This is a genomic window from Pseudomonas sp. PS01301 (assembly GCF_029960215.1).
GTDB classification, from domain to species: Bacteria; Pseudomonadota; Gammaproteobacteria; order Pseudomonadales; family Pseudomonadaceae; genus Aquipseudomonas; species Aquipseudomonas coleopterorum.
Genome location: NZ_JASCPM010000029.1, coordinates 1 through 57,671, shown reverse-complemented (window position 1 = coordinate 57,671; position 57,671 = coordinate 1). Strand labels below are relative to the sequence as shown.

The window sequence follows — 57,671 nt, the reverse complement described above, 5'->3', positions numbered from 1 at the left end:
TGACGGTATCGGCACCTTTGTACACGTCGTTGCCAATGACGTAAGTCACCGAGCCCGATGTTTGACCTACGGGAATGGTGATGACCTGGTTGTTCGACAGGCTGACGACCACTGGCGCGCCGGTCACTGGCGAATCGACCGTGGCGGTGTAGACGATGGTGCCGTTCTCGACCGCGCCGCCCGCTGGGACTTCGGCGGTGAGAACCACGTTGGTCACGTCGGTGACCGGGTCGACGATGATATTCAGCTGCTGGCTGACCGAAGCTGGGTTGGCCAGATCGGCTTTTTCGGTGGCCGTTGCGGTAACGGTCAGCGCCACGGTGCCGTTGAAGTCGGTCGGCGGTTGGAAAGTCAGGGTGCTGAGGTTCCAGCCGGTGATATCAGCCGTGCCGGTGCCGCCAGCCTCGGACACATAAACGTGGTTGGCGCCATCACGCAGTACTGCACCCACCGGAATACCGCTGATCTGCAGCACATGCAGTTCGGAGCCGTCGCGGGTATCGCCGAACGAGACGGCGATGGTGCTCAGCTGGATCGCGGTGTCTTCGGCACCGTGGTTCAGTTCGTAGCCGGCGTAGTAGCCGTCGCCATTGGTGTCGACGTGCGAGACGACATCGATGCCCTGGTTGATGACTTCACTGATATCACTGTAGAGCGGCACGCCGCTCGCGCCGATCGACGTCGCTGGACCCTGGTCCACCGAGAGGTTCAGGTTGTAGAAGCCTGGGCCGTTCTGGTTGTAGTGATACAGATCGATGCTGTAGTAGCCGGTTTCGGTCGGCGTGATGCTGCCGGTGTAGTCGCCCGAGGTCGGGTCGATGCCAGCGCCCCAGTGCGCGCCATCCAGATCCTTGCCGCCAACGTTGATCAACAGACCGTCGTCGGCCTTGCCGCTGAAGGTGTAGGTCTTGCCAGCTTCGAGGAAGATCAGGCCGGTGACTTTGGTACCGGTGCCCTGCACCACGTTAGAGTCACCGACGTCGGAGATGACGACGCCCGGACGGCTGCCTGCGGCTTCGATGGTGGACTTGATCAACGCAGGATCAGCGCCTTCACCGTTGGTGCCAAGACCTTGCAGGTCGGTGTAGGTGTACTTGATCAGGCCGGAGATCGTCTGAGCCACGGACAGCACGGGGACGTCAGCCACCGGCTTGATGTCGATGACCACGGTACCCGGCTTGCCCACCAGGGCATCGACCGTCGGGGTGAAGGTGAAGTTGGCGTAATCGCTGCGCTGGTCGCCTGTGCCGCCGTTGTTGTAGGCATCGCTGCCCGACTCATCGGCCACCGGGACGAAGCGCAGTGTGCCTGCGTCGATTTGAGCCTTGCTGAACGTGGTGCCCAGATCGGCCTGGGTCAGGTCTCTCCAGCCCGAGCCATCGTTGTATTGCAGCGAGCCGTTCGCCGGCAGGCTGGTGAACTTGATCCCCAGGTCGAGGTTGGGGTTGGCGGTTGGCTCGATGTTGAACGAGGCCCAGTCCAGTGCCAGTACGGTGTCTTCGGTACCGGTCAGTTTGTTGCCTGGCACGCCGTCGTTGTCGCCGACCACGGGTGCGTCGTTGTCGATGATGACGGTATTGACGCTGGCGGCCTGCGGGTTGACTACCAGGCTCTCGAAGTTGGTGCCGGTCGGATTGGCGATGGTGACCACGACGTTCTCGCGGCCTTCGACCAAGGCGTCATCGATGATGGGCAGTTGGAAGTTGGCGCTGGTTTCTCCCGCCTTGATGGTCACGGTGATGGTGTCCGTGCCCTGATAGTCGGCACGTGTAGCGCTGCCGCCGTAGCTCAGGTTCAGGGTGACCTGGGTGTCGACGTTGGTTGGATTGCTCAGGGTCAGCGTGTAGCTCGCCGATTCACCTTCGGTTACCGACGCAGCACCGGTGAGGCTGATGGTGGTGACATCGATCACATCGCTGACTGGCGTTACCACAGGAGTGGTGTTCGGCGTCAGCTGCTCGTAGTTGCCGCCGGTTACGCCGGTGATGGCGGTGCTGACCGTGTTGGCACCAATGTAAACGTCATTGCCCAACGCGTAGGAAACGGTGCCGCTGGTTTCGCCCACTGCGATGGTAATGGTCTGGTTGTTCGACAAAGTCACGACGACTGGCGAGCCAGTGACGGGGGCGCCAACGGTAGCCGTGTATAGGATGGTGCCGTTTTCCAGGGCGCCGCCCGCTGGGACAGTGGCGGTCAGCACAACGTTGGTCACGTCAATGCTATCGCCAACCGGGGTCACGACCGGTGTGGTGTTCGGGGTCAGCTGCTCGTAGTTGCCGCCGGTTACGCCGGTGATCGCGGTGCTGACAGTGTCGGCGCCGTTGTAGACGTCATTGCCCAGGGTGTACGAAACGGTACCGCTGGTTTCGCCCACTGCAATGGTAATGGTCTGGTTGTTCGACAGGGTCACGACAACCGGCGAGCCGGTGACTGGAGCGCCGACGGTCGCGGTGTAAAGGATGGTGCCGTTTTCGAGAGCGCCGCCCGCTGGGACAGTGGCGGTCAAGACGACGTTGGTCACGTCAATGCTATCGCCAACCGGGGTCACGACCGGTGTGGTGTTCGGGGTCAGCTGCTCGTAGTTGCCGCCGGTTACGCCGGTGATCGCGGTGCTGACAGTGTCGGCGCCGTTGTAGACGTCATTGCCCAGGGTGTAGGAAACGGTACCGCTGGTTTCACCGACCGCGATGGTGATGGTCTGGTTGTTCGACAGGGTCACGACAACCGGCGAGCCGGTGACAGGTGCGCCAACGGTAGCCGTGTAGACAATGGTGCCGTTTTCGAGGGCGCCGCCCGCTGGGACAGTGGCGGTCAACACGACGTTGGTGACGTCGATGCTATCGCCAACCGGGGTCACGACCGGCGTTGTGTTCGGGGTCAGTTGCTCGTAGTTGCCACCGGTTACGCCAGTGATTGCGGTGCTGACGGTATCGGCGCCGTTGTAGACGTCGTTGCCGAGGGTGTACGAAACGGTACCGCTGGTTTCACCGACCGCGATGGTGATGGTCTGGTTGTTCGACAGGGTCACGACAACCGGCGAGCCGGTGACAGGTGCGCCAACGGTAGCCGTGTAGAGGATGGTGCCGTTTTCCAGGGCGCCGCCCGCTGGGACAGTGGCGGTCAACACGACGTTGGTCACGTCAACGCTATCGCCAACCGGCGTCACAACCGGTGTGGTGTTCGGCGTCAGCTGCTCGTAGTTGCCGCCGGTTACGCCGGTGATCGCGGTGCTGACGGTGTCGGCGCCGTTGTAGACGTCATTGCCCAGGGTGTAGGAAACGGTACCGCTGGTTTCACCGACCGCGATGGTGATGGTCTGGTTGTTCGACAGGGTCACGACAACCGGCGAGCCGGTGACAGGTGCGCCAACGGTAGCCGTGTAGAGGATGGTGCCGTTTTCCAGGGCGCCGCCCGCTGGGACAGTGGCGGTCAGCACAACGTTGGTGACGTCGATGCTATCGCCAACCGGGGTCACGACCGGCGTTGTGTTCGGCGTCAGCTGCTCGTAGTTGCCACCGGTTACGCCAGTGATCGCGGTGCTGACGGTGGCGGCGCCGTTGTAGACGTCGTTGCCCAGAGGGAAGGAAACCGAGCCGCTGGTTTCGCCTACACCAATGGTGATGGTCTGGTTGTTCGACAGGGTCACAACCACTGGTGAACCCGTGACAGGCGCGCCAACGGTAGCGGTGTAAACGATAGTGCCATTCTCAACGGCGCCGCCCGCTGGAACGGTAGCGGTCAACACGACGTTGGTGACATCAACGCTATCGCCAACCGGCGTCACAACCGGTGTGGTGTTCGGCGTCAGCTGCTCGTAGTTGCCGCCGGTTACGCCGGTGATCGCGGTGCTGACGGTGGCGGCGCCGTTGTAGACGTCGTTGCCCAGAGCGAAGGAGACCGAGCCGCTGGTTTCGCCTACACCAATGGTGATGGTTTGGTTGTTCGACAAAGTCACGACGACTGGCGAGCCAGTGACGGGGGCGCCAACGGTAGCTGTGTAGACGATGGTGCCATTCTCAACAGCGCCGCCCGCTGGAACGGTAGCGGTCAGTACGACGTTGGTGACATCAACGCTATCGCCAACCGGCGTCACAACCGGTGTGGTGTTCGGCGTCAGCTGCTCGTAGTTGCCACCGGTTACGCCGGTGATCGCGGTGCTGACGGTGGCGGCGCCGTTGTAGACGTCGTTGCCCAGAGGGAAGGAAACCGAGCCGCTGGTTTCGCCTACACCGATGGTGATGGTTTGGTTGTTCGACAAGGTCACAACCACTGGCGAACCAGTGACAGGTGCGCCAATGGTAGCGGTGTAGACAATGGTGCCGTTTTCGACGGCGCCGCCGGCCGGCGTGGTCGCGGTGAGCACGACGGTCGTCGTGTCGATCGAGTCGACGATGTTGACCACCGCAGGCGTTGTGCTTGGCACCAGGCTTTCGAAATTGCCACCGGTAGCGCCGGTGATGGTGGTGTTGAGGGTAGTCGGATTGTTGTAGACGTCGTTGGCCGGTGCGGCCACGTCGATCGACCCCGACGACTGACCAGCCGCGATGGTAATGGTGGAGCCGTTTGACAGGGTCACGGTTACCGGCGTCTGCGCCGGATTGGTGAGCACGGCGGTGTAAGTGATCGTCGTGCCTTCGGTGACCGGGTTGTTGCCCACGGTCAGGGTCACGGTGGTGACGTCGATTGTGTCGTCGACACGGGTGACGGCCGGGGTCGGATCGGTGGTGACCGCCAGGTCGCCACCGCCGGTGGTGCCGGTGACGGTTACGGAGATCTGCGACGGATCGATGTAAGGCGTGTTGGTGTCCGGCACGGTGACGTTGACGGCGCCTGTGGTCTGGCCGGCGGGAATGAGCACCGATTGGCCATTGGACAGGTTGACGGTCAGGTCGGCAGAAGGTGCCTGGGTCACGGTGGCGGTGTAGGTGATCACGCCGCCGGCTTCGGTGATGGCAGTCGTTGCCGTCACGGTCAGTGTGGCCGTGCGCTGGACGGCCGGGTCGTTACCGGTGTCGGCGTTGATTGGGTTGGTATCGCCTTCGATCTCGCGCGTATTTTGCGCTGCACCCGCGTTCGGACCTTCGGTGGGGTAGCCCACGGTGGGATCGACTTCGCCTGCGGTTTCGCTGAGCAGTACGAAGCTGTGGCTACCGCCGCCTTCACCGCCTGTGTCGTTCGCGCCCGGGCCTGCGGCCGTGGCTTCCAGATCCTGGGTAGGGTCGGCGCCGGCCGCGATGGCCTGCTGCAACTCTTCTACCGAAGGGGCCGCCTGAGCCGTGGCAGCGCTCAGATCGGCGATTGAGTCGGGCGTGTTGGCACTCCATTGAGTGTCGCGTCCCAGGTCGATGGTGCGGCCATCGGCCAGCGCCAACGTGACCGCACCGGCTTCACCCGTGACGACCTGCTCCCCGGCGAACAGCCGATCCCCTTCGATAAGCACTCGGCGAATCCCCTCGGGGGACACTGCGAATACTTGGCCAACAATGCTTTTGACGATGGCAACAACACTGCTCATGTGGGTGACTCTCCGGGGTGACGATTCGTTTGGTACGGTGCCTGAACATCGTCAGTGAAGGCGACGGGCATTCGGTACGTATTGTATGTTGTAATATTGACGTCAAACTATTGTCTTAAATCCGCTAAAATGAACTTTATGACAATGTATTGACCTATTTGGCGCCATCCTAAACAATCCATTGTGTAATGTCACATTGATATTTCTTAGGTATGCAAAACGCTTCAACAGCGTGAGTTCATTGACGTCAAGACGACAACGACTGACATTTTTCGCCGGTTGATGTGACAAAAAAAGTCGCTTCTGGAATATCCAGGAGATGTCGTCAGGAAGGCTCGCCATGGATGCGTCGCAAGAAAGCCGGATGTAGCACAAAGCCTGCCAGGCGCGGGCTGCACAGTACGTGGAGCGTGGATGAACGGTAGATGGCCTGGGGCTTGGCGTGCGAGTCGCCGGTGCGAAAATGGCGAGTTCAGGCTTACCGTTATATGTCAGTCACACAACATGGGTGGATGGACAAACATCACAACGGAAAGTTCGTAATTGTTGGTGTGCAAGTTATAAAGGCTAACTCCTTGTGTTGATTGAAGAAATTTTTTCACCGGGGCACGGGTGCCAAATGGCCACTGACTGTTGATTGGCGAAACGATTGCTCACCCCGGTCGGATTGAATCAGCGATGAAACACCCCCCATGGCTATCGAGGTTGCCCGACTCGCCGTGCATCCGTTTGCCAAACGAGCTCATGCGAAGCCAGCGACCAGCGTGTACGCTGGCATCCCTTGTGCAAATGCAACCCAAACCGCTGCCAGACCAGGCGGGATGAACTGATCCTGATAGGGTCGAGGTGTTCAATGAGCGATAAGAGAGTGTCAGCGTGGATTCGGAATTAAGTTCGGTACTACTCAGCCAGGACCCACGCAGCCAGCACGATGATCCGTTGCTCGACGGCCTGCTGACGCTGTGCTCGCTGCATCACAAGCCCGCCAGCCGCGCCATGCTGACCACCGGTCTGCCGCTGCCCTCGCAGCGTCTGACCGCTGACCTGCTGCCGCGGGCCGCTGCACGCGCCGGTCTGCAAGGCCGTGTACTGCAACGCAAGCTGGATCAGATTCCGTCCATAGCGCTGCCGGCCATGCTGATGCTCAAGGACGCGCGCTGCGCCGTGCTGTTGGGCTGGGAAGGCGATACCGCGCGGTTGCTGCTCAGCGAAAGCGATGGCGGTGAAGTGCGCGTGGCGCGCGAAACGCTGATTCAGGATTTCACCGGCCGGGTGTTTTTCGCCCAGCCGCAGCACAAGTTCGACGTCACCAATGGCTCGCTGATCCCGCGTGCCCATTCCTGGTTCCGCGACACCCTCAAGCGCTCGCGCTGGCTGTATGCCGACGCCATCGCCGCCAGCCTGGTGATCAATATCATTGCCCTGGCCGCGCCTCTGTTCGTGATGAACGTCTACGACCGCGTCGTGCCCAACCAGGCCACCGCGACCCTGTGGGTGCTGGCGGTGGGCATCTGCGGTGCCTACCTGTTCGACCTGCTGCTCAAGGGGCTGCGCAGCCTGTGCCTGGACCTGGCCGGCAAGAAGACCGACCTGATCATCTCGGCCACGCTGTTCGAACGCATCGTCGGCATGTCGATGAAAAACCGTCCGGCGCGCGTGGGCAGCTACGCGCAGAACATCCATGAATTCCAGGGCATGCGCGACTTCCTCACGTCGCTGACCCTGACCAGCCTGATCGACCTGCCGTTCACCATCCTCATCCTGCTGGTCATCGCCTTGCTGGGCGGGCATCTGGTCTGGATTCCGATCATCGCGTTCCCGCTGGCGCTGGGCATCGGGCATTTCCTGCAAAAGCCCCTGACCAAGACCCTGGAGCGCACCATGGCGCTGGCCGCCGAGCGCCAGTCGAGCTTGATCGAGACCCTGGGTGGCCTCGATGCGGTCAAGGTCAACAACGCCGAAAGCGAGCGCCAGTACCAGTGGGAACAGACCATCGGTACGCTCAGCCGCCTTGAATTGCGGGTCAAGACCCTGTCCAGCCTGGCCATGAACATCACCTTGCTGATTCAGCAACTGGCTGGCGTGGCGATCATCATCTTCGGTGTCTACCAGATCATCGAAGGCAACCTGAGCATGGGCGGCCTGGTGGCCTGCTACATGTTGAGTGGCCGCGCGCTGGCGCCACTGGCGCAACTGTCCGGTCTGCTGACCCGTTACCAGCAGGCCAAGGTCACCATGGTGTCGGTCGACCAGATGATGGAGCTGCCTCAGGAGCGCAACTTCGACGAGCGCCCGATGAGCCGTCAGGTGCTGCAGGGGGCCATGGAGTTTCGCAACGTCGACTTCACCTACCCGAACCAGCAGAACCAGGCGCTGCACGGCATCAACCTGACCGTGCGCCCCGGCGAGAAGATCGGCATCATCGGCCGCAGTGGCTCGGGCAAGAGCTCGCTGGCCAAGCTGCTGGTAGGGCTGTACCAGCCCGACGCCGGCTCGTTGCTGGTCGATGGCGTGGACATTCGCCAGATCGACGTCAGCGAGCTGCGCCACAACATCGGCTACGTACCGCAGGACATCCAGCTGCTGGCCGGCACCCTGCGTGACAACCTGGTGTCGGGCGCTCGCTACGTCGATGACGAAATGGTCCTGCAGGCCGCCGAACTGGCCGGTGTGCACGAGTTCGCCCGCCTGCATCCGCAGGGCTATGAACTACAGGTCGGCGAGCGCGGGCAGAATCTCTCCGGCGGTCAGCGGCAGAACGTGGCGCTGGCGCGGGCGCTGCTGCTCAACCCGCCGATTCTCTTGCTGGACGAACCCACCAGCGCCATGGACAACACTGGCGAGGAGCGCCTGAAAGCGCGCCTGCAAGCCGTCATCGAGAACAAGACCGTGATTCTGGTTACCCACCGTGCGTCGTTGCTGAGCCTGGTCGACCGCCTGCTGGTGATCGACCGCGGGCAGATTCTGGCGGATGGGCCGAAGGCTGCCGTCATGGAAGCGTTGAAGAAGGGGCAGATCAGTGTTGCTTAAATCCTCCTCCGGCGGCTTCAAGAATTCCCTGGTGCGCTACTTCAAGGGCTCCGATTCGCTCGATGGCCAGCCGTTGCCCGAGGTCGAAAAGGCGCTGATCGACGATGCGCCGCGCATCGTGCGCCTGACCATCTGGGGCGTGATCGCGTTCTTCGTGTTTCTGCTCGCCTGGGCGCACTTTGCGGTGATCGACGAGGTGACCAAGGGCGACGGCAAGGCGATTCCTTCTTCGCGCATCCAGAAAATCCAGAACCTGGAGGGCGGTATCGTCGCCCAGATCTACGTCAAGGAAGGGCAGATCGTCGAAGCGGGCGCGCCGCTGATTCGCCTGGACGACACGCGCTTCGCGTCCAACGTCGGCGAAACCGAAGCCGACCGTGTGGCCATGGAGCTGCGCGTGGAGCGTCTGAGTGCCGAGGTGGAAAACCGGCCGCTGAACATCACTGCCCAGGCGCGCAAGTCAGTGCCCAGCCAGGCGGCCAACGAAGAGTCGCTGTACATGAGCCGTCGCCAGCAGTTGGCCGATGAAGTCGGCGGCCTGCAGCAGCAGTTGGTGCAGCGTCAGCAGGAGCTGCGTGAGTTCACCTCCAAGGCCGAGCAATACCGCAACAGCCTGAACCTGCTGCGCCAGGAGATCAGCATGTCGGAACCGCTGGTGGCCAGGGGCGCAATATCGCCCGTCGAAGTGCTGCGTCTGCGCCGTTCGGAAGTGGAAACCCGCGGCATGCTCGACGGCACCACGCTGGCGGTGCCGCGTGCACAGGCGGCGATTGGTGAGGTCCAGCGCAAGATCGACGAGACCCGCGGCAAATTCCGCAGTGAGGCGCTGACCCAGTTGAACGAGGCGCGCACCGATCTGGCCAAGACCCAGGCCACGGCCAAGGGATTGGAAGATCGGGTGAGCCGTACCATGGTGACCTCGCCAGTGCGCGGGATCGTCAAGCAGGTGCTGGTCAACACGGTCGGTGGGGTGATCCAGCCGGGTAGCGACATGGCCGAGATCGTACCTTTGGATGACAGCCTGCTGGTGGAGGCGCGGATTCGTCCGCAGGACATCGCGTTCCTGCATCCGGGGCAGAAGGCGATGATCAAGTTCACGGCCTATGACTACACCATCTACGGCGGTCTGGAAGGCACCCTGGAACAGATCGGCGCCGACACGGTGCAGGATGAAGAGAAGAAGAACACCTTCTATCTGATCAAGCTGCGGACCAACAAGAGTCATCTGGGCTCCGATGAAAAACCGTTGCTGATCATTCCCGGGATGGTGGCTTCGGTGGACATCATCACCGGCAAGAAGAGCGTGCTGAGCTACCTGCTCAAGCCGATCATCAAGTCCCGTGCCGAGGCATTGCACGAGCGGTAAGGATTCACTCGTTAGCGGCCGCTCACGTTCCACTGTAGGAGCGGTCTGCGGCCGCGTAGGGTTTGTGGGGTGTGTCTGACACCCTGCGGCGTGTTCTTCGCGGCCGATGACCGCTCCTACCAAGGATTACATTCGGTCGGGCATTCTTGACGAAATGTTTCCGTTCCGCGAATATAGATAGTTAGCAAACTATGAATATTCGCACCTTCCCGATGAATATCGACAAGCTCCAGCTGAACATCAGCAGCGGCATGGTGGTTGCCTCGCGCCACTGGCGGCGAATCTGTCAGGCCACCCTGGCTAACTATGGTGTGTCCGAAGCCTGCGCCGTGCCTTTGTTACTGATCGTGCGCCTGGGCGACGGTGTCCGCCAGGTCACGGTGGCGCAGGCCGCTGGCCTGGAAAGCCCCTCACTGGTTCGCCTGCTCGACCAACTGTGCACGGCCGGCTACGTGGTTCGCACCGAAGACCCCACCGACCGCCGCGCCAAGGCCTTGAGCCTGACGCCCAGTGGCCGCGACCTGGCCGAGTCCATCGAAGGCGAGTTGGTGCGCTTGCGCCGTGAAGTGCTCAAGGACATCGCCCCAGCGAACCTGGAAGCGGCACTGCGCGTGGTGCGTGCCTTCGAGGAAGCGGGACAGGGCACGCCCGGTGGTTATCCATGAAAGGTTTCTTCAGCGATGTGCCCCCGGCCCGGGATTGGTTCTACGGCGTGCGAACCTTCGCCGCCTCGATGATCGCCCTGTACATCGCCATGGTCCTGCAGATGCCGCGCCCGTACTGGGCGATGGCGACCGTCTACATCGTTTCCAGTCCCTTCGTCGGCCCCACCAGTTCCAAGGCGGTGTACCGTGCGGTGGGGACGTTCACCGGCGCTGCGGCGGCGGTGCTGTTCGTGCCGCTGTTCGTGCAGACGCCGTTTCTGCTGGCCACGGTGATTGCCCTGTGGACCGGCACCCTGTTGTACCTGTCGTTGCACCTGCGCACTGCCAACAGCTACGCCTTCATGCTGTCGGGTTACACCTTGCCGTTGATCGCCCTGCCGGTGGTGGACAATCCCACGGCGGTGTTCGACATCGCCAGCTCGCGCTTTCAGGAGATCTGCCTAGGCATCGTCTGCGCCGCCGTGGTGGGCGCAATGTTCTGGCCGCGCCGGCTCACGCCAGTGTTCGTCGGTGCCGCTGGCAAGTGGTTCGAGGATGCCGCCGGCTACAGCGATCACTTCCTGGCGCGGGACGTCAAAGGCGAGGACGTCGGCCCATTGCGCTCGGCTATGGTCGGTACGTTCAACTCGCTGGAAATGATGATCGGCCAGCTTCCCCACGAAGGGGCGCGGCCACAGCTGGTGCGCAATGCCAGGGAGCTGCGCGGGCGCATGATCCATCTGCTGCCGGTTATCGATGCGCTGGATGATGCCTTGTTCGCCATCGAGCGTCGCACCCCCGAATTGGTGGCGCGCCTGGCGCCGGTCATGGCATCGGCCCGGCAATGGCTCAAGGACAGCATGGACGACCCCGATCAGGCCCGCTGGCAGGCCCTGCGCGACGAGCTGCACGCCCTGCGGCCAAGCCCCGAGCAATTGGATGACCGCCGCGAGCTGATGTTTTCCAATGCGGTGTACAGGTTGGGCGAATGGATCGACCTGTGGCAGGACCTGCGCAGCCTGGAACTGGCGATCAAGACCGACAGCCGCCTGCCGTGGCGAGCAGTCTACCGGCACTGGCGGCTAGGACGACTCAAGCCGTTTCTGGACCGCGGGCTGATGCTGTATTCGGTGTTCTCCACGGTCACCGCGATCATCGTCGCATCGGTGTTGTGGATTCTGCTGGGCTGGACCGACGGCGCCAGTGCAGTGATCCTGGCCGCCGTGGCCTGCAGTTTCTTCGCCGCCATGGACGACCCCGCACCGCAGATCTACCGATTCTTCTTCTGGACCGTGATGTCCGTGGTGTTCGCCAGCCTCTACCTGTTCCTGGTGCTGCCCAACCTGCATGACTTTCCGATGCTGGTGCTGGCCTTCTCGGTGCCCTTCATCGTCGTCGGTACCTTGACCGTGCAGCCGCGGTTTTTCCTCGGCACCCTGCTGACCATCGTCAACACCTCGTCCTTCATCAGCATTCAGGGCGCCTACGACGCGGACTTCATGAATTTCGCCAACAGCAACCTGGCAGGTCCGGTAGGCCTGTTGTTCGCCTTCGTCTGGACCCTGGTGGTGCGGCCCTTCGGCGTGGAGCTGGCGGCCAAGCGTCTGACCCGGTTCAGCTGGCGTGATGTGGTGCACATCACCCGCCCGGCGAGCCTGGCCGAACAACGGGCGATGGGCGTGCAGATGCTCGACCGGCTGATGCAGCACCTGCCACGCCTGACCATGACCGGCCAGGACACCAGCGCGGCACTGCGCGATGTCCGCGTGGCGCTGAACCTGCTCGACATGCAGGCCTACAGCCCGCGTGTGCCGGCTGCCGTACAGCCGTTGCTGCATCAGGTGATCGAAGAGGTGGGCGGGTATTTCCAGGCCTGTCGCAAAGCCGGTGAACGCCTGCCCGCCCCGATGGGTCTGCTCATGACCATGGACCGCGCGCGCCGTGGCTTGACGGTGCAGGCCATGGGCGAGGCCGAAGAGGCGCGCGAGCATCTGCTGCATGCCTTGAGCGGCCTGCGCCTGGCATTGCTGCCGGGTGCCGAAGTGGTCACCGAGGCAGGCGAGGCCGCCGAACAACTGCCGCATGGCATCGATGGAGCTCCGCTGTGATTGGTGAACTGGATATCAGCGGGATCTTCCTGCCCACCGTGCTGGTGATGATGGTGTTCACCTACGGCCTGTTTCTGTTGCTGCATGGCGTGCTCAACCGCCTGCATTTCTACCGCCTGGTCTGGCACCGGGCTCTTTTCAACGTCGCTCTCTACGCTGTGCTGCTTGGCGCGGTGGACGCTCTCTGTCGAAGCCTGATGCTATGAAAAAACCGATCCTTACCTTTGGCCGCCTGGTCTTGACCCTGCTGTTCGTGTGCCTGGCGGCGTTCATCGTCTGGCGCATGGTGATGTACTACATGTATGCGCCCTGGACCCGTGACGGCCATGTCCGCGCCGACATCATCCAGATTGCGCCGGACGTGTCCGGCCTGATCGAACACGTCAACGTGCACGACAACCAGCCGATCAAGGCCGGAGACGTGCTGTTCACCATCGATCAGGATCGTTTCCGCCTGGCCCTGCGTCAGGCCCAGGCGAGCATGGCCGAGCGCAAGGAAACCCTGGCCCAGGCCGAGCGTGAACTGCGGCGCAACCGTGGCCTGGGCAACCTGGTCGCCCGCGAGCAGCTCGAAGAGAGCCAGTCGCGGCAACTGCGTGCCCTGGCTGCGTTGTCCGAAGCCCAGGTCGCCGTGGATGCCGCTCAACTGAACCTCGATCGCTCGGTGATCCGCAGCCCGGTGGACGGCTTCATCAACGATCGCGCGCCACGCCCGCGCGAGTTCGTCACCGCAGGCCGGGCCGTGCTGGCCGTGGTGGATGGCACCTCGTTCCATATCGATGGCTATTTCGAAGAAACCAAACTGGGCGTGATTCACGTCGGCCAAGCCGTGGACATTCGCATGATGGGCGACAACACCCGTCTGCAAGGCCGGGTGCAGAGCATCTCGGCCGGCATCGAAGACCGCGATCGCAGCAGTGGCAGCAACCTGCTGCCCAACGTCAATCCGGCCTTTAGCTGGGTGCGCCTGGCGCAGCGGATTCCCGTGCGAATCGCCTTCGAAAGCCTGCCCGAGGGCTATCGCCTGATCGCCGGCCGCACGGCCACGGTGTCGATCATCGAAGACGGTGTGGTGGCGGGAGCGGCGCAATGAGCAAGGCCCTGCGTCTTTCCGCCCTCGCGGCGGCGCTGCTGTTGTCAGCCTGCCAGATGGTCGGGCCCGACTACCATACCCCTGAGGCGGCGGCGCTCAACCGAGCCGATTTACAGGGCTCGCTGGCCGAAGGCGACAGCAATGTGGTGTCGGCGCCGGTCCCGCAGGACTGGTGGAAGCTGTACCACGACCCTCGCCTGGATACGCTGGTGCGCCAGGCCATGGCGTCCAACACCGACCTGCGCGTGGCGGCGGCGAACATTGCCCGCTCCCGTGCGCAGATCGAGCAGGCCCAGGCCGAAGGCGGCTTCGACTTCAATGCCAAGGCCGAGGCGCAGCGTGTGCAGGAGTCGGGCGAAGCCTTCCTGATGACCGAGAAACTGCCTGTGGATAACCTGGGCAGCGCTTCCATCAATCTGTCCTACCAGTTCGATTTATGGGGCACGCTCAAACGTGGCATCGAGGCGGCACGCGCCAACGCCGACGCCACCCAGGCCGCGGCGGATACGGCGCGCATTACCGTGGTAGCCGATGTGGTGCGCGCCTATACCCAGGTCTGCGCGGCCAACGAAGAATACGAGATCGCTCGGCATTCGCTCGAATTGCAGCAGGAAGGCGTGCAACTGACTCAGCGCCTGCGCGATGCCGGCCGTGGCGACGAAACCCAGGTCACGCGCTCCGAAACCCAATACAAGTCCCTCGGCGCGGAGCTGCCGCGCTATCAGGCATCGCGCCAGGCGGGCCTGTACAAATTATCGATGCTGCTGGCCACGCCGGTCGCACAATTGCCCGCCGACGTGGCCAGCTGCGCCGAGCTGCCGCGTATCAATCAGCTGATGCCGGTGGGCGATGGCGCCGCGCTTCTCAAGCGTCGTCCCGACATCCGCCAGGCCGAACGCCGCTTGGCGGCGGCCACCGCCAACATTGGCGTGGCCACCGGTCAGCTGTACCCGGACATCAGCATCGGCGCCACGGTCGGCACGGTGGGTATTCTCGATGACCTCGGGCATCCGGCAACCAATCGCTGGGGCATCGGCCCGCTGATCAACTGGAACGTGCCCACCAACGGCGCCCGGGCACGGATTCGCGAGACCGAAGCTTCGACCCAGGCTGCGCTGGCCAATTTCGATGGGGTGGTGCTCAACGCCATTCGCGAGACCCAGACGGGTCTGGCGCAATACGCCGCCTTGCTGCAGCGTCGCGATGCCCTGGCCGACGCCGAGCGGTCGGCGCAGCAGGCGGCGGATCAGACCCATCAGTTTTTCCGGGCCGGCCGCGCGTCGTTCCTGGCGGACTTGCAGGCAACGCGCACCTACACCGATGTGCGGGGCCAACTGGCGGCGGCGAACACCCAGGTCGCCATGGAACAGATCAACCTGTTCCTGGCCTTGGGCGGCGGTTGGGAAAGCGCCCGGCAGGCGCCGGGCGCACGTTGAGGCTTAGAAGCCTTCCAGGACGATCTTGCCCTTGGCCGTGCCGCTTTCGATCAGCTCGTGGGCACGGATCAGGTTGGCGGCGTTGATCACCCCGTAGTGCTCGCCCAGGGTGGTGCGCAACACGCCGCTGTCGATCAGTTCGGCCACGCGCTCGAGCAGCTCGTGCTGCTTGATCATGTCCGGAGTCTGGAACAGCGAGCGCGTGAACATCAGCTCCCAGTGCAGCGACAGCGCCTTGCGCTTCATCGGCATCACGTCGAGGGTCTTCGGGTCGTCGATCAAGGCCAGCTGGCCCTGAGGGCGCAAGGCTTCGATCAGTTGCTCGAAGTGCTTGTCGGTGTGGGTCAGGCTGGCCACGTGGTCGACCTGGCCAACCCCGATGGCTTCCAGCTGCGCCACCAGCGGCTGGCTGTGATCGATCACATGGTGAGCGCCCAGGTCGGTCACCCATTGACGTGTTTCATCCCGCGACGCCGTGCCGATCACGGTCAGCTTGGTCAGCTTGCGCGCCAATTGCGTGAGGATCGAGCCAACGCCACCTGCCGCGCCGATGATCAGCAGGCTCTGGCCTTCGCCACCGCCCTCGGGCACGCCCAGACGGTCGAACAGCAATTCCCAGGCAGTGATCGAGGTCAGCGGCAGGGCGGCGGCGTGGGCATTGTCCAGGCTTTGCGGCTTGTGCCCGACGATTCGCTCGTCCACCAAGTGCAGCTCGCTGTTGCTGCCCGGACGGTCGATGGCCCCGGCGTAGAACACGCTGTCACCGACCTTGAACAGGCTGACCTGATCGCCCACCTGCTGGACGATGCCGACCGCATCCCAACCCAGCACGCGCGGTTCGGTCACGGCAGCGCCGCTGCGCACCTTGGTGTCGACCGGGTTGACCGAAATGGCTTGGACCTGCACCAGTAGATCACGCGGGCCCGGTGTGGGCGCGGGCAGTTGCAGGTCGGTGAGCACGGAGGCTGCGCCGTTCTGGGTATAAGCGATGGCTTTCATCAGGGGATTTTCCAGGTGAGGTCTGTAGGATCGATGCGCCCTTGGCAAAGGGCGCTCGGTGGTCACGAAGATAGCGGAAGGTCAGGCGGAACGCATTTCCTGCGTGTCACGCTGCATCGACTGCAGGTTGCGCTCGATGTTTTCACAGAGCGAATCCATCTGGATCTGGTGTTCGCTGACCTTGAACGGGCTCTGCAAGTCTGTGCCGATGCGCTCGATGGCCAGCAGCATGAAACCGACCACGGTAGACGCCAGCGGTGTGAACCATTCCAGCGACTCTACCAGGCCGATCGGTACGATCAGGCAGAACACGGTGATGAACAGGCGAGGAAAGTAGACGTAGGGAAAAGGCAGTGGCGTGTTGGCGATGCGCTCCATGCCGCCCTGGCAGTTGGAGATGTCCACCAGCGTCGATTCCAGGCGCGCCAGGCGGATGCTGTCCAGGCGTCCGGCCTTGTATTCACGCGCAAGCAGGGCAGCGGAGCCGGTGATGAGGTCGTTGGAAAAGTTGTTGGTGCTGTTGCGCCGTTCGAATTCCTCGGCGCTGATGAACGCTGCCACTTCCGGTGGGCAGGGTATGTGCCGTACGTGCGCCGCCAGGCAGTTCACGTAGGCCACGTGACGCCGCAACAGGGTGGCCTTGACCGGGTTCACGTCATCACCGACGTCGTCGATCAGGGTCAGCACCTGACGCGCGTAGCTGCGCGATGCGTTGACCAGCAAGCCCCACAGTGTGCGAGCTTCCCACCAACGGTTGTACGCGCTGCTGTTGCGGAAGCTGATCAATACGATCAGCGCCGAGCCCAGCAGGGTCAACGGCATGATCGGCAGGCTCAGCTTGGTATTGAGGAACAGCATGAAGTCGACGGTGACCGCGATATCCCACAGCAGCAACCAGAACAGGGACCAGCCGACATAGCCCATGGTCTTGATGATCAGACGGTATTTCTTGGCGATGGCTTCTTTCATAAGCGGACCTCAGGCGATGGGCGTGCCTAGGTCGGACGCCGACTTCGCAACAAGGTTCGTTGCAGCCAAACGAATGCCCGTTACCAGTTGCTACCGGCCGATACTGGCACTTCAGGCATGCCCGCGGCGGGCGAACAGCAGGCCAACGCCTGCCAGCCCCAGCAGGCCACCACAGGCGCGATTGAAGCGACGTTTGGCCTGCACTGTGTTCAGCCAGCGCTTGAGGTTTACGCCCAGGTACGCATACAGACCCACCGCCATCCACTCCAGTATCAGAAACAGCGCACCGAGCACGGCGAACTGGGCACCCACTGGTTGCTGCGGGTCGACGAACTGCGGCAGGAACGCGGTAAAGATGAGGATCGCCTTGGGGTTGCCCGCCGCGATCAGGAACTCGCGGCGCAGCATCAACCACAGGCTCGGACGGCTGGCCGTGGCGTCATCCGCCATGTCGGCGGGCTCACCGGTCCACAGGCTCCACGCCAGCCAGAGCAGGTACAGCGCCCCCACCGTCTTGATGACCAGGAACAACCACTCGGAAGCGAACAAGACCGCGGCCAGGCCCATGGCTGCCAGCGCGATCATCCCACTGAAGGCCACCAGACGTCCGAAGCCTGCCAGGCAGGCGGCCTTGTAGCCGTGATGGGCGGCATTGTTGATGGACAACAGGTTGTTGGGGCCTGGGGCCATGTTCAAGGCGAAGCAGGCGGGATGAAGAGCAGGAGGGTGGTGAGGTCCATGGTGCTGTGTCTCTTGCGCAAAAAGGGCCGGGGTACTCGAACGTTGCTTTCGGAATGTAGAGAAACGCGTTGCCCACCGCAACGCCGATCTGCGCGAAGTGCTTTCACCGCCTTGAGGATTGGCCGGGTAATGATTCATGCCGCGATACATCAGCATCATTGGAGTTCTTATTGTCATGCGATCAGACTTTCTGTATGGACTGCGCTGTAATTTTAATGGTTCGCTTCCATAATAGGAGTGTGCAGTCCATGAGTATTAGCGGATGGTTTAGTAGGAAAAATCTCAAGTAATTTTAGTTGTGATAAGTCGAGCTTGAAGAGCATATTAACTCATAATTTATCAATCAAATCATAGGCTTATGTATTCAAGCTTGACGTTAATATACGGCATCCCTATCATCGCGCCCCTTTCGAGTTGATACAAAGCCATTCTGGCATCAGGGATTGAATATGTGGTCAAGGGCAGGACGCCGTGCAATTCCGTATTTCGCGGTGTTGCTTTGTTGTGCAACTAAGGTCTTCGCGGCGCCCACTACACCGGGCGAGCAGGACTTCATTCGTGACCGTCAGGACCGCCTGCTGCAAGAGCAGCGGCAGCGCTTGGAGGACCTCAAGAATCTGCCTGGTGAACAACTCAGCGCTCCTGCGCCTCCAGCCGTGGAGGACACTCGCTGCTTCACCATCCAGCGTATCGACATCCAGGGCGCCGATGCCCTGGGTCCTGCCCAAAAGGCCGAACTCGTGCAGCCGTACCTTGGCCAATGCCTGGGTGTTGCACAACTCAACGAGTTGCTCGGGGTCGTCACCGATCGCTATCTGCAACTGGGCCTGGTCACCAGTCGTGCCTACCTGCCGCAACAGGACCTGTCGACCGGTACCCTCACGCTTCAAGTGGTTGAAGGCCGCCTGGAAGGCATTCAACCTGCCGATGACAGCGAGTTATCGCCACGGGAAGTGAACATGGCTTTTCCGGGCCGTGTAGGCGAGCTGCTCGATTTGCGCGAGGTCGAGCAGCTGGTCGACCAGCTCAATCGCCTGCCGTCCAACGGTGCGCAAATGGAGCTGGCGCCTGGCGAGGCGGTGGGGGGCAGTACCGTGCTGGTCAGGAATGCTGCACAAAAGCCTTGGCGTGCTTCGCTGTCGCGCAACAACGATGGCCAGCGCAGCACCGGTCAGCAGCAGTGGGGGGCGGGGCTTGATTGGGACAGCCCCTTGGGGCTCGCCGACCAGTTGGTGCTGCGCGGCAGCCACGATGCGGTCAGCGACCACCATCGCAGCTCCAAAAGCACCACGGCGTACTACAGCGTGCCGTGGGGCTGGTGGAACTTCAATTATTCCTACAGCCAGAGCGAATACGGCTCGCAGGCTTATGGCAACGGCTTTGCCTTCAAGCAAAACGGTGACAGCCAGAATCATCAGTTTCGCGCAGAGCGCGTGATACATCGCGACTCGGTCAGCAAAACATCGATCAACGGCGGCCTGGCCTATCTGCGCAGCAACAACTACTTGAACGGCAACCGCCTGGAAGTCAGCAGCAACCGTATCAGCGAGGCCCAGTTCGGCATCAACCACGGCCGCCGTATCGGCAATGCGTTCGTCAACCTCGATCTGGGCATGCAGCAAGGCATCGGCGCTTTCGATGCACAAAGTCGCCAGGTCGAACAGCACAGCGACCCCAACGACCGCTATCGCAAATACACCGCCACCGTGAGCTACCTGCAGGGCTTCAACCTGTGGGGCGAAACGTTCAGCTTCACCAGCCTGGCCACCGGTCAGCGCAGTGAAGATGTGCTGTTCAGCCCCCAACGCATGAGCTTGAGCGGACAGTCGTCGATGCGCGGCGTCAAGGACCAGAACCTGTCCGGCGACAGCGGCGGCTATTGGCGCAATGACCTGCGCTGGACGCGTCCGGTCAACCTCGCCTGGTTGCGACCGGTCCTTTATGAATACGGCATCGGCCTGGGCTACGACCAGGGCGTGATCCGGGGCGATCGCTACAACGGCGACCAGCATGGTCGTGTGTCCAGCAATTCGGTCAAGTTGTTCGCCCGAGGCCAGCATTTCGCGACGTCGGTGACTTTCGCCCATTCGCTGGAACGCCCCGACGCGCTGAACGATCGCGAAACCCCGATCTACTTTCGCCTCGACCTCTTTCTCTGATTTCACGTTTCAGTAGGTAATCGACATGGACGTTCGCCAGTTCGCTTTTCTGGCCCGACAAACTTCGGCTCGGATTCAGCCCCGTGAGCAATTTTGCGGCTTGCCCAAGCGCGCACTGGCGTTGCTGCTGGCCAACGTCATGTTCTGGCAACCGCTGTGGGCGCAAGCCGAAGGCATCGTGGTCAGTGGTTCGGGGACCAACCTGCAACAGGCCGGCAACGGTGTGCCGATCGTCAACATTGCGACACCCAATGCGACCGGTCTGTCCCATAACCAGTACAAGGATTACAACGTCGGCAGCCAGGGCGTGATCCTCAACAACGCCACCGGCCGCACCCAGAACACTCAACTGGGCGGCATCATCGTTGGCAATCCGAACCTGGCAGGCTCCGCCGCCAACGTCATTCTCAACGAAGTCACCGGCGGCAATCCCAGTCAGCTGCGTGGCTATACCGAAGTCGCCGGACAATCGGCCAAGGTCATTGTCGCCAACCCCTATGGCATGACCTGCAACGGCTGCGGTTTCATCAACACCCCGCAGGTGACCTTGACTACCGGCAAGCCGATCGTCGAGAACGGCCGGGTGCAGCGCTATCAGGTCGATGGCGGCGCGATCTCCATCGACGGCCAGGGCCTGAACGCCAGCAATGTCGATGGTTTCGAAATCATCACCCGCTCGGCCCAGATCAATGCACAGATCAACGCGCGCAATCTCGCCATCGTGGCGGGACGCAACGATGTCGACGCCGCGACCCTGCAGGCCACCGCCCGTGCCGATGACGGCTCGGCCAAGCCGCAACTGGCCATCGACAGTTCCGCACTGGGCGGCATGTATGCCGGTGCGATCAAGCTGGTGGGCACCGAAGCCGGCGTCGGGGTGAAGCTGGCCGGTCATCTGGCGGCCAGCGCCGGTGACATCCAGCTCGACGCCAACGGTCACCTGAGCCTGGCCCAGACGGCGGCCAGCGGTGCCGTAAACGTCACGGCGCAAAGCCTGGATGCCCAAGGCCCCGTCTACGCAGGCAGCCAGTTGCGGGCGCAGACCCGTGGCAACCTGACCATAAGCAACAACCTGGCCGCCCGCGACAGCATCACCCTGAGCAGCGGCGGGAAGTTGAACAACAGCGGCATCATCGAAGCCGGGATCAATGCGGACAACAGCCGCAATGCCCACGGTGACGTACACCTCGAGGCGCAAGCGTTCAGCAACCGCAACAGCGTGATCGCCAGCCGTAACCTGAAAGTCGTCAGCGCAGGTGCCATCGATAACCGCAACGGCTCCCTGAGCGGCGCCAACCTTGAGGCCCGCGCGGACCATCTGGACAACCGCAGCGGCCAGATCAGGGCGGCAGAGAGCGCCACTGTCACCGTCAAAGATCTCGACAACCGTCAGGGCCGCATCACCAGCCAGAACCAGCTGAGCGTCAACGCCGTGACCGGCGACAACCGCACCGGCATCCTGCAAGGCGACCGCAGCCTGCAACTGGCTGTCGACCACATGGACAACCAGCAAGGCCTGCTCAGCGGCCGTGGCACGGTTGATATCACCTCCAGCGGCCTGTTCGACAACCGCACCGGAACCGTGATCGGCGACTCCCTGCTGCGGGTGCAGGCAGGCGCCATCGACAACCGCGAGGGTGAGATCGTCGGCCAGCAAGACGTGGAGGTCCGCACTGAGGGGTTGGATAACCAGAATGGCAAGCTGATCGCCCAAGGTGCGCTGCTGCTCACAGGCGCGCACCTGGACAACCGCCGGAACGGGTTAGTGGCGGCCACCCAGGCCTTGAACGTGCACGTCGACACCCTGGACAACCGTGGCGGCGAATTGTCTTCGCAAGCGGACATCGAGCTGTCCGGTGGCCAACTCGACAACGACGATGCCGGCCAAGTGTTGGCCCAAGGCAGCCTGATCCTCGCCTACGCCAACGTCCTCAACCGCGCCAAAGGCCTGCTGTCCGGCAAAGCCGGTATCAACCTGCGAGCAGACCGCCTGGACAACAGCGGTGGGCGCCTGCTCAGCCAGCGCAATATAGATCTCCTGCTCACCGGTGCGGCCCTCAACCACAAAGGTCTGATCAGCAGCGAGGGGGCGTTGCACCTGAACGTCGGCAGCCTCGACAACACGGGCGGCAAGCTGTCCAGTGCAGGCCTGCTGACCCTGGACAGCCGCGGCCTGATCTTGAACCGCGGTGGCGAACTGGTCACCGATCAAGGCCTGACTCTTTCCAGCGCCAGCCTGGACAACAGCCAGGGCGGCCGCATCAGCGGCAAGGGTGCGGTGAAGCTGACGACCGGCGCATTCAACAACGATGGCGGGGAGGTCAGCAGTGCCAACACCCTCGATCTGAGCGCGCAGCAGGTCAGCAACCTCGGCGGCCGCATCGGCAGCCAGTTCGCCCTGACGGCCACTCTGCAAGGGCTGGCCACGCAGGCGGGGCAGTTTTTCAGCAACAGCGCCCTGACGCTGGACCTCAACGGCGGTGACCTGGACAACCGTGAAGGCCTGCTCAACGCACCGGAGCTGACCTTGCGCAACGTCGGCGCGGTGTACAACCAAGGCGGTGAAATCTCCAGCAGCCAGGCCTTCACCCTCAAAGCCCGCAGCCTGGACAACAGCGCGGGCAAGCTGCTCAGCAACCAGACCCTGACCCTGCACATCGAGCGGGCCCTGGCCAACCTCAAAGGCCAGATTGCCGCCGCCGCGCTCAGCGTACAGGCCGGTAGCCTGGACAACAGCGAAGGCGTGCTCACCAGCCGCAGCGATCTGAACCTGACCAGCCAGGGCAGCCTGCTCAACCGCAACAATGGCCTGATCAACGCGGCAACCGTGCTGGACATCCACAGCGCCGACCTCGACAACCAGGGCGGCCAGTTGCTCGGCAACCGCGCTGTGCGTCTGGATCTCAACGGTGGCGCGCTGAACAACAGCGCTGGCTTGATCAACGGCGAAGGCCCTCTGACCTTCAACCGCATCGGCGCCGTCGACAATCGCAACGGCGAAATTTCCAGCAATCAGAGCTACACCCTGACCAGTGCCCAGCTCGACAACCGTGCTGGCAAAGTCATCAGCAGCGGCCAGTTGTCCGTCATCAGCGGCGCCATCATCAACCGCAATGGCCTGCTGTCCGGTTGGCAGGGTGTGAACCTGCAGGGCAGCAGCCTGGACAACCGCGACAACGGCACCGTTTCCAGCCGCGATGGCAACCTGGCAGTCAACCTGAGCGGGGCGCTGCTCAACAGCAACGCCGGTGCGCTGGCCAGTGCCGGACGTCTGGACATCGACAGTGCCCGCCTGGACAACAGCGAAGGCGGCATTCTGAGCAGCGGCGCCGGGCAAAGCCTGACCGTGCAAGACACGCTCGACAACAGCGAGGGCGGTCTGATCGACAGCGGCGCAGAACTGACCGTTCGAGCCACGCATCTGAGCAACCGCGCCGGGACCGTCAACAGCCAGCAGGACCTGAGCTTTACCGGTACGCAACTGGACAATACCAGTGGTCAATGGGCCAGCAACGGCAGCATCACGCTCGACTTGCTGGGGACCCTGATCAACGCTCAAGGCAAATTCGCCAGCGGCGGCCCTCTGCGCATTCAGCGCGCTGCGCACATCGACAACCAAGGTGGGCAACTGGTCAGCAAAAGTCTGCTGAGCCTGCTCACCGGCAGCCTGGACAACCGCAACCGTGGCACGCTGGCGGCGCTCGATCAACTGACCGTGGACGCCAGCGGTACCGTACAGAACGGCGCCGACGGTTTGATCTACAGCCAGAATGGCGCCGTCAGCCTCAGCGCCGCTGAGCTGGAAAACGACGGGGGTGCCGTACAGAGCCAGACCGGCCTGACGCTGCACACCCGTGGCGCGATCAACAACGCCAACGGTCGTCTCATCGCCCAGAACGGCGACCTGTTACTGAACGCCGGGAGCCTGGACAACCGCGGCGGCATCCTTTCCAGCCTGCGCGGCGCTCTTGAAGCGCGCATGGCCGGTAGCCTGCTCAACGCTCAAGGCACCCTGCAAGGCCAGCGCCTGACCTTGTTGGCCCTGGCCGGCCTCGACAACCAGAACGGCCGCATCGCCGCGCAGAGTGGCGACGCCAGCATCACCACCGCTGACCTCAACAACAGCGCAGGTGGCCTGTATGCAAAAGGTCTGATCGACGTCAACGCCAATACCCTCACCAACGCTGGCCAGATGGCCGGCGGCCGTGTGCGTTTTGCCCTGGGCGGTACGCTGATCAACCGCTCCGGCATCATCGAAAGCGACTCCTTCTTCGACATCACCGCGGCCAACCTCGATAACCAGGGCGGCACCCTGCGCGCACTCGGTACGGACGGCGCCTCGGTGTATCGCGTGGGCGGTGTGCTGGATAACCAGGGTGGCGTGATCGAGATTGCGAACGCCGATCTGACGGTCGACGCAGGCAGCTTCCGCAATACCAACGGCTCTCTGCTGCACGTAGGCCTGGGTGAATTCAATATCTCCAGCGCCAACGTCACCGCCGCTGGTGGCAGCCTGGTCACCCGTGGTGGCCTGACCCTCAATGCCGACAGCTGGACCAACAGCGGCGTGCTCCAAGCCGGGCGCCTGACCATCAAGGTCGGCAACTTTCACCAGACCGCCAGCGGCCAGCTGCTCGCTTCGCAGAGCCTGCGCGGTGAAGGCGTCAACTGGAGCAACGACGGCAAGCTGGCCAGTGACGGTGACCTCTGGCTTGGACTCAGCGGTACCTATTCGGGCAATGGCCGCGTCACCAGCCTGGGCAACCTGCAGATCGACGCCGCCCAGCTGCAACTCGCGACTCCGGCCAGCATCACCTCCGGCGCTGGCTTGAAGCTGGCCGTTGGCGGCACCTTGCTCAATCGGGGCCGCATCACTTCTGTGGATGACGCCGTGATCACGGCCGGCAACATCGACAACTACGGCACCCTCGGCAGTGCCCGATCCCTCACGCTCAAGACCGGCGCCTTGCTCAACGAGCGGGGACTGCTCTTCAGCGGCGGTGACATGGGCTTGCAGGTCGACACCTTCACCAACCGCTACGCCGACGTCTACAGCCTGGCCAATCTGCGCATTGATCGCGACGGCAATGGCGGCCACGCCAACCTGATTCGCAACAGCTCCTCGACGCTGCAAAGTGACGGCAGCATGAGCCTGGCTGCCAGTACCATCGAAAACGTGCGCGAAGTGCTCACCGTCAATGACGCCGGCATCTACACCGGCAAGATCTACCAGGTGGCCTGTATCGAGGGCGTCAACGCCGGCGACTGTTCGGGCAAACGCAATTTCGTCTTCGAAGTCCTGGAACGCCAAAAGCTGGAAGTCACCCAAGCGAGCCAGGCATCGAGCATCACCGCAGGCGGCAACCTGAGTTTCAACGGCGGCGACCTGCTCAACCAGAGCAGCACCATTGCCACGGGCGGCAACCTGAACGCCTCGGTCACCAACCTGTTCAACCGCGGCATCGAAACGGGCGACACCGAATACGTGCGCACCTTCCGCACCAACCGCCAGCGGGGCGGACGCGGGCTGATCAGGGCAGCCAATGCTTTCAACGAACAGTACTGGCTTGAAGGTGCTCGTTACGACGCCAACAACCTGAGCGGTCTGGAAGCAGGTATCAGCAACTTCCTGGCCTACACGGAGACCGAGCTTCCCCAGTACGCCCGTGTGACGCAACTGGCAGCCAGTGATCAACGCTACGCGGCGGTCATTCAGGCGGTTGGCGACGTCAACATTACTGCTCAGAACAACTTCGACAACAGCGTGGTACGCAACGACTACCACTACGTCAGCAGCGGCGCCCGCACCGACACCGGTGCGTCAGGCAGCGATTTCAGTACCCGAGTCAGTCTTGACGCGCAGCTGCCTCCCGATCTCGCCCAGCAACAGATCAACCCGCTGTCTCTGCCGGGCTTCAGCCTGCCCAGTGGAGAGCATGGCCTGTTCCGTCTCAGTGACCTAGCCGCCACGGACACCGCCGCCAAACAGGCCGATGCCGCCCCGCACAGCTGGACCATCGGCAGCGCGAGCATCGATGCAGCCCAGCGCACCCAGACCGCCGACACCAGCGAGGGCCGTACCGTTCGGGTGGAGGGTCAAGTCGCTTCTCATCAGGCAATGGACGGTCACGTACCCGGCTCTATCAACCGCGTCCAAGGCCTGCCCGAAACCCAGAGCACCTCACCGGCGCACAAATACCTGATTGAAACCAATCCGGCACTCACCGACCTCAAGCAATTCTTAAGCTCGGACTACCTGCTGGCAGGCCTGGGCTACAACCCGGACGAAAGCGCCAAGCGCCTGGGCGACGGCTTCTACGAACAGAAGCTGATCCAGCAAGCGCTGGTTGCTCGTACCGGCCAACGCTTCATCGACGGCCAGCACTCCGACGAAGCGCTGTTCAAGTACCTGATGAACAACGCCATCGCCAGCAAGCAGCAACTGGGCCTGTCGGTCGGTACCACGTTGACCTCGGCGCAAGTCGCAGCACTGACCCACGACATCGTCTGGCTGGAAGAGTACAAGGTCAACGGCGAGAACGTGCTGGTGCCCGTGCTGTACCTGGCCCAGGCCAACAACCGCCTCGGCCCTGACGGCGCGTTGATCGCCGGTCGCGACGTCAACCTGGTTTCCGGTAACGACCTCACCAACGCAGGCACCCTGAAAGCCAGCAACAACCTCAGCGCCAACGCTGGCAACAACCTGGTCAACAGCGGCCTGGTACAGGCCGGCGGCCGACTTGACCTGCTGACAGGCAACACCCTCGTTAACAAGGCCGGTGGCGTGATCACCGGTCGCGACGTGAGCCTGACCGCCGTCAACGGCGACGTGATCAACGAACGCACGGTGACCAGCCATCAAAGCAGTAGCGGCTACCGCAGCGAACGCAGGGACTTCGCGGACACGGCCGCTCGGATCGAGGCGGCGAATGATCTGAGCGTGTGGGCGGGGCGGGATGTCAATGATGTGGGTGGGGTGTTGCAAGCTGGCCAGGATCTGACCATCAGCGCCGGACGTGACGTCAACGTGACGAGTGCGCAGTCCGTGAACAGCAACCTGCTAGGAACTCGGGCCGGTACCGAAGCCGTCAAGCAGAGAGGCTCGATGCTGACCGCGGGTCGCGATGTATCCGTCAGCGCAGGGCGTGATGTGACGTCGATCGCCAGCCAGATAGATGCCAAGCGCAATGTCGCCATGTCCGCCACCGAAAACCTGACCTTGGCCAACGCGGCAGACGAAACCCATTCTTACAGCAACTCACGCAAAGTCACCGCGCGTGAAGACCATGTCAGCCAGGTAGGCAGCAGCGTGTCGGCGGCTGGCAATGTGGCGTTGTCGGCCGGCAAGGATCTGGACATCATCGCCAGTCGTGTGACTGCTACCGACGAGGCGTACTTGTATGCCGGTAACGACCTGAACGTGGCATCTGCGCAAAATACGGATTATTCGTACTACTCGAAAACCAAGAAGGGGTCGTTTGGCAAGACCCGTTCGCGAATGACAGAAAGCGACAGGGCGGGAGTTACTTCGTCATCCATCCAGGCGGGCAGTGATGCCACATTGGTTGCCGCGCGCGATATCAATGTCACCGGCTCAGCGGTGGTCACAGACAAAGGCGGCTTGTCAGTGCTAGCGGGCAACGATGTCAACCTCGGTGCAGCCCAAAGCAACTTCTATTCTGCAAGTGCCAAGTCCAAATCCGGCGGTCTGGGTCTTTCAACTACCAGCAAGATAAAAAAAGATGCATCGGCTGAGACCGTACTGGTAGGCGCTACCTTGAGCGGAAATACCTCCACCGTTCAGGCAGGGCATGACGTTGTGGTATCCGCCAGCAATGTGATTTCCACTGAAAACACCAATATTCACGCACGCAACGACATTAAGGTGGAAAGCGCCGCCGAAGGTTTCAGCTCGCAACACAGCCAGTCCACCAAAAAGTCCGGCTTGCTGAGCACTGGCGGCATCGGGGTTACGCTTGGGACCTCCAAGAATACCGTGACCCAGGCTAGTGATGGGCAAACCCAGAAGGGCAGCACCATCGGCAGCGTGCGGGGCGATGTTAACATGACGGCAGGCAAGGATATGTCGATCACGGCTTCGGATGTCGTGGCTGGCAATGACATCAACCTTATTGGTCGGAATGTGAGCATCGCTCAAGCGCAGAACCAGACCAACTACAGGCAGACTCAGGAAAACAAGAAAAGCGGCTTGACCTTGGCACTGTCTGGCGCCGTTGGCGAGGCGGCCAATTCCACGGTGCAGAATGCGAAAGCGGCTAACGAGGAGGAGAACTCTCGCCTTGCAGCCCTGCAAGGCGTCAAGGCAGCTCTTAATGGCTATCAGGCCTACCAAGGGGCGCAAGCGCTTGAGTCGGGGGCGCAGCCTGGAAGCATGTTCGGTGTGAGTCTGTCGCTAGGTACCCAGAAATCCAGTGCCAAGCAGGTGCAACAGCAAAGCATCAGCCAAGGCAGCAGCGCCACGGCGGGCAACAACCTGAATGTTATCGCCACTGGCAGTACTGACGGTAGCGGCGGCGATATCACGGTCGTCGGCAGCAAGCTCAAGGCCGTTGGTGACATGTTGCTGGCCGCCAACCAGGACATCCACTTGGCAGCGGGAGCCAATACCCAGAAACTTGAAGGCTCCAACAGCAGCAGTGGGGGTGCCGTCGGCGTTAGTGTTGGGGTAGGGGCCAATGGTGCAGGCCTGAGCGTGTTTGCCAACGGCAACAGCAGCTCTGGCAAGGAAAGAGGTAACGGCACCAGCTGGACCGAAACTACGCTTGATGCTGGCAACAAGCTGACGCTCAAAAGCGGTCGCGACACTCTACTTGAAGGCGCCCAGGCCAATGCGCGGCAAGTAGTTGCCGACATAGGTCGCGACCTGACCATGTCCAGTCTGCAGGACACCGACAAATACGATTCCAAACAGACCAGTATTAGCGGTGGCGCAAGCTTCACTTTTGGCAGCATGACGGGCGGTGGCTCAGTCAACTTCAGTAAGAGCAAACTCAACTCAGATTTCAACAGCGTGCAGGAGCAGACCGGCCTGTTTGCCGGAAAAGGCGGCTATCAAGTCAGTGTCGCCAACCACAGCCAACTCAACGGCGCCGTGATCGGCAGCACCGCTACCGCCGACAAGAACAGCATGAGTACCGGCACACTGGGTTGGACTCACCTGCGCAACGAGGCGGAGTATGCAGCCACCCATCAAAGCGTTAACGCGAGTACTGGTGGCAACCCAGCCTCTATATTCACGAACAATACGGGCAACGTACTGCTAGTCGGCGCCAACAACGATGGCAGTGATCACAGCACCACCTCCGCGGCCGTATCCAACGGCACCTTGGTGGTCCGCGATACTGCGGCCCAGCAGCAGGATGTGTCCACGCTCAGCCGAGACGTCGAGCATGCCAACCATGCACTGAGCCCGATATTCGACAAGGAAAAGGAACGCAACCGGCTTCGCCAGGCCCAGCTGATTGGAGAGATCGGTAACCAGACGATGGACATTGTGCGCACGCAGGGCGAGATCGTCGCCACCCGCGAAGCACAGGAACATTTGAGCACCGAGCAGAAAGCCATGCCGGGCGCAGATCCGAATGCGTCCTACAAAGACCGGCAAGAATACATCGAAGTGCTGCAGTCAACCGGCGCCTACAAGGACGCCATGGCGGCATACGGCACGGGCAGCAGCCTGCAGCAAGCGGTCCAAGCTGTCACTGCCGCAGTGCAAGGGTTGGCTGGGGGGGACATTGGGCAGGCGATTACAGGAGCTTCTGCGCCATACCTTGCGAAGCAGATCAAGGACATCACGGGCCCAGACACCAGTGCCAACCTCATGGCCCACGCCGTACTGGGTGCAGTGCTTGCCAAATCACAAGGCAATGAAGCATTGGCGGGAGCCGCAGGCGCCAGCATTGGTGAGTTGATCGCCAAACAACTTTATCCAGACAAGCAACCCAAGGACCTGACTGAAACCGAGAAGCAGACAGTTTCAGCTCTCTCCACGCTGGCAGGCGGCTTGGCAGCTGGGTTGCTGGCAGGCGATGCGGCGGGCGCGGTTGCCGGAGGCAGTGCCGCTCAAAATGCGGTCAACAACAACCATCTAAGCACCGTGGACACGGCTGCTTTGGGTCAGTTGGAGCAGAAATACAAAGCATCGTGCGCAGATTCAGGCGTCGCGGAGTGCCAGAAGCTGGCTACGCAGATAAATGCGCTGAGAGCCAAAGGCGATAGCATCCTAAAGCGTGAAACCGAGGCCGTGGCTGCGGACTTTGGCCACGATGTGGATTACGTCACTCAACCCGGCGACCTGAAACCCTGCGCCAACGCCCCGAGCGGTCAATGCCGTGTGACCGACAAAACGGTCGTCACCGCGCAGGGTGAAGAGTGGGTGTTGGAGCCTCTCAACGACGAGCAGGCAGTGGTCGCTCGAGCGCAAGCTGCGGTGCAGGCGGCCAATCTCAAGACCCAGCTCAAAGAAATCTCCGAAGAGCTCTATACGGCGGGTTGTGGCAGTTTTGGCGCCGCAGCGTTCGGCTGCCAAACGGCTACCGCCGCGGGTATGAGCAGCCCGATCACAGGATTGCAGGCATCGACGGAAGATCGCGTGCTGGCAGGTGCACAGGCTATCTTGGGTGCCATTGGACTCGGGGCTGGGCTATATTCGGGTTGGAAGGGGGTTGAAGGAGCGCAAGGGGTCGCTTCGAAAAATGTGAATGCGACAGGCGCGCTGACGGATGCTGAGTCGGGTGCGCTTGTTGAGAGGGGGGGGGTAGGTGCAAAAGCGACAGCGGAAGCTCCCAAGCCGACGAGCATTACCAAAGTTACGGAAGAGATGAAGGCCGATCCTTACCATCCGGATTGGCAGCGGTACGCAGGTAATGAGCTTAGAGCAGTCGGGGCGGATGTTGTGAGCGGAGGTTCAAAAGGAATTCAAAAACTTCCTGATCTTGGGGGAGTTGATGCGTTTCTTGGCTCTCAAACAGCAAGCCTAAATAAGAAATTGGGCACGAAGATTGGTGAGGGTAGGTTGCCTTACGAGATGAGTCGCGCCGGTGTCGAGCGGGCTAAGCTGGCAGTGAAAGAAACATTAGAAAATATAACGGCTGTCAGTAAAGTGATTCCTAGCTCCAGTGTTCGAGGAAGTTATGATCTAATTCATATCTACAGTTCCAAGACCAATAGCACTGTGAGTCTGCGAGTGTTGCCAGATGGAAAGTATGATTTTGATACTTTGATTCCGGATAAATCCTCAAAGTTTTAGGCAGAGGGTAGAGTTATGATCATTGGTGAGAGTATTTGTGAGTTTAGGTTTCGGTCTTTTTTTATGTCGGGATCTTTAGTTTGTAAAATGCTGGTTCTGTTTTTTAGGCTTTCAGGTTTGGGGTGGATTTCATTAGATATCGGGGAGGGTATGATAAGAATTTTGCCTGTTGATCCTGAACCAAAGCTATTAGCCCTGGATGATGTTACCGATGATTTCGCTTACCCGATCCAGAGTTCGGATGAGTTGAATAGTTATTTTGGTAAAGATCTGCTTGCTGTTTATAAGTATGCTATTTCGGACGTGGAAGATGGTTGTATTGGTGTGTATTTTGACTTTGGAGGGTGTGGCTTTAGCATTTTGGAGTCGGAGGATAACTTGTCCATCGTTGACGGTATGATTAAGGTCTCAGATGGCGTAGTTTTATCTAAGCTAGAAATTTAGACGGTGCAAAAGCGACTGCGACCATTATCGACACTGCTCCGATGGCCCAACGGGTCATCGACGTTCGAGCTGGATTGCCGTCTGGTTTACCGCGAAGTGGTAACGTAGCTGTCACGGAAATAGATATTCCCGGAATGCCTAAGCAGATGGCTGCACACAGCCAAGCATCTGATGCTGGTAAGGGACTTGTTGACTCCGGAAATCGGAATTTCGTCGCTCAATCTGTACCCAACAAGGCCGGAGACTTGGTTTGTCGAGGGATAGGTGCGGAATACAAAATTCTAGATAGTAGTGCTGACCAATTGGGGAAAAACACCTCCGCCAGAGGAACAGTAAGTATCCATACGGAGAAATCGGCATGTGCGAGCTGTCTGAATGTGGCTGAGCAGGTCAAGGCGAAGTACCCCAATATTACCGTTAATATTTTTGACAGTCAGGGTGTTATATTGCACCCGCCGAGGAAGACGTCGTAACGGAAGATAGAGTAACCTGTAGTGAAGTCCGGGCTTGGTTTCTGGGTAGCTATTATAGCTATACCAAGTTCAAGCTCAACCAGCAAAGCTCATGGGCTGAAGATAAAAGTGAGGTAGGTTTTGCCTAAGGTGAGTTTGAAGACTCATTTGATTTGCCTATTGAGAAGTTAATGCTGGAAGTTATAGCACTTATTCTTTCCAATTCAATGCCGGGTTGGCGTCTGCGGTTGCCGAGGAAAAACTTAACGCAGTGTCCAGGGTCAGTTGATCACTACACATTGCCCGATGGTTGTATTCGTTACTACGCACAAGAGGTTCCTGCTAGGATAAAAGGACCGACTCGAGGTACTTCTTTCGCCACAGAGTTTGATCCTAAAACGGGCAGTACGAGGCAACGGATTGAGACCCAAGACCATTCAGGAGAAGTAATTCGTGTCCACCCGAAAAGTATTGATGGGCAGCCGGTTGATGCTCAACACTACCCTCCGACCGGAGTAGAGGTAAAGAGTTGGGAGCGGCGCTGAGTATGGAAGAATTGGTGGCTGACAGGCTTGGAAGAATAGCTGCTGATGGGTTTGATATTTTTAAGATATCAAAACAAGCGCTTAAAATTTATCAAGATCTGAACTTTTCTCTCACGAAAAATTTAGATATTGCGCTATTGTCGCTAATAGCAATGGTCGAAGGGCCAGAGTTTGAAATGACAGAAAAATAGTTTCATGAATTTTTATCTGATATTTGACAGATTTCGTTTCCAATACACGTATTTTGATCAGGCACTATCTGCACCGGCCAACGTCGCTGACGTTGATCCAAGTTGGGTCACCTCTTAGCCTAAGCACTCATCTCGCCCCAAACCTCCCAACTCCAGTAACCGCCACAAACAAGCCCCAAGCGCTGACTTGGGGCTTCACAAAATCGCAGCTCTTCGAAACCCTACATCACAGCACAAACTTACTCATCAGCCCCTGCAAATGCACACCCAATCGTGCCAGCTCAACGCTGGACGATGCCGTTTCCTCACTCGCCGAAGCCGTCTGCTCGGAGATGTCCCGAACGTTGATCACACTGCGGTTGATTTCCTCGGCCACCGCGCTCTGCTCTTCGGCAGAGGCGGCTATTTGCTGGTTCATCGACTCAATGGTCGTGATGGATCGGCTGATGTTACCTATGGAGGTACCTGCATCACGGGTCAAGGCAACGCTGTCATCGGTCAGCAGGCGGCTGTTTTCCAGGGTGGTCGCTACTTGTGCGGTTCGGCTGTGCAAACCGTCGATCAAGATCGCAATTTCTTCGGTCGAAGTCTGAGTGCGCTGGGCAAGACTGCGGACTTCATCGGCGACCACGGCGAAGCCGCGTCCGGCCTCACCGGCGCGTGCGGCTTCGATGGCGGCATTGAGGGCCAGCAAGTTGGTCTGTTCGGCCACTGCCTTGATCACGTCGAGCACGCCACCGATCTTGTTGCTTTCCTGTTTCAGCTCGTCCATTGCAACTTTGGAGCGCCCGACCTCGGTGGCAAGTGTTTCGATCTGAATGACGGCCTTGGAAACCACGGCATCGCCTTCGCGCACTTCTCGGGAGGCACTGACGGCGGCATTCGAAGCTTGCTCGGCATTGCGGGCAACTTCCTGCACGGTGGCAGCCATCTGGTTCATGGCGGTGGCGACCTGGTCGGTTTCAGTGCGCTGGCTGTTCACTCCGGCGCTGGTCTGCTCGGTCACGGCGGAAAGCTGCTCGGCAGCGCTTGCGATCTGGGTAACGCCATCGCGCAGGCCGCCGATCAACTGGCGCAGATTCAAGGTCATGCGGTGCATGCTGGTTTGCAGCAGGCCAAGTTCATCCTTGCGCGTTGGGGCTTCATTGTGGGTCAGGTCGCCATTGGCGACGCGGTCAGCCAGCTGCAGTGTTTCACGCAGTGGAATGACGATCATCCGGGTGATGATCCAGGCCGCCAGGACGCTGGCGATAAGCGCGGCGACGAGCCAGAGAATCAGCATGCGGTTGGCTTGATCGACGTCTGCAAGGCGCAGGGCTACCTGGTTCTGCGCCAGTTGATTGGCCGAACCGAGCAGGACTTCGATGTTCTTCGAGATCCCCGCCTGGCCTTGGTTGATAGTGGCTTGCGAAGACGAGAATCCGTTGATGGCGGATCCATAGGCGTTCATCGAGTCCACCAGGCTGGCGACAGCGGAGGCGTCGATGCCGGAACTTGTCAGGCTTTTCATGTAATCGGAGGCTGCGGCAATCGAGGCGGCGGCCAGCTGTTGAGCCTCGGGTTTGAGGGTGTAGGTGTACCCACGCACATCGAAACGCATTTTTTGAAACAGCATGAGGGCCCGTTGCACCGCTTCGCGTTGCGCGGCGTCGCCATCCATTGAGTTGGCGCGCCCATTCAACTGTCGCAACTTGGCGTCTGCGGTGTCGGCTGCGGTGCCGAAGACATCCCTGCTGGCTTCCCGCGCGCGGGTGGCAGCGATGATGCTGTTGTAATGATCCTTGTATTCCTTCATGGCCGCCATGGCCGCTTTCACATGAGGAATATTAAGCTCGGAGTTCAATACGCTGTTGAGGTAGGCAAGGTGGTTATCGAGATTTTCGTAGGCCTTCAGCCAGGTCGCGGCGTTGGCGTCGTCAGAGTTCTGGCCATAGACCAGTCGGGCTATGCGCATGTCTCGGGTCAGGGTGCTGAGCTTGGCAATGTCCGTGATGCGCTCGCTGCGCTCACTCATGGAGGCGATGCCTCGCCAGCCCGTCAGGGCGATCAGGACCGTCAGTACGATCACGAGCGTGAACCCGAGCGCCAACTTTGATCTGACTGATAAGTTGGTCAACGCATTGTTAAACATGTAAGCCTCTCGAATAGATGTTTTAGTTTTCCAGTCGGCTCCTCCATGCCATTGATGCGTCAATGCCATCGGCTGGGAGTGGGAAATCTTTAACAACTATTTTTAAAAGAGGTGTTTGTTCTGAGTGTTCCGAAGTTTGGAGAAAGTTCAGTGCTTAGCGTGCTATTTTTTGTTAGAAAATGTATGTCGGAATATTTTTCCAAAAAAGCCGATTTTTTTATCTTTCGATAAGCATCCCCTGGATTGTGCACAAGGACATCACCGGCCTCCAGGCCTGACTGAAGTCAACCGGCCAGATCAGCTGAAAAGTCGGCGTGCGTGTCGCAATTACGACCCTGACAGAGGCGTCACAGGTTCAACCAGTCACCTAACTGCACCTCAGCATGAAGAGGGCGGCATGCTCGGGATTCCAAAGCCGCGGCTTAGCCTGCTAGATGTGCTGCTGATCGTGCCGATCACCATCGCGACCTACCATTCCGCTAGTCTGGACGTTTACATCAATGGAGCGGCTTACCAGAAGTAGGAAGGTGACCCGAAGGCTAAGTGGGAGATGCCTACCAAAATGGAGCGCGCCGGTATCGCCAACATCGCTATCTGGATTCCTGCAAGCCTGCAGGTGTTACAGGACAATAACCAGCTTGAGGCGCAGATCAACACGCTGATGGGTAGGCGTGCGACAGAAGTTAGAAACTGCGCTTATCATCGACGAAGGTGGATCAGGTGAAATTTTAGGTTTTAAACAACAGGCCATCGCTACCGGCATTACCACCGGCAAACCAGTTGCCCAACCTCAAGGCCGACGGCTGGAATCCCAACGCCATCGTCATGAACCCACATGACTGGTTCGCCATCGAGAGCGAGCGTGCAGAAGGCGGCGACGGTCAGTATGTCATTGGCACGCCACGTGATCCTGCTCCGCCCAGCCTGTGGGGTACGCCTGTCGTCGTCACCAATGGTATGCCGCAGGGCTAAGCGCTGATCCTAGATACCACTGTGGCTGCGCTGCTGGACCGGCAGGAGGTGACGGTAGAAGCGAGCCGCCACGATGGCGACAACTTCAAGCGCAACCTGGTCACGATTCTCGCCGAGCTCCGCGCTGGCCTGGCCGTCTTCGCGCCTACAGCCACTCGCCTGGTAACGCTCGGTACAGCAGCCGCCCAGGGAAAATCGTCTACGTAACGCCTGGCGTGGGTTAGCTGTGAGTGCCACGACCTCATAACCGCAGCAGTCAGAGCCCCCTTTTCCTTTGTGGGGTGATCCGATACTGGCCCGCCCTGCGGGCCTTTCTATTCACTCCGGAGAAGACCATGAGCCGTACGCATCTACCCAAGCCAATCCAACGAGCCCTCAACCAAATCGCCCACAGCCGCGCACTATTGCGCCAGATGGGGGAGCGCGAGCGGTTGAGCAAAGAGATTGATCGACTGCTGGCCGGCGGCCTGAGCGCAGCAGAAGCGCTGGAGCAGATGCGGTCGGCGCCGCCGTACATCGCACCGGACTACTAGGGGGGGCGGGTCGAAAGTCTGGAAGGTTCGCTGACCTAGACCGCTTCCGACCCCACGTACAGATTTTTTTCCCCTCAGGATTTTTTGTTAAAAGTGTTAAAGCCAAATGCCGATCAGGCATACCGCTGCAGGCCACGCCCAGTATGGGCTGCACTAGATTTACCCGCCGTCGGACATGTTAACTCTAGGAGGCTGCCCGTGAGCGCCGAAAACTCAGACTACTCAAGACCACCAGTCCCTGAAATGTCCCGCGAACTGGCAGGAAGCATCGCCGCTAAGGCCGAATCCCTAGCCAGGCGCTTCGAGCACCAGGCAGTTTGCGAAATGGCACGCGCGGCGCGGCCTGGCTCGAGGCATGACCGAGCGGGAAATCGGCAAGGAGCTGGGCTTGTGAGCCCCATCGACCGTTTCAAAGCGGCCTGCAGCGTGACCGACTTCGCCAAAGCGCCGAACACCACCGGCGGCTACACCGTTTGGTCAGTGACAACCATCGTCAAAGGTGGCCGGAGCGACATAGACGGCCCGTATTTCACAGCCGAAGAAGCTGCAATATCTGCCGAACTGCTTACCAGCATCGATAAGTTCGCAAAGCCCCAGGCCTCAACGCATTGCTCAGTGTGGAATCCGGACCCAAGACGCGAAAAGGCGATCCGCGATGACGCCCGCGCATCCCGAATGCTGCTGGCAATGCAGCTGGGAACCCAAATACCAAATCACGGCGCCGACAGTGCGCCCAGGAGTTGAGTCATGGCCGCCACAGCAGCCCGCTACACCCCTATGATGCGCGTTTACCTCTCAGGGTCTATGGCACGCCGTTTCTTTCGCTACAAGGACTATCAGCTGTCCAGCGGTAGCGTCTGGGAGGCGTTCAAGGCTTTGGGAAATACCGTGGAGGGGTTTGCAGAAGAGGTGACCAAGCTCAGCAGACTAGGGATGCGCTTTGCGATCATCCAAAACCGAAAGAACGTTGGCCAGCATGAGTTTGAAAGAGGTGGGCTACGAGAGCTCCGCATCGTACCTGTTATCGAAGGATCCAAAAGGGCTGGCGTTCTACAAACAGTTGTTGGTGTGGCGCTGATAGTCATCGCGAGCTACATAACAGCCGGCACCGCTGCCTCAGCCATCATGGGTGCCGGCATTGCCAACACCGCCGGCGGTGTCATGCAGATGCTCAGTCCCCAGGCCAATGGCTTATCACAGAGTGGCTCTCCAGAGAACCTGCCCTCCTACGCTTTCGGCTCTGCCAAAAACACCACCGCCAGCGGCAATCCGCTACCGATCTGTATAGGTAAGCGCCGCTGAGGCGGGGCGATCATATCCGCCTCGATCTACGCTGATGACAAGGCTTAATGTGAGCCAGGGTTACTTTTAAACATCCTTAATTCGGGGCGCCTAGAGTATCCTCAATTTTGAGGATACTCTTTGAAGACAAGTTAATGTAAGTGTGGTTGTGACTAGACCTCATTGAAGGCTCCGCAGCTGTTGCATCTGATCACAATGCCCAATAGCTGCGTTCTTGCGATACCTTGGGTAAGATGGGATCGGCATTTTTCACAGCATAGCGCTACTCCAATGTCATACCCTTGGAACAGAACAGTGCCTTTGCTGGTTTTCTCAAAAACTGTCCTCGTATTTGGATCTGGCTCGGGGATTACCTTGAGGCATATTTCTTCCTCTATCTTCGGCAGTGTTCTTTGAATCACCGCAGTGATATGGCAGTCTCGATAAAGCTTTCCTGATTCGCAAGGACAAGCCTCGTCTAGATCGATCTTGGCCATGATTACACCTTCATCACAGTGATTGGCATGTCGGGGTCGATGTAGCGTCCCAGCTCAGGAGTTCTCAACTTCATCTTAGTAAGCATTACCAGAAGATAGGTGAAGAACCTGCCAAACGTAGCGTCTTTAGCACCTTCAATCACAATGCGAAGCAAAGATTCAAGTTCGGGCTCAGCATTTTTGGCGCGCTTTTGGGCAGTCAATACCAAATTAACAAACTCATCCGTATCCAAGAGCATATGTTTTTCACCTGCACTAAAATCAATATGCTCATATCTTAGTAGCCCCTCCCCTAAAACGCAGACGAGGTTTACAAAGTAATTCACATCGTGAGTGACGGCACTCTGCACTTGCCAGTTTTGCTTGAGGGATTCCAGCGAATTACCTGCGAGCTGGTAACCTAGAACTATACCGAATGGCCTAGAGGGTCTAACTAAAGTTACATGCTCATCGGTCTGCACGACTCCAAGGTCTCGGGGTGCTAGCTCTTTGAAAAATGCAATCTTCTTCGCAGCATCATCAAACTCTGCTTTGGATAGCGATGACTTGACTTCAATAATCCCATAAACCCCTTCCATTGGAAGTATTGAGGTTTTACCTGAGTAGAGTATAGGGCAATTGACGGCATCGTAAATAATAATATCAACGGCGTGAGAGCGTTGGCCGTTCTGTGTTAGCACCTCACCTTTAGTAACACCATAGCGTGACGGCAGATGCTTGTGAAGAAAGTCTATAAGTATCTCTTCCCTGTTCTCCCCTTTATCCCCGTTGTGCCGAATGAATCCTGACTCCCTGAATTTACCAAGCATCGTCATTTCGATTGATGCGAATAATTCTTTCAAACTCATAGGGCACCTCGACTTTGATGTATTCTCGACTCACTCATCTTGCCTGAAGCATTGCAGACCTAGTTTCTGCGACGTCTCGGCAGATCTTTCAATTCAACCACTTACCCCAGTCTATTGCGAGACACGCCAGGGCGATTTGGACTACAGCAAATACCCCCAGCATCAATGAGTAGTGTCTATTGCTATTTACAATTTTAATATTTATTTTATCATTAACAAATTTGTATTCTCTATCTGCTCTAGCTAAAACTTTTAGCACAAAATCGCTCAAACCGTTCAGTCGCCCTTCGTAAACAGCCAAGTAACGCTCTGGACATACCCATGACGTGTACTTCCTCAACTGATCTATCTCATCCTTTACCAAAGTAAGATTTTCAATAATGGAAAACAATTTAGTCTGCTTCTCAGAACAATGTGTATTTTCTAACTCAAAACCTATATGCTTTTCTAATATCTTCAACTGACATTTTATCTTATAATAAAAATGCCCAGGCAATGAGACAACCATCACCGAATCAAAGATCTGATTGGCTGATTTTGTAAACTCATCTAGATCGTACTCTCTTCCAAACGAGGAATATCGCTGAGAACGCACCTCCAACAAGTCATATCTCTCTGACTTGAACTCATTTAGATCAAGAAAAACACCTTTAGAAAGTAGTTCTCTAACACATGCCCCCTGATAAGTTCTATAAACATATTCTTGAGCCTGATAATCATCGAGCTGATTAGAGTTACCCTGATCAGCAAAGATCAGCCGATCACTATCATTAATAAAATCCCATCCTTTAAATATATATCTGCAAGATGATCCAGGCATGCCTATTTTTTTTAATATATTATCAAGACCGGCAAAAGCATCATCTTCAAGCATAGCCATTCTATCTCTAAGCATCTGACCAGCCAAATAATCTGACCTGTAGTACGAAACAGCGAGATTATTTTTTCTGAACAGGTTGTATCCTTTGAATTCTGCGGTGGGCGTTAAGCTTGAAGTATCAACCCCCTGAACCATCCCGGTTGCAGTGGGCTTTGCCCAAAAATATAAATTTAAGTACGCAGACCCTGAAGGTAGGAGAGCTAAGCTTAACAAGCACCCTGAGAAATACCGAGGCCCATCTTCTAAATGGTCCACACTTCCAGGACCCAGATTGCCTCCAAAGCTAACATTACCAACGATATTTTCACGAGGGCTAGATAGATAGGATCTGGCGTAGACTGCTTCTACGTGTCTGTCATCAATCCAAGTATGCTTTGAGCGCTCATGCCATTCTCTTAGCATAGCTAGCTCTCTGGACGTCAACTCCAATACACAACCTATCCCTTTAAGCTTTATAGTTTTCTCCGGATCATAGAAAAAACTAGCCCAGGAAGGAAATTTCTTATTTGCGCTCCTATTTATGAAGTGTTCATGGCTTTCAGCAATGCACCTGATACGCCGCGGGAACAACGCTGGAAAGCGCCTAGCGGCTGAGAGCACCTTGCGTGTAAAAACTGCCTTCCTTGGACTACTTTCCATGAAGCTCACCCTGCCTGCCCAAACTGAGAGTGTAGCGGCAGTCCGCATGGTGTAAAAGTACAAGCGGTTGGTGTCACAAGGCGTGTGCATCCTCAGATCATTTGTCGCTTTGGGGAGAAATTGCTAGTCATGAACAACTGGGAGCAGATGGGCGAACCGTGCGTTTGATCAGTCAGCAACGAAAGCTGCATGCAGCTTCGTGAGCATGAAGCGGGCAATCGGTCCGAGATGCCTTTCGATCACAGGCCCCACGTCGTTTCCGTGTATCCCTCGGCGCATCGTACTCATTGGCGCAGGCTTTCCAGTTGGATAGGGGTACGATTCGGGGCCTGCTGAATATTCATCCACTCCGACGTCCCATTGTATGGACATCTCGTAGAAATATTCGATTCCGTCTCTGCACCGCTGGCGGCGTCACTCAGATTCTCAGCCCTCAGCCCTCAGCCCTCAACCCAAAAGGCTGAGCACAAAGTGGCCCGCCAGAGAGCCTGCCGTCCTATGCCTTCAGCTGCGCAAAGAACACCGCTGTCGGCGGTAATTCGGTTCGATCTGCATTGGCGAACGTCATTGGGATGGGATGATCCACTCGGCCTCGATCTACGCTGAGGACAAGGTTTAGGTAACCGAAAATTAGGTGCAGGATCGGTTAAGGACGTTTTTCGTTCTCTTGGATTTTACGTGATCTGCACGGACAAAATCCGTGGTTGTAACGGTGGCTCAGCTTTGGCCACCTACCTCTTTGAATCGACGAGCTAGCTTCGCCGCGAGCCATATCGAAGGGTTCGATTTTGAACCGTAGCCGCTTTCCTCAACCACCGAACTTTGTTTGTTAGTGGAACATCGCTCTTGAGTATCTGACTCTAGTCCCAGCCGGTGTCCCCATTGGTTGGCTCACCGGTACTTCTTTGCGGACCTGTATCAGTTTCAGCGTCAATCGGGCTATCGGTAAATTCTGCCGATGGTCGGTGAATTCGCTCGGTCATGTAGTAAAGTCCGAGTAATGTAGTAGAAATTAGGTTGTAAAGGACGAAAAGATAGACGCAGGCAAAACTCCATTTAATCGTAAAAGCGTATTGGGCTGGTATCATCTGGGCAATTGGATAAGCGACTAGATTTGCCGCTATCCCACAGAAATAGAGGAAAATAGAGCAAAACGATAAATATCCGAATAAGAAGCAGAGGAATCTGCGCCTCGTGAGTGTTTCCGGTGCATTGTTGATTAGCCAGCCCGGCGTCAGAATTGGGCTGTCTCCATCCATTCTTTTATCCATATCTTTTTGATTAAAAGTAGCAACGGCTGCCAGTGAGGCGATGTAAAAGCCAGTAACGATCTGCAGGTAACTGCCAACACCTGAAATAAGGCCTTTATCGCCGAATACCTGAATTTTCCAGTCGATAACCCAAAAAATTACCAAGGAAAGCGCTAAAAAGGCAGCAGGAAGTACGATTTCGTCCAGAAACTTGTCAGGTCGTCGAATTCGTAAATAGACGAGTGGTACCAACAGGCGTTTCACGCTACCCATCACCATTACCTCTGCTACTTTAGATCTGAAATTTGAGCAACAAAAGCCATATTTAGCTCATCGGAACACTGCGGCAGTGGTTGCACACTTTTTAGAAACTCCATTCTCCCAAACAGTGCCTCTGCTGCGTCCTGTCTTGCCGAACTAAGGTCTACAGTGCGAATTTTGCCTTCCTCGTGTTTAAAAATTATTTTGAAATGCTCAAACCCTTTGTTTGAGTACATTCTGCGCACTCTGTTTATAAGTCCAACTGCCTCTTCTCCGTCAAGCTTTGGAGCAACTTTAACTCTCACAATATTAGTCGATCTGATCAGCTTTTCTGGTTCGTCCAGGTCGGCTATTGTATCACTTTTGCTGACTTCTATGAATCTGAGCTCACCATCTTCGAGGTCTTTTTTAAGAGTGTTTGAAGTATGATGGATCATCGTTAAGTAAGGATGGCAACTGCCTTCCTTCCCAGTTGCGGGATCGATGAATGTCCTAAGCATAGTCTTTTTCAGCACGGCGTTTAGGAAGGGAAGTATTCGTGTTTTACCAATTCCTGGAACGTCTTCAAGAAGCATGAGGAACTCCAAAGGCTTTCCAGGCATAGGCATTAGATTAATGACCATGTGTGCTGAAACAGCAATCCCTTCTCCATCAAGCTTCGGCTCCTGTCTGAGCTTTCCAGATTTCAAATGACTGAAAGACGGATCGGCAGCGTTTGAATCCGAATACTGAATTAATAAGGCTGCCATTGAGCCGTCCTTCTTAAATCTCACATCGGTAACACGAATGCACGCAGTATTTCTATCTACCATTTTGTAGCAGAGGTCTTTTTTGAATTCTGCTTCAATTTTATTTAATGCTTCTTTTAAGTCGTAACGAGGAGCCCCAAGGGGCGCCGTCTCTAACGAAGCAGTATAGTAGTGAATCCAGCGATCGTGCTTATCCAGCATAGCTCTGCCCGTCTTAGCTATAGAGGGGGGCGCAGGATAGCTTGGCAGGTTCCGGGGTAGGCAGCATTTCAGTGCTACCTATACAAGGCGGCATCGCTCCTCACTCCATGACGAACGCGACCAGCGAGAAGCGCATTAGCTCGCACCTGCTCAAGAGAAGATGTGGCTATATGCACCCATATTGCACCCACCATATTTGGTGGAGAAGGTTAGGCAACCGCTAACCCTTTGAATTTGTTGGTGCACCAGGCGGGATTCGAACCCACGACCCCTGCCTTCGGAGGGCAGTACTCTATCCAGCTGAGCTACTGGTGCAACGCGGGCGCCATGATACCCATGTCGGGGGTGGTCGTCCATTGCGATAACCGGCCCATCGTTTGTAATCTGCTACGGTGACAGGTGCACAGGCTGGGCAAGCCCTTGTTTACGGGGCCTGTCGTTCTTTTTTTCGAACGGCTATTGTCCTTTCACCCCATAGATCCTAGGATTCGTTTGAGATTTCAAACGCTCTTGTCTGGTCGCTGAAACGCATGAGTCCATCCATGCGCTATTTCCACCTCAGCCCGGGCGACTTCTCATCCCTCCATTCGTGCCGTCACGTACGGCGCCGTTAAGGAAGCCGACATGCAGCTCAAAGACACCTCGTTGTTCCGCCAGCAAGCCTATATAGATGGTGCGTGGCTGGGCGCCGACAGTGGGCAGGCCATCAAGGTCAGCAACCCTGCTACCAACGAAATCCTCGGCACCGTGCCGAAAATGGGCGCCGCCGAAACGCGTCGCGCCATCGAGGCTGCCGACAAGGCGCTGCCGGCCTGGCGTGCGTTGACCGCCAAGGAGCGTTCGAACAAGCTGCGCCGCTGGTTCGAACTGATGATCGAGAACCAGGATGACCTCGCGCGTCTCATGACCCTGGAGCAGGGCAAGCCATTGGCCGAGGCCAAGGGTGAGATCACCTACGCCGCGTCCTTCATCGAGTGGTTTGCCGAAGAGGCCAAGCGCGTCTACGGCGACACCATTCCCGGTCACCAGCCGGACAAGCGCCTGATCGTGATCAAGCAGCCGATCGGCGTGACCGCGGCCATTACACCGTGGAACTTCCCTGCCGCGATGATCACCCGCAAGGCGGGTCCCGCGCTGGCTGCCGGTTGCACCATGGTGCTCAAGCCTGCTTCGCAGACGCCGTTCTCGGCGCTGGCGCTGGCTGAACTGGCCGAGCGCGCGGGTATTCCGAAGGGTGTGTTCAGTGTCGTGACCGGCAGCGCCGGCGACATTGGCAGCGAGCTGACCAGCAACCCAATCGTGCGCAAGCTGAGCTTTACCGGCTCCACCGAGATCGGTCGCCAGTTGATGGCCGAATGCGCTAAGGACATCAAAAAGGTGTCGCTGGAACTGGGTGGCAACGCGCCTTTCATCGTGTTCGACGATGCCGACCTGGACAAGGCGGTCGAGGGCGCGATCATTTCCAAGTACCGCAACAACGGCCAGACCTGCGTGTGCGCCAACCGCATCTATGTGCAGGACGGCGTGTATGACGCGTTCGCCGAGAAGCTGAAGGTGGCGGTGGGCAAGCTCAAGATCGGCAACGGTCTGGAAGAGGGCACCACCACGGGCCCGCTGATCGACGACAAGGCCGTGGCCAAGGTCAAGGAACATATTGCCGATGCCGTGGGCAAGGGCGCAACCGTGCTGACCGGCGGCAACGCACTGCAGGGCAACTTCTTCGAGCCGACCGTATTGGTCAACGTCTCCAAGGATGCCGCCGTGGCCAAGGAAGAAACCTTCGGCCCGCTGGCGCCGCTGTTCCGCTTCCAGGACGAGGCCGAAGTGATCGCCATGTCCAATGACACCGAGTTCGGCCTGGCGTCGTACTTCTACGCTCGCGACATGAGCCGGGTGTTCCGTGTCGCCGAAGCGCTGGAATACGGCATGGTCGGTATCAACACCGGTCTGATCAGCAACGAAGTGGCGCCGTTCGGCGGCATCAAGGCTTCGGGCCTGGGGCGTGAAGGCTCCAAGTACGGCATCGAAGACTATCTGGAAATCAAATACCTCTGCATTTCGGTGTAACCCACCGCGCAGACACCCTTGGCGGCCGGCGTCCGCAGCAGTCGATCATCGTATGCTGCTGCGGTACTCACCGGCCGCTCAATCCTTGAATCACGCCGACCGATGAGCGGCGAATGAGGAACTTCATGAGCAAGACCAACGAATCCCTGATGCAACGCCGCCAGGCAGCCGTCCCGCGCGGCGTGGGCCAGATTCACCCGATCTTCGCCGAGTCGGCGCAGAATGCCACGGTCACCGACGTCGAAGGCCGCGAGTTCATCGACTTTGCCGGCGGTATCGCGGTGCTCAACACCGGCCACGTTCACCCCAAGGTGATCGCCGCCGTACAGGCGCAATTGCACAAGCTGACCCACACCTGCTTCCAGGTGCTGGCGTACGAGCCGTACGTTGAGGTCTGCGAGAAGATCAACGCCAAGGTGCCGGGCGACTTCGACAAAAAGACCCTGCTGGTAACCACAGGCTCCGAAGCCGTGGAAAACGCCATCAAGATCGCGCGTGCCGCCACCGGCCGCGCCGGTGTCATCGCCTTCACCGGCGCCTACCACGGTCGCACCATGATGACCCTGGGCCTGACCGGCAAGGTCGTGCCGTACTCGGCCGGCATGGGCCTGATGCCCGGCGGTGTGTTCCGTGCGCTCTACCCCTGCGAATTGCATGGCGTGAGCGTCGACGATTCCATCGCCAGCATCGAGCGCATCTTCAAGAACGACGCCGAAGCCCGTGACATCGCAGCGATCATTCTGGAGCCGGTGCAGGGCGAGGGCGGCTTCTATGTCGCGCCCAAGGCTTTCATGCAGCGTCTGCGCGCCCTGTGCGATCAACACGGCATCCTCTTGATCGCTGACGAGGTGCAGACCGGCGCAGGCCGTACCGGCACGTTCTTCGCCATGGAGCAGATGGGCGTTGCGCCCGACCTGACCACCTTCGCCAAATCCATCGCTGGCGGCTTCCCGCTTGCCGGTGTGTGCGGCAAGGCCGAGTACATGGATGCCATCGCACCAGGTGGCCTGGGCGGCACCTACGCCGGCAGCCCGATCGCCTGCGCCGCGGCACTGGCCGTGATGGAAGTGTTCGAGGAAGAAAACCTGCTCGATCGCAGCAAGGCCGTTGGCGAGCACCTGGTAGCTGGCCTGCGTGCCATCCAGTCCAAGTACCCGGTCATTGGCGATGTGCGTGCACTTGGCGCGATGATCGCCGTCGAGCTGTTCGAAGGCGGCGACACCCACAAGCCGAACGCCGCAGCAGTGGCCCAGGTCGTGGCCAAGGCGCGCGACAAGGGCTTGATCCTGCTGTCGTGCGGTACTTACGGAAACGTCCTGCGCATCCTGGTCCCGCTGACCGCGCCAGACGAGCAGTTGAACAAAGGCTTGGCCATCATCGAAGAGTGTTTCGCTGAACTGGCTTGAGTGATGTGATCGTTTGATAGAAAACCCGCTTCGGCGGGTTTTTTTATGGGGTGGTTTTATTTTGGCTGGCTATGCACTGATCGAGGATGGCACGAGCGATCCAGTCGGGATTGTCTTTGAAATAAGGTAATCAACGACGCCCACACTTCTGCACGTAAACAACGGTTTCCGAGGGGCGCAGCACGCTGAAGGTCGCGCTATAAATATCAAGCTGAGCCGGTGCTTTACCAAGCCCGTGATTCTTCAACTGGCCGTTTGCAGCAAGGCGCGGCATGCGCTAAAAACCCTTTGCTGGATCCATTGTTCTGCACGACCGACACGCCATACTGTCGGTGCTCACGCATCACGGCCCTGACCCGGCCTTCACCTCTGGCTCATGGAGTGCGCCTATGAATGCTGTTGCCAGCTTCCCCCCTCGTGTGTTGATCGCCGATTCCGACCCCTGGATGCGTGATCTGCTGTCCCAAATGCTGCTGGCCGTACGGGGCGATGCGCGTCTGCAAATGTGCGCGACGGGGCCTGATGCGTTGGAGCATCTGCGTGAGCTACCGGATCTGGTGATCGCCACACGCGAGCTGCCGGGTATCAGCGGTCTCGATCTATTGCGCGGCGTACGCAAAAGCCCTCGCCTGGCGACCTTGCCCTTTATTCTGCTGAGCGAGCGCGGCGACAGTGCCAGTGTGCGAGAAGTGCTGCCGTTGGCGCCGACGGCGTACCTGACCAAGCCTGTGGATATGGCAGGTTTGAAAGCGCGTCTGCTGACCTTGCTGCCAAACTCGGGAGATGTTGGAGCGCAGCGGGCTCCACAGATCGCTGCAGGTACTACGTTGGACCACTATGTCGAGCGTCGGCGCCTGGAGTGCGACGGCGGCCCTTTGTTGTGTGATGTGCAGGCGGCCGTGATTCGCGCATCGGGAGATATGAAGGTATTGGAAGCCAACCTGCGCAGTGATCCGCAGGTCACGGCAGTGCTGATCAGCGCGGCCAACAGCGCCGCGAAACCAGGTGCGTCGCCGGTATTGACGCTGCAGCAGGCACTGTACGCCTTGGGTGTCACACAGAGCAGAAACCTGTTGCTGGCCCTGGCCTCCAAACCTGGCGCCTACCTGACCGACCCACTGTTGCTGGAGCGGGCCGAGGTCTGCTGGAACCGCTCGGCCCACACCGCGGAATTCGCCCGCAGCATTGCGCGTCAGCAGCAGCTAGATGAGTGGTTTTGCCACTGCGCAGGTTTGTTGCACTGCCTGGGTGACCTGGCGTTGCTGCGGGTGTTGCAGGAATGGCAACTGGCGGGCGGCGAGCTCGACGAAGTCCGGATCACCCAGGTGCTGCGTACTTTCAGTGCGCCTTATGGATCGGAACTGCGCCGACGCTGGCGGTTGCCGCTTGAACTGCGAGAGTTGATTGCCGCAGCCTATCAATTGGGCGGAGGGGTCTACTCGAGGGAAAAGTTGATTGTGAATGTTGCGGCGCAAATGGCGTCGCTGGGGGCAGATGAAGATGTCACCCAAATCGCTCAAGGCAAACCCGCACGGTTACTTAAGATAGGGGTGTCGCAGCTGAACTGGTGGCGAGGGGCGCCGATGATTCGCTGATCTGCTGAACTACGCCGGGACATGGATAAAGACCTCTATCGACCTGGGGCCTTGGCGGCAATCGAGAGAGATGAGGATCAACCACCCCAGCAATGGTCGAATATTTTCTGAGCGATCTAGGGCAGGTCACGCTGAAATTCTGGAAATACCTCGAAGCGGCCCAGCATGCGGTCGGTGCAGATGAATACCTTTTGGCCTGAGCCTGCGATGGTGCAGATACCGCCAAAGCTGACATTACCTTCGCGCGATGTGGTAACCGGCAAGGTATAGAGGCTTTCACATGACTGGATTTCAGTAGTGTTTTGATTCCAAAGAGCGTTGTCTCTGAATTCTTTTGTGACAGACTCCCAGTCCTCCAAATCAACTTTAGTTAACCTGGAATAAGCAGGGGGAAAGCTTAGGCAGTTTTCGCTACCACAATTGGCCGTAACCGATAGCGGGATAAGTGTGGCAATTATAAATAATTATTTCATGTGTAACCCCTTGAGTGGTTATTCTCCGTAGCTTCATGGAAAAGTAAACCATGACCTAACATATGGCTCAAGGAAACGAATATGTCTTTTTAATAGAGAGCAATGAAGTTGGCTAGCACAACCTCCACCCAATGGGCTTTGATCTAGGTAGATAATTCTACAAGTTGATACAACATGCTTTAATTGCCTAATGGGCCAGACGTGATCAATCCAGCACGGTTGCATAAAATAGGCGTGTCGCAATTGAACGAGTGGCCGGGGACACAAATGGTTCGCTGACCTAGGCGGGCACGATCTGATTCTTGCCTTGGCGCTTGGCCTGGTACATGGCGGCGTCGGAGCGCGAGAAGAGTGAGTCGAGCATTTCGTCCTGGGGCTGGATGCTGGTCAGGCCTTGGCTCACGGTGACGCCGTAGCTCTTGCCGTTGTGGTTGAAGCTCATGCGTTGGATCTCGCGTTGCAGGCGCTCGGCGATCTGCATGGCCATGTCTGGGGCGCAGCCTGGGAACACCGCGGCGAACTCTTCGCCGCCGATGCGCCCGAACAGGTCACCACGGCGCAACACCGCGCGGCCGGTTTCGGCAATGCGTTGCAGCACATGGTCGCCCTCCTGGTGACCGTAGGTATCGTTGATCATCTTGAAGTCATCGATATCCAGCAGCAGGAAGGCCATCGGTGTGTCGTTGAGGCGGGACTGTTCGAACTCGCGGTGGGCGCACTCGAAGAAGTGTCGGCGGTTGCTGCTCTGGGTCAGCACGTCAGTGGTGGCGAGGCGCTGGAGCTCGCCTTCCAGGTGCTTCTTTTCGGTGATGTCCTCGGCGATGCCCACCACAATGACGCGCTGACCGGGATCTGCCTGGTGGCTGACGAAGCATTTGTCGCTGAGCCAGCGGATCTGACCGTCGGCGCTGATGATGCGGTACTCGCGATCTTCGACGGCGCCCTTGTCGAGAACCTCGGCGAGGCTACGGTCGGCGTAGTCGAGATCGTCGGGGTAGATGCTGTCGCGCCATTCGTTGTAGTCGGCCAGCAACAACCCCACCGAGCGACCGAAGATCCGCTCGTAGGCAGGGCTGACGTAGATCATCTGCTGCGTTTCCCAATCGAACGCCCAGAGTACCGCGTTGACGCTGACCAACAGCGAGCTGAATAGCTGTTCGCGCTCTTTCAACCGCGCGACCTCACCTTGGGCATGCATCAAGGCGAGTAAGGTTTCGGCGGCTTCGGGTAAAGGCTTGACGGGTGTAGAAGGTAATTTTTTATTGACCATCATCACGGCATCTCAGAGGCGTTGGGATTACTGCGAACGGATGCGCGAAAAAGGCGCGGCCCAGGCATGACCCCAGGCGGTAGCGCTATGAGTCTGAGAGCGGAAAACTGTGATGAAGTTCCGACGGTACGCCCCGGGGCCGGGGCGTACCGATAAACGGCTCAGGCTACCGCAGGCCTCAACGAATAGGTCTTGAGCTGGGTCGCAAAGTCGCGCAACGAGTGGATACCACTGGCTTCCGCTTCTTGGATCCAATCCTTGATGGCGGCCAGCATATCATGCCCGTTGGAACTGGTGCGCGCCCAGATCTGTTGCAGGGCCAGGCGCTTTTCGTAGATGACTTTCAAGGGGTGGCTGTGTTCGAGCATCGTCTGGATATGCAGATGATGACCCTCGTCCAGCAGGCTGGTTTCACGGGACAGCAGGCGCTTGGCGCGGCGAAATTGGTGGCGTACCGATTCGTCGACCTTGCTCAGTTCCTGTTGCACGAGGGGGGCGATGACCAGCTTGCGGTACTGCGCCATGATCTGGAAGCGGTTGTTCAGGATCGCCATGGCGGTGTCCATGTCGAGCTGGCCCTTGCCTTCCACGCGGTGGGCGATCGGGGCCACACGCTGCACCTTGGCCAGGCGCAGCCAGGTGAACAGCTTGATCCAGGCCCAACCCATGTCGAATTCCCATTTCTTGACCGACAGCTTGGCCGAGTTGGGGTAGGTGTGGTGGTTGTTGTGCAGCTCTTCGCCGCCGACGATGATGCCCCAGGGCACCAGGTTGGTGGCCGCGTCGCGGCATTCGAAGTTGCGGTAGCCCACGGCATGACCCAGGCCGTTGATGACGCCGGCGGCCCAGAACGGAATCCACATCATCTGCACGGCCCAGACCGTCAGGCCCAGGGCGCCGAACAGCAGCAGATCGATGACCAGCATCAGCACCACGCCGCTCAGGCGAAAGCGTGAATACAGGTTGCGCTCGATCCAGTCTTCGGGACAGTTCTTGCCATAGATGCGCAAGGTGTCGGGGTTTTCAGCCTCTTTGCGGTAGAGCTCGGCGCCGGTGCGCATGACGGTGCCCAGGCCCTTGATGACGGGGCTGTGCGGGTCGTCGACGGTTTCGCATTTGGCGTGGTGCTTGCGGTGGATAGCGGTCCACTCGCGGGTGTTCTGGGCAGTGGTGAGCCAGAGCCAGAAACGGAAGAAGTGCTTGAGCCCGGCGTTGAGTTCCAGGGAGCGGTGGGCAGAATAGCGGTGCAGATAGACAGTGACACCGACAATGGTGACATGGGTCAGCAACAACGTGACTGCCACCACTTGCCAGGCGGACAGATCGAGAAAACCGTTGTACCACATAGGCGGGAGGGCCCTCGGTTGGGTGGGTAATGCGTGCAGCGCATTATCGACAAGCTATCAGAGAAAGCCAGTCGCTCTTTTGAAGAAGAGTCGCTGAATGTTTCTATTCTATAATTGATACACATTTTATGTGGGCCGATTGACCCTATGTCCGTTTTATCTCGGGTTACAACGCGCGCCGTTGTGATTTACCTGATTGTCTGCGTGTTGTGGCTTCTGTTGTGCGATCGATTGTCCAACGGCCTTTTCGGTGCCTCGCTGGCCGGATGGGAGCTTCATCTGGCCACTTGCGCTGTGTGGCTGCTGGGCAGTGCCTTTGCCTTCGCCTGGCAGCGTGCGCGCCAGGCCAATCGCGAAAGCCGACGCCTGGCGGCAGCGGTCTTCGACTGCACCGCCGATGGTGTGCTGGTGACCGATACCGCAGGGCGCATCCTGCAGGTCAATCGGGCCTTCATGGCGATCACCGGGTACGAGGAGCACGAAGTGCTGGGGCAGAACCCGAGCAGGTTCAAGTCCGGGCAGCACCCGCCGGCCTTCTATGAACAGATGTTCGGCACGCTGGCCGAGCACGGTCAGTGGAGCGGCGAGATCTGGAACCGTCGCAAGAGTGGTGACATCTATCCTCAGTGGCAGACCATCCGCGCCGTTCGCGATGATCGGGGAATGCTGAGCCACTACGTGGCGGTGTTCTCCGACATCAGCGCGATCAGGCATTCACAGCGCGAGCTGGCCCATCTGGCACAGCACGACCCATTGACCGGGCTGCCCAACCGCCTGCTGTTCAGCCGCCGCGCCGAGCACGCGTTGAACACGGCCAGGCTTGCGCACCGCAACTGCGCCTTGCTGTTGATCGACCTCGATCACTTCCAGAACGTCAACGACAGCTTCGGTCATGGCGTGGGTGACCGGTTGTTGATGGCGGTGGTCGAGCGGCTGCAGTCGGGGCTGGGCGAAGAAATAACCCTGGCCCGCCTGGGAGGGGATGAGTTCGCCGTGCTGGTGGAAGGCGAATTGCGCAGCGGTCAGGCGACGGCGCTGGGGCAGGCATTGCTTGAAGGCATGCGAGCACCTTTCGTCATCGATGGCCACACCCTGTTCATCAGTGCCAGCATGGGCATCAGCGTGTTTCCCGACGATGCCCAAGGCGCCGAACAACTGTTGCGCAATGCCGATTCGGCGCTGTTCCAGGCCAAGGCGCGGGGTCGTTCGAGCTATGCCTTGTACACCGAAGAGCTGACCGCGCGCGCCCAGCAGCACATCGAAGTGACCGCCGAACTGCGGCAGGCTTTGGCGGATGGTCAGCTGTGCGTGCATTACCAGCCGGTGCATGCACTGCGCGACACCGCCATGGTCGGGGTTGAAGCGCTGGTGCGCTGGCAGCATCCGGAGCGCGGGCTTGTGCCGCCGGGACAGTTCATACCCATCGCCGAGCGCAGCGGTCTGATCGCCGAGATCGACACCTGGGTGCTGGCCACCGCCTGTCGGCAGATGCGCCAGTGGCAGGTCGAGGGCAAGGCACTGGATTTCGTGGCGGTGAACATCTCCAGCCGTCTGTTCAGCCACCATGATCTCTGCCGGCAGGTCGAGAAGGTCCTGGCCGAGACGCAACTGGCGCCTGCGCACCTGGAGCTGGAAGTCACCGAAAGTGCGGTCATGGATGATCCGGACCGCGCCCTCGAGCAGCTGCATCACCTGCGCGACCTGGGCCTGCAGTTGGCGATCGACGATTTCGGCACCGGTTATTCATCCTTGCTCAGGCTCAAGCGCCTGCCGGTGCACAAGCTCAAGATCGACCAGGGTTTCGTTGCCGGCCTGCCGGGTGACGAGGACGATGTGGCGATCACCACGGCGATCATCGCCTTGGCCCGCAGCATGGGCATGCAGGTGCATGCCGAGGGCATCGAGCAGGCTGACCAGGCCCGGTTTCTGCTGGAACATGGGTGCGGACTTGGCCAGGGCTACTGGTTCGGTCGCCCTGTGGAGGCCAGAGCGCTGACATGGCAACCACGGTGAATGGCCAAAAACACGTTTGGTTATATGAAAATTCTTAAACAGTATTTTTAAGAATAATAGGACCTCTCTAATATCGCGCTCACGCCACCTTGGCACCCCCTTACCCAGGAGCATGATCATGAGCGCATCGCTACGCAGCGTAGAAGGACAGGACGAAGCCACCATTCTGCGGGAAATTCAGAGCGCGCTGCGCGACCTGCGTTTCGGTGCGGTGGAGATCACCGTTCACAACGCTCAGGTCGTGCAGATCGAGCGCAAGGAAAAATTCCGTTTGCAGAACCCGGGCAACAAGCCCAGCTGAATACGCGCCCTGCGTATCAGTCATAAGAAAAACACCCGCCATTCCAGGAGCTTCGTCCATGTCTATCCGCCGTTATGCCTTGGCAGCCCTCGCCAGCGCCGTATTTGCCGGTTCCGCAGTCGCCAAGGACTACGAGCTGCTCAACGTGTCCTACGATCCGACACGTGAGCTGTATCAGGAATACAACGCTGAGTTCGTCAACTTCTGGAAGAAAGAACACGCCGGTGACAACGTGTCGATCAAGCAGTCCCATGGCGGTTCGGGCAAGCAGGGCCGTGCGGTGATCGATGGTCTGCCCGCTGATGTGGTAACCCTGGCGCTGGCGGGCGACATCGACGAGATCAGCAAGCTGGGTAAATCGCTTCCGGAGAACTGGCAGACCCGCCTGCCGGATGCGAGCACGCCGTACACCTCGACCATCGTGTTCCTGGTGCGCAAGGGCAACCCCAAGGGCATCAAGGACTGGGGCGACTTGATCAAGAACGATGTCTCGGTGATCACCCCCAATCCGAAAACCTCTGGCGGCGCGCGCTGGAATTTCCTGGCCGCCTGGGCCTATGGCCTGAAGGCCGGTGGTGGCGATGAGGCCAAGGCCAAGGAATACGTGCAGACGCTGTTCAAGCATGTACCAATCCTCGACACCGGTGCGCGCGGTTCGACCATTACCTTCGTCAACAACGGCCAGGGCGATGTGCTGCTGGCCTGGGAAAACGAAGCGTTCCTGGCTCTGAAGGAAGATGGCGGCGCGGACAAGTTCGACATCGTCGTGCCTTCGCTGTCCATCCTCGCCGAGCCGCCAGTGGCGGTGGTCGACAAGAACGCGAAGAAGAAAGGCAACGAGGAAATCGCCGAGGCTTACCTCAAGCACCTGTACAGCCCGGCTGGCCAGGAAATCGCGGCGAAGAATTTCTATCGTCCGCGCGACAAGGACGTGGCGGCCAAGTACGAGAAGCAATTTCCGGCGTTGAATCTGGTCACTATCGATAAGGATTTTGGCGGGTGGAAAACGGCGCAGCCCAAATTCTTCAATGACGGTGGGGTGTTCGACCAGATTTATCAGGCTCAATAAGTTATAGACATGTGTTGAGGCGGCTGGCCTCTTCGCGGGCAGAGCCCCGCTCCCACAGTTTCATATGAACCCTGTGGGAGCGGGGCGGGCGGCGAGCCCTCTGCCCGCGAAGAGGCCATGATGCGTAAACCTGTACCAACCAAGGACTTCTATGTCGCGTCGTATCTCCCCCGTCATACCCGGCTTCGGGCTGACGCTGGGCTACACCGTCGTGTACCTCAGCCTGATTGTGCTGATCCCCCTGGCCGCCATGTTCGTGCATGCCGCGCAGTTGACCTGGGAACAGTTCTGGACCATCGTCACGGCACCCCGCGTTCTTGCTGCGTTGAAACTCAGTTTCGGCACGGCGTTGTGCGCGGCCATCATCAACGGTGTGATCGGCACGCTACTAGCCTGGGTGCTGGTGCGCTACACCTTCCCCGGACGCAAGATCATCGATGCGATGATCGACCTGCCGTTCGCCCTGCCCACGGCCGTGGCAGGCATTGCCCTGACCGCGTTGTACGCGCCCAATGGTCTGGTCGGGCAGTTCGCTGCCGATCTGGGCTTCAAGATCGCCTACACCCCGCTGGGGATCACCCTCGCATTGACCTTCGTCACCTTGCCGTTCGTGGTGCGCACGGTGCAACCGGTGCTGGCCGACATTCCGCGTGAGGTCGAGGAAGCTGCGGCCTGCCTGGGGGCCAAGCCCTTGCAGGTGTTCCGCTTCATCCTGGCACCGGCGCTGTTGCCCGCCTGGCTGACCGGTTTCGCCCTGGCCTTCGCCCGAGGCGTGGGCGAGTACGGCTCGGTCATCTTCATTGCCGGCAACATGCCGATGAAGACCGAGATCCTGCCGCTGCTGATCATGGTCAAGCTGGACCAATACGACTACACCGGCGCCACGGCCATCGGCGTGATGATGCTGGTGGTTTCCTTCATTCTGCTGCTGCTGATCAATCTGTTGCAGCGGCGCATCGAAACCCCTTGAAGGAGGCTCCGCACATGTCTGCATCTTCCATTGCTGCCTCCACCAATGCGGCCCGCCGTGGCAGCGCCACTTCGCGGCGGGTGTTGATCGCCCTGGGTTGGCTGATCTTCGCCGTGTTTCTGTTGTTGCCGTTGCTCATCGTCGTATCCCAGGGCCTGAAGCAAGGCTTGGGGACATTCTTTGCCGCCATCTTCGAGCCCGATGCGTTGTCGGCGCTCAAGTTGACCGTGTTCGCCGTGCTCATCTCGGTGCCGCTGAACCTGGTCTTCGGCGTCAGCGCGGCGTGGTGCGTGAGCAAGTATTCGTTTCGCGGCAAGAGCATCCTGGTCACGCTGATCGATCTGCCGTTCTCGGTATCGCCGGTCATTGCCGGCCTGGTCTATGTGCTGATGTTCGGCGCCCAGGGCCTGTTAGGGCCGTGGCTGCAGGACCATGACATCCAGATCGTGTTCGCCTTGCCCGGCATCGTGCTGGCGACGATCTTCGTCACTGTACCGTTCGTGGCCCGTGAGCTGATCCCGCTGATGCAGGAGCAGGGCACGCAGGAAGAGGAGGCGGCGCGCCTGCTGGGCGCGAACGGTTGGCAGATGTTCTGGCACGTCACTGTGCCGAACATCAAGTGGGGGCTGATCTACGGCGTGGTGCTGTGTACCGCGCGGGCGATGGGTGAATTCGGTGCCGTGTCGGTGGTGTCCGGCCACATCCGTGGCGTGACCAACACCCTGCCGTTGCACGTGGAGATCCTCTACAACGAATACAACCACGTCGCCGCCTTTGCCGTTGCGAGCCTGTTGCTGATCCTGGCGCTCTTCATCCTGCTGCTCAAGCAGTGGAGCGAGTCCCGTATTGACCGCCTGCGCAACAGCGCCGCGGAGGAATGATTAATGTCGATCGAAGTTCGTAACGTCAGCAAGCGCTTCAATGCCTTCCAGGCCCTGGACTCCATCAATCTGGACATCCAGAGTGGCGAGCTGGTGGCTTTGCTGGGCCCGTCCGGGTGCGGCAAGACCACCCTGCTGCGCATCATCGCCGGGCTGGAAACCCCCGATCAGGGCAACATCGTGTTCCATGGCGAGGACGTGTCCGGCCATGATGTGCGGGATCGCAACGTCGGCTTCGTGTTCCAGCACTACGCGTTGTTCCGGCACATGACGGTGTTCGACAACGTGGCCTTCGGCTTGCGCATGAAGCCCAAGCGCGAGCGGCCGACCGAAACGGTGATTGCGCAGAAGGTGCATGAGCTGTTGAACATGGTGCAGCTGGACTGGTTGCACGATCGCTATCCCGAGCAGTTGTCCGGTGGCCAGCGCCAGCGTATCGCTCTGGCCCGGGCGCTGGCGGTCGAGCCCAAGGTGTTGCTGCTCGACGAACCTTTCGGTGCGCTCGACGCCAAGGTGCGCAAGGAGTTGCGCCGCTGGTTGGCTCGTCTGCACGAGGACATCAACCTGACGTCGGTTTTCGTGACTCACGACCAGGAAGAGGCCATGGAAGTGGCCGATCGCATCGTGGTGATGAACAAGGGCGTCATCGAACAGATCGGCTCGCCGGGCGATGTGTACGAGAATCCGGCCAGCGATTTCGTGTATCACTTCCTGGGTGATTCCAACCGTCTGCAATTGGGCGGTGAGGAGCATGTGCTGTTTCGTCCGCACGAGGTGTCGCTGTCGCGTCATGAGTTGGAGGATCACCATGCTGCCGAGGTGCGTGACATTCGCCCGTTGGGCGCAACCACGCGGGTGACGTTGAAGGTCGAAGGGCAGAGCGATCTGATCGAGGCGGAAGTGGTCAAGGACCATGACAGCCTGAGTGGTTTGGCGCGGGGCGAGACGTTGTTCTTCAAGCCCAAGGTGTGGCAGAAGGCGTCGGGCCTGTAGCGGCGGCGCGTCAGACGTACCGCATGTGCCGCCGACGCGGCTCGCGCCGCTGCTACAGGAGATCGCGCACACCTGTAGCAGCGG

The 57,671-nt window shown here is 59.2% G+C and carries 36 protein-coding genes, 1 tRNA gene and 2 pseudogenes (1 of these 39 running past the window's edge); 26 read left to right on the top strand and 13 right to left on the bottom strand.

Annotation, left to right across the window (positions count from 1 at the left end):
* Positions 1–5,515: part of a retention module-containing protein coding region (locus tag QMX89_RS15630; RefSeq protein ID WP_282348890.1), annotated on the bottom strand (this coding region is incomplete at its 3' end). The annotated region extends 4,044 nt beyond the left edge of the window; the window shows 5,515 of its 9,559 annotated nt.
* 876 nt (positions 5,516–6,391) lie between these two features.
* On the opposite strand from QMX89_RS15630, the gene QMX89_RS15625 reads away from it, so the two are divergent.
* The 7 genes from QMX89_RS15625 to QMX89_RS15595 all read left to right on the top strand — a co-directional run bounded on the left by QMX89_RS15625 (position 6,392) and on the right by QMX89_RS15595 (position 15,192).
* A complete protein-coding gene (locus tag QMX89_RS15625; RefSeq protein ID WP_049858988.1) occupies positions 6,392–8,545 on the top strand; it encodes a type I secretion system permease/ATPase in 2,154 nt (717 codons plus the stop codon).
* Positions 8,535–9,911, top strand: coding sequence for an HlyD family type I secretion periplasmic adaptor subunit (locus QMX89_RS15620; RefSeq protein WP_049858989.1), 1,377 nt, complete (start codon positions 8,535–8,537; stop codon positions 9,909–9,911). Before QMX89_RS15625 ends, QMX89_RS15620 begins: the two co-directional genes overlap by 11 nt.
* Positions 9,912–10,123: 212 nt before the next feature.
* Entirely contained in the window at positions 10,124–10,576 is a 453-nt protein-coding gene (locus QMX89_RS15615; protein ID WP_282348891.1) for a MarR family transcriptional regulator, read from the top strand.
* Entirely contained in the window at positions 10,573–12,663 is a 2,091-nt protein-coding gene (locus QMX89_RS15610; protein ID WP_282348889.1) for an FUSC family protein, read from the top strand. Before QMX89_RS15615 ends, QMX89_RS15610 begins: the two co-directional genes overlap by 4 nt.
* Positions 12,660–12,869, top strand: coding sequence for a DUF1656 domain-containing protein (locus QMX89_RS15605; RefSeq protein WP_049858991.1), 210 nt, complete (start codon positions 12,660–12,662; stop codon positions 12,867–12,869). The genes QMX89_RS15610 and QMX89_RS15605 overlap by 4 nt, the downstream gene beginning before the upstream one ends.
* Positions 12,866–13,756: an HlyD family secretion protein gene (locus tag QMX89_RS15600; RefSeq protein WP_090361854.1), complete on the top strand. Its 891-nt coding sequence runs from the start codon at positions 12,866–12,868 to the stop codon at positions 13,754–13,756. The genes QMX89_RS15605 and QMX89_RS15600 overlap by 4 nt, the downstream gene beginning before the upstream one ends.
* The gene (locus tag QMX89_RS15595; protein ID WP_282348888.1) at positions 13,753–15,192 is read left to right on the top strand and encodes an efflux transporter outer membrane subunit; all 1,440 of its coding nucleotides are present in this window, start codon (positions 13,753–13,755) and stop codon (positions 15,190–15,192) included. Before QMX89_RS15600 ends, QMX89_RS15595 begins: the two co-directional genes overlap by 4 nt.
* Positions 15,193–15,195: 3 nt before the next feature.
* Here QMX89_RS15595 and QMX89_RS15590 read toward each other — a convergent pair whose 3' ends face one another.
* The 3 genes and pseudogenes from QMX89_RS15590 to QMX89_RS15580 form a co-directional block, all read right to left on the bottom strand.
* Positions 15,196–16,191, bottom strand: coding sequence for a zinc-binding alcohol dehydrogenase family protein (locus QMX89_RS15590; RefSeq protein ID WP_049858994.1), 996 nt, complete (start codon positions 16,189–16,191; stop codon positions 15,196–15,198).
* Positions 16,192–16,272: 81 nt separating this feature from the next.
* Positions 16,273–17,160, bottom strand: coding sequence for a bestrophin family ion channel (locus tag QMX89_RS15585; RefSeq protein WP_049858995.1), 888 nt, complete (start codon positions 17,158–17,160; stop codon positions 16,273–16,275).
* Between the two features lie 111 nt (positions 17,161–17,271).
* Positions 17,272–17,900, bottom strand: a pseudogene (locus tag QMX89_RS15580) (LysE family translocator).
* Positions 17,901–18,350: 450 nt separating this feature from the next.
* Here QMX89_RS15580 and QMX89_RS15575 point away from each other — a divergent pair.
* The 4 genes from QMX89_RS15575 to QMX89_RS15560 all read left to right on the top strand — a co-directional run bounded on the left by QMX89_RS15575 (position 18,351) and on the right by QMX89_RS15560 (position 32,961).
* On the top strand, positions 18,351–20,060 hold the full coding sequence (locus QMX89_RS15575; protein ID WP_282348887.1) for a ShlB/FhaC/HecB family hemolysin secretion/activation protein: 1,710 nt from the start codon (positions 18,351–18,353) through the stop codon (positions 20,058–20,060).
* A 25-nt stretch (positions 20,061–20,085) separates the two neighbouring features.
* Positions 20,086–31,329, top strand: coding sequence for a hemagglutinin repeat-containing protein (locus tag QMX89_RS15570; RefSeq protein ID WP_282348886.1), 11,244 nt, complete (start codon positions 20,086–20,088; stop codon positions 31,327–31,329).
* Positions 31,330–31,344: 15 nt separating this feature from the next.
* On the top strand, positions 31,345–31,773 hold the full coding sequence (locus QMX89_RS15565; RefSeq protein WP_049858999.1) for a hypothetical protein: 429 nt from the start codon (positions 31,345–31,347) through the stop codon (positions 31,771–31,773).
* Between the two features lie 999 nt (positions 31,774–32,772).
* Entirely contained in the window at positions 32,773–32,961 is a 189-nt protein-coding gene (locus QMX89_RS15560; RefSeq protein ID WP_282348885.1) for a hypothetical protein, read from the top strand.
* A 226-nt stretch (positions 32,962–33,187) separates the two neighbouring features.
* On the opposite strand, the gene QMX89_RS15555 is transcribed toward QMX89_RS15560, so the two are convergent.
* Complete coding sequence (locus QMX89_RS15555) at positions 33,188–35,092, bottom strand: methyl-accepting chemotaxis protein (RefSeq protein ID WP_049859000.1); 1,905 nt, start codon at positions 35,090–35,092, stop codon at positions 33,188–33,190.
* Positions 35,093–35,872: 780 nt separating this feature from the next.
* Here QMX89_RS15555 and QMX89_RS15550 point away from each other — a divergent pair.
* The 5 genes from QMX89_RS15550 (at position 35,873) to QMX89_RS15530 (ending at position 37,899) form a co-directional block, all read left to right on the top strand.
* Complete coding sequence (locus QMX89_RS15550; protein ID WP_282348884.1) at positions 35,873–36,064, top strand: phage major capsid protein; 192 nt, start codon at positions 35,873–35,875, stop codon at positions 36,062–36,064.
* Positions 36,065–36,085: 21 nt separating this feature from the next.
* The gene (locus QMX89_RS15545) at positions 36,086–36,271 is read left to right on the top strand and encodes a hypothetical protein (RefSeq protein ID WP_282348883.1); all 186 of its coding nucleotides are present in this window, start codon (positions 36,086–36,088) and stop codon (positions 36,269–36,271) included.
* A 128-nt stretch (positions 36,272–36,399) separates the two neighbouring features.
* On the top strand, positions 36,400–36,597 hold the full coding sequence (locus tag QMX89_RS15540) for a hypothetical protein (protein ID WP_282348882.1): 198 nt from the start codon (positions 36,400–36,402) through the stop codon (positions 36,595–36,597).
* A gap of 390 nt (positions 36,598–36,987) precedes the next feature.
* Complete coding sequence (locus QMX89_RS15535; RefSeq protein ID WP_282348881.1) at positions 36,988–37,341, top strand: hypothetical protein; 354 nt, start codon at positions 36,988–36,990, stop codon at positions 37,339–37,341.
* Between the two features lie 3 nt (positions 37,342–37,344).
* Complete coding sequence (locus QMX89_RS15530; RefSeq protein WP_282348880.1) at positions 37,345–37,899, top strand: tail assembly protein; 555 nt, start codon at positions 37,345–37,347, stop codon at positions 37,897–37,899.
* 152 nt (positions 37,900–38,051) lie between these two features.
* Here the strand turns inward: QMX89_RS15530 and QMX89_RS15525 are convergent, their stop codons facing one another.
* From QMX89_RS15525 to QMX89_RS15515, 3 genes are all read right to left on the bottom strand, one after another.
* Positions 38,052–38,375, bottom strand: a complete 324-nt coding sequence (locus QMX89_RS15525) for an SEC-C metal-binding domain-containing protein (protein ID WP_282348879.1) — start codon at positions 38,373–38,375, stop codon at positions 38,052–38,054.
* Positions 38,376–38,377: 2 nt separating this feature from the next.
* On the bottom strand, positions 38,378–39,223 hold the full coding sequence (locus QMX89_RS15520) for a DUF6602 domain-containing protein (RefSeq protein WP_282348878.1): 846 nt from the start codon (positions 39,221–39,223) through the stop codon (positions 38,378–38,380).
* A gap of 88 nt (positions 39,224–39,311) precedes the next feature.
* Positions 39,312–40,742, bottom strand: a complete 1,431-nt coding sequence (locus QMX89_RS15515; RefSeq protein ID WP_282348877.1) for a hypothetical protein — start codon at positions 40,740–40,742, stop codon at positions 39,312–39,314.
* Positions 40,743–41,146: 404 nt separating this feature from the next.
* Between QMX89_RS15515 and QMX89_RS15510 the strand changes: the two are divergent.
* Positions 41,147–41,361 (top strand): annotated as a pseudogene (locus QMX89_RS15510) (tail assembly protein); the annotation flags it as partial.
* Between the two features lie 241 nt (positions 41,362–41,602).
* Here QMX89_RS15510 and QMX89_RS15505 read toward each other — a convergent pair.
* The 3 genes from QMX89_RS15505 to QMX89_RS15495 all read right to left on the bottom strand — a co-directional run bounded on the left by QMX89_RS15505 (position 41,603) and on the right by QMX89_RS15495 (position 43,518).
* Positions 41,603–42,256, bottom strand: coding sequence for a hypothetical protein (locus QMX89_RS15505; RefSeq protein WP_282348876.1), 654 nt, complete (start codon positions 42,254–42,256; stop codon positions 41,603–41,605).
* Positions 42,257–42,279: 23 nt separating this feature from the next.
* The gene (locus QMX89_RS15500; protein WP_282348875.1) at positions 42,280–43,203 is read right to left on the bottom strand and encodes a hypothetical protein; all 924 of its coding nucleotides are present in this window, start codon (positions 43,201–43,203) and stop codon (positions 42,280–42,282) included.
* A 238-nt stretch (positions 43,204–43,441) separates the two neighbouring features.
* Positions 43,442–43,518, bottom strand: a tRNA-Arg gene (locus QMX89_RS15495).
* Between the two features lie 309 nt (positions 43,519–43,827).
* Between QMX89_RS15495 and gabD the strand changes: the two genes are divergently transcribed.
* The 3 genes from gabD to QMX89_RS15480 all read left to right on the top strand — a co-directional run bounded on the left by gabD (position 43,828) and on the right by QMX89_RS15480 (position 48,271).
* Positions 43,828–45,270, top strand: a complete 1,443-nt coding sequence (gene gabD, locus QMX89_RS15490) for an NADP-dependent succinate-semialdehyde dehydrogenase (protein WP_056844575.1) — start codon at positions 43,828–43,830, stop codon at positions 45,268–45,270.
* A gap of 125 nt (positions 45,271–45,395) precedes the next feature.
* Complete coding sequence (gabT, locus tag QMX89_RS15485) at positions 45,396–46,676, top strand: 4-aminobutyrate--2-oxoglutarate transaminase (protein WP_043191825.1); 1,281 nt, start codon at positions 45,396–45,398, stop codon at positions 46,674–46,676.
* A 389-nt stretch (positions 46,677–47,065) separates the two neighbouring features.
* Positions 47,066–48,271, top strand: a complete 1,206-nt coding sequence (locus tag QMX89_RS15480) for an HDOD domain-containing protein (protein ID WP_282348874.1) — start codon at positions 47,066–47,068, stop codon at positions 48,269–48,271.
* A gap of 753 nt (positions 48,272–49,024) precedes the next feature.
* Here the strand turns inward: QMX89_RS15480 and QMX89_RS15475 are convergent.
* On the bottom strand, positions 49,025–50,014 hold the full coding sequence (locus QMX89_RS15475; RefSeq protein ID WP_049859012.1) for a sensor domain-containing diguanylate cyclase: 990 nt from the start codon (positions 50,012–50,014) through the stop codon (positions 49,025–49,027).
* A 161-nt stretch (positions 50,015–50,175) separates the two neighbouring features.
* On the bottom strand, positions 50,176–51,360 hold the full coding sequence (desA, locus tag QMX89_RS15470) for a delta-9 fatty acid desaturase DesA (RefSeq protein WP_049859003.1): 1,185 nt from the start codon (positions 51,358–51,360) through the stop codon (positions 50,176–50,178).
* Between the two features lie 147 nt (positions 51,361–51,507).
* Between desA and dibA the strand changes: the two genes are divergently transcribed.
* From dibA to QMX89_RS15440, 6 genes are all read left to right on the top strand, one after another.
* Positions 51,508–53,373 (top strand): phosphodiesterase DibA, encoded by a 1,866-nt coding sequence (gene dibA, locus QMX89_RS15465; protein ID WP_282348873.1) that lies wholly within the window; start codon positions 51,508–51,510, stop codon positions 53,371–53,373.
* 118 nt (positions 53,374–53,491) lie between these two features.
* Positions 53,492–53,674 (top strand): sulfur starvation response protein OscA, encoded by a 183-nt coding sequence (gene oscA / locus QMX89_RS15460; RefSeq protein ID WP_043191814.1) that lies wholly within the window; start codon positions 53,492–53,494, stop codon positions 53,672–53,674.
* Positions 53,675–53,732: 58 nt separating this feature from the next.
* Positions 53,733–54,743, top strand: coding sequence for a sulfate ABC transporter substrate-binding protein (locus QMX89_RS15455; RefSeq protein WP_049859005.1), 1,011 nt, complete (start codon positions 53,733–53,735; stop codon positions 54,741–54,743).
* 151 nt (positions 54,744–54,894) lie between these two features.
* Positions 54,895–55,713, top strand: a complete 819-nt coding sequence (gene cysT, locus QMX89_RS15450; protein ID WP_056844570.1) for a sulfate ABC transporter permease subunit CysT — start codon at positions 54,895–54,897, stop codon at positions 55,711–55,713.
* 14 nt (positions 55,714–55,727) lie between these two features.
* Positions 55,728–56,594 (top strand): sulfate ABC transporter permease subunit CysW, encoded by an 867-nt coding sequence (gene cysW, locus QMX89_RS15445; protein WP_056844569.1) that lies wholly within the window; start codon positions 55,728–55,730, stop codon positions 56,592–56,594.
* 3 nt (positions 56,595–56,597) lie between these two features.
* Positions 56,598–57,587: a sulfate ABC transporter ATP-binding protein gene (locus QMX89_RS15440; protein WP_049859008.1), complete on the top strand. Its 990-nt coding sequence runs from the start codon at positions 56,598–56,600 to the stop codon at positions 57,585–57,587.
* Positions 57,588–57,671 lie beyond the last annotated feature (84 nt).

Coding starts and splice junctions, on each gene's coding strand:
- QMX89_RS15595 (WP_282348888.1), top strand. CDS start 13,753: ATGAGCAAGGCCCTGCGTCTTTCCGCCCTCGCGGCGGCGCTGCTGTTG.
- QMX89_RS15440 (WP_049859008.1), top strand. CDS start 56,598: ATGTCGATCGAAGTTCGTAACGTCAGCAAGCGCTTCAATGCCTTCCAG.
- QMX89_RS15475 (WP_049859012.1), bottom strand. CDS start 50,014: ATGGTCAATAAAAAATTACCTTCTACACCCGTCAAGCCTTTACCCGAA.
- QMX89_RS15540 (WP_282348882.1), top strand. CDS start 36,400: ATGAGCCGTACGCATCTACCCAAGCCAATCCAACGAGCCCTCAACCAA.
- cysT (WP_056844570.1), top strand. CDS start 54,895: ATGTCGCGTCGTATCTCCCCCGTCATACCCGGCTTCGGGCTGACGCTG.
- QMX89_RS15560 (WP_282348885.1), top strand. CDS start 32,773: ATGGAAGAATTGGTGGCTGACAGGCTTGGAAGAATAGCTGCTGATGGG.
- QMX89_RS15610 (WP_282348889.1), top strand. CDS start 10,573: ATGAAAGGTTTCTTCAGCGATGTGCCCCCGGCCCGGGATTGGTTCTAC.
- QMX89_RS15590 (WP_049858994.1), bottom strand. CDS start 16,191: ATGAAAGCCATCGCTTATACCCAGAACGGCGCAGCCTCCGTGCTCACC.
- QMX89_RS15500 (WP_282348875.1), bottom strand. CDS start 43,203: ATGCTGGATAAGCACGATCGCTGGATTCACTACTATACTGCTTCGTTA.
- QMX89_RS15615 (WP_282348891.1), top strand. CDS start 10,124: ATGAATATCGACAAGCTCCAGCTGAACATCAGCAGCGGCATGGTGGTT.
- QMX89_RS15585 (WP_049858995.1), bottom strand. CDS start 17,160: ATGAAAGAAGCCATCGCCAAGAAATACCGTCTGATCATCAAGACCATG.
- QMX89_RS15570 (WP_282348886.1), top strand. CDS start 20,086: ATGGACGTTCGCCAGTTCGCTTTTCTGGCCCGACAAACTTCGGCTCGG.
- desA (WP_049859003.1), bottom strand. CDS start 51,360: ATGTGGTACAACGGTTTTCTCGATCTGTCCGCCTGGCAAGTGGTGGCA.
- QMX89_RS15515 (WP_282348877.1), bottom strand. CDS start 40,742: ATGGAAAGTAGTCCAAGGAAGGCAGTTTTTACACGCAAGGTGCTCTCA.
- QMX89_RS15555 (WP_049859000.1), bottom strand. CDS start 35,092: ATGTTTAACAATGCGTTGACCAACTTATCAGTCAGATCAAAGTTGGCG.
- QMX89_RS15480 (WP_282348874.1), top strand. CDS start 47,066: ATGAATGCTGTTGCCAGCTTCCCCCCTCGTGTGTTGATCGCCGATTCC.
- QMX89_RS15530 (WP_282348880.1), top strand. CDS start 37,345: ATGGCCGCCACAGCAGCCCGCTACACCCCTATGATGCGCGTTTACCTC.
- QMX89_RS15525 (WP_282348879.1), bottom strand. CDS start 38,375: ATGGCCAAGATCGATCTAGACGAGGCTTGTCCTTGCGAATCAGGAAAG.
- gabT (WP_043191825.1), top strand. CDS start 45,396: ATGAGCAAGACCAACGAATCCCTGATGCAACGCCGCCAGGCAGCCGTC.
- dibA (WP_282348873.1), top strand. CDS start 51,508: ATGTCCGTTTTATCTCGGGTTACAACGCGCGCCGTTGTGATTTACCTG.
- QMX89_RS15600 (WP_090361854.1), top strand. CDS start 12,866: ATGAAAAAACCGATCCTTACCTTTGGCCGCCTGGTCTTGACCCTGCTG.
- QMX89_RS15520 (WP_282348878.1), bottom strand. CDS start 39,223: ATGAGTTTGAAAGAATTATTCGCATCAATCGAAATGACGATGCTTGGT.
- QMX89_RS15575 (WP_282348887.1), top strand. CDS start 18,351: ATGTGGTCAAGGGCAGGACGCCGTGCAATTCCGTATTTCGCGGTGTTG.
- cysW (WP_056844569.1), top strand. CDS start 55,728: ATGTCTGCATCTTCCATTGCTGCCTCCACCAATGCGGCCCGCCGTGGC.
- oscA (WP_043191814.1), top strand. CDS start 53,492: ATGAGCGCATCGCTACGCAGCGTAGAAGGACAGGACGAAGCCACCATT.
- QMX89_RS15565 (WP_049858999.1), top strand. CDS start 31,345: ATGATCATTGGTGAGAGTATTTGTGAGTTTAGGTTTCGGTCTTTTTTT.
- gabD (WP_056844575.1), top strand. CDS start 43,828: ATGCAGCTCAAAGACACCTCGTTGTTCCGCCAGCAAGCCTATATAGAT.
- QMX89_RS15455 (WP_049859005.1), top strand. CDS start 53,733: ATGTCTATCCGCCGTTATGCCTTGGCAGCCCTCGCCAGCGCCGTATTT.